The following is a 57671-nucleotide window of genomic DNA, read 5'->3' as shown; positions in this document are numbered from 1 at the left end:
TTTAAATTCATCAATCTCCGATATCATTTTTAGTATTTCGTTATTAATCGTTAAAGAGTCTAAATTCACGTTAGCCATCCAATAAATTATCCATTTATATCCAATAATACAGTCTAATTTCTCACATATCCATAAAAATATCCATTTATACCCAATTAGCAAAAGTATAAAGCAACTCCCGAATAGTGTACCTTACGGCTTTTATACAGCTAAAACAAAGAAACACTGTAAAATGGTTTGTGATGGGTATAAACTGCCACTTTATAAAAGCTTAATAAATCACACAAATTATCCATATGAACGTTTATATTGCCACAAGCCACGACCCTTTTTATAACCTTGCCGTTGAGAACTGGCTTTTTCGTGAGATGTTAACCGATACGCCTATTTTATACCTTTGGCAAAATGCACCTTCTGTGATTATTGGGCGTGCGCAAAACCCATGGCGCGAGTGTAACATCGATGCTTTGAATCATGACAATATCCCCATTGTTCGCCGTCAAAGCGGTGGTGGCACGGTCTATCATGACCTAGGTAATCTAAACTATACGATCATGGCAAAGTCTCAAGATTATGATAAAAAAGCAAATCTTGCGTTGATTGTAAATATACTTAAAAGCTGCGGCATTCATGCGCATGCTTCTGAACGTAATGATATCTTGGTAACACATGAAGGAGTTGATTATAAAATCTCAGGCAGCGCCTTTCGTGAAACAAAGGATAAATCCTTTCATCATGGGACATTGCTAATCAATGCCGACACCAGCAAGCTATATGACTATTTGCATCACAGTATTGACGACTCATTAACGACTAAGGGTGTCCACTCCAAACGCTCAAGCGTTATCAATCTGGCAGAAATCAATCCTGAGATTAGCGCTGAAAAAATACGCGGTTGTTTTTTGAATCAGTTTAATCATCACATTACCTATATCCCTGAGCATATGGAAAACAAACAAGTTACCGATGAAGAAAACACCTTGCGCACTTGGCAATGGCGCTTTGGCAAAACACTACCCTTTAGCCGCAGTTTTGTTTTTGAAGATAACAACATCACGCTTGAGATTAAGAATGGTCAAATCGTCGCATTTGCAACTGATAGTGATAAATATGACAATCTAAAGACTTATTTGCAAACAGTAAACCCAATCTATAGCAAACAAGCCTTCGATCTTATAGGTAAAGAATCACTGGATTTTACAGCACAAGAACAGGCATTATTAGCTCATCTTTATCAAAATACTGCCGATGTAATGGGAGAATAACCATGACGCAACATCAAGCTGACAACAGTGGTATCAGCTATTTTTTTGGCGGATTGACACTTATTTTTAAGAAAGGCATCAAGCGCTATACAATAATCCCACTTATCATCAACACCATAATCTTTATCGCACTATGGTGGTTTAGCTTGCATGAGATCTCTTCACTCATCAATTGGGTAGACACTCACTTACCTAGCTGGCTCACATGGCTTAGTTGGTTGATTTATCTCATCGCCATTTTGGCATTGTTACTATTTAGCGCTTATCTTTTTACTGCAATCGCGCTTATTATTGCTGCCCCTTTTTACAGCTTTCTTGCTGAGAAAGTACAAAAACAACTAACAGGGCAAGAAGTTGGTAGTGAGCTTACATTCGCTAAGCTCATGCTTATTGCACCGAATTCCATTGCTCGTGAGTTTAAAAAACTATTCTCTTTCCTGCCGTGGGTTTTGATTATTCTGTTGTGTTACTTCATTCCGGTGGTTAATCTTTTCACCAGTGTTTTGTGGTTTGCACTGTTATGTTGGTTCAACGTCGTACAATACGCAGATTATGCTTTTGATAATAATGAAATCAGCTTCCCGCAAATGAAAAAGCAGCTCTCGCAACAAAAGTCTCTAAGTCTAGGCTTCGGTTTTATCACCACGGTTTTTTTGATGATTCCATTTTTTAATATTATTGTTATTCCAGCCGCCATTGCAGGCACCACCAAGATGTATGTTGATCACTGGCATAACCATGATTAAGATTAAAAGCACATCATTTATACATCAATATTCACGACATTAAGCGCATTACTTTCAATAAAGTCGCGTCTAGGCTCAACATCATCACCCATCAGCGTTGAGAATAACTCATCAGCAGCAACTGCATCAGCAATGGTGACTTGCAGCATACGGCGCTCAGCAGGATCCATCGTTGTCTCCCATAGCTGCTCTGGATTCATCTCACCAAGACCCTTATAGCGCTGTACATTTTGCCCACGCTTGGCTTCTGAGATTAACCATTCCATCGCTTGTTCGAAGGTATCAACAAATTCTTTTTTGCTGCCACGTTCAACGTAAGCGGCTTTAGTCAAAAGACCATTGAGTGCTGTGCCTAATTCAACAATACTTTGATAATCTTTACTTTCAAAAAAGCTTAAATTAAAGCTATATTCAGTATTTACACCATGCAATAAGCGTGAAAGTTTTAGTTTAATCACTTTTTCATCTTCGTGCTGTTCACGATGGATAGCAGCCGTATAGAACTCATAACCACCAGAAAGCTTATTAGCATGCTCAGCAAAGCCTTGCCACCAAGCATTAAGTGCTGATTCGTCGCTTACAGCAGGATACGGCTCATAACTAACAAATGCTTTAAGCGCATTCACTGGATAGCGGCGCGATAAGGTAGTGATTTTTGCATTGGTTTTTTGATATTGTTGGTATAGCGTTTCCAAACCAACACCTGAGATAGGCGGAATGTTATCCCCTGGAAATAACGACGCGCCCTCAATCCCGATACTTCCTAAATATTGTGCTAAAGCAGCGTCATCTTTGAGATAAGTTTCCTGCTTACCGCGCTTAACTTTATACAGTGGCGGTTGTGCGATATAAATATAACCACGCTCAATCAGCTCAGGCATTTGACGATAAAAGAAAGTTAGAAGTAACGTACGAATGTGTGAACCATCGACATCAGCATCCGTCATAATAACAATACGATGATATCTTGTTTTATCCGGATCATATTCATCACGTCCAATACCACAACCCAATGCTTTGATTAATGTACCCACTTCTTGCGAGCTTAACATCTTATCAAAGCGCGCTTTTTCAACGTTTAAGATCTTACCTTTCAATGGCAAAATAGCCTGTGTTCTACGATCACGTGCCTGCTTAGCTGAGCCACCCGCAGAGTCCCCCTCGACGATATATAACTCAGATAATGCTGGGGCTTTCTCCTGACAATCGGCAAGTTTTCCTGGCAAGCCGGCAATATCCAAAGCACCTTTTCTACGTGTCATTTCACGTGCTTTTCTTGCCGCTTCTCTAGCGCGTGCTGAATCAATAATCTTATTGGAAATCAACTTTGCTTCATTCGGGTTTTCAAGTAAGAACTCTTGCAACTTCTCGTTCACCAACGCCTCAACCGCGGTTTTTACTTCAGATGAAACGAGTTTATCCTTAGTTTGTGACGAGAATTTAGGATCCGGTACTTTGACAGATAATACAGCTGTTAACCCTTCGCGTGCATCATCACCTGACGTGCTGATTTTAAGCTTCTTATTTAAGCCTTCTGATTCAATATAACCATTAATCGTGCGTGTTAACGCTGCTCTAAAGCCTGATAAATGTGTTCCGCCATCACGTTGCGGAATATTATTCGTAAAGCAATAGACGTTTTCCTGATACGACTCATTCCACTGCATCGCCAACTCAACAACAACATCATTGCGCTCACCTTGGATGCTAATAATATTTTGATTTAATGGCGTCTTACTCTTATTTAAATGCTCAACAAACGCGCTAATACCGCCTTCATATTGGAAGGTCACATTTTGGTCATTGATTTTGTCAATCAATTGAACTTTAACGCCTGAGTTTAAAAAAGATAGTTCACGAATACGCTTTGCCAACGTATCATAATTAAACTCAACAATTGAAAAAGTCTGAGGTGATGGCTTAAAGCGAATCATTGTCCCTTGTTTTGTTGTGTCACCTATTGCTTTTAACGGTGCTAATGGCTCACCATGAGCATAATATTGCTCATATTCTTTACCATTTTTCCAAACACGTAGCTCCAGGCTTTCAGACAACGCATTAACCACTGATACACCAACGCCGTGCAAACCACCTGATACTTTGTAAGAGTTGTCATCAAATTTACCACCCGCATGCAGTACCGTCATAATGACCTCTGCTGCTGAGCGCCCTTCTTCAGGGTGAATATCCACAGGAATCCCACGGCCATTATCGCTAACTGACACCGAACCATCGGTATGCATAGTCACAATAATATCATCACAATATCCCGCTAATGCCTCATCGATAGAGTTATCAACCACCTCAAATACCATATGATGAAGACCTGAGCCATCATCCGTATCCCCAATATACATGCCCGGGCGTTTACGTACTGCTTCAAGGCCTTTTAATACTTTAATATTTGACGAATCATAAGTTTTAACGTCGGACATTCAGTCACTCCATTTTCATTCAAAACAAATCGCCATAGAGTATACCAAAATTTAGCGCTAAAGCCTTTAATTTATTGCTTGTCAAATACGAATGAAAGTCAAAAGAGAAACTTGCAAAACTCGTTACACTCAAACAGTGTTACGCACTTCTCCGCTTTAAAAACTAAAATTTGCTATGGCAATCTATCCGTAACATTTTAGTTGCTCCGTTAAAAAACAAAAAAGCCGCAAAATATGCGGCTTAAATGTCATAGTAGTTAGTGAATAATCAGGGAATTATTCAGCGATAACAACCAATTTGATGTCAGCATCAACATCTGAGTGTAAGTGAACTGATAACTCGTACTCACCCAATGAACGGATGATACCTTCCGGCATGCGTACGTGACGTTTTTCAACTTCAACACCAACAGCAGCAATAGCATCAGCAACTTCTTTCGTCCCAACAGAACCAAATAGCTTACCACCGTCACCAGCAGCTGCTTTGATTGTAAATGCTTGACCTGAGATTTTTTCAGCTTTTGCCTTAGCAGTTGTTAAACGCTCAGCTTCTAATTTTTGTAATTCTGCTTTTTGCTTTTCAAAAGCAGCAATGTTTGCTTCAGTTGCTTGAACTGCTTTGCCATAAGGCACTAAGTAGTTACGCGCATAACCTGGCTTCACATTTACAACACTACCCAGCGTGCCTAGGTTTTCTACTTTTTCTTTTAAAATAACTTGCATTGTCAAAGACCTCTAAACTTAAAGATTAGTTAAAGTGACGATCACAGTAAGGAATCAACGCTAAAAATCTTGCTCTTTTGATTGCATTAGCAAGTTGACGTTGATACTTAGTTGATGTACCTGTAATTCGACTTGGAACGATTTTACCAGTTTCAGTGATATAACCTTTCAATGTATTTAAATCTTTGTAGTCGATCTCTTTAACACCTTCAACGGTAAAACGACATACTTTACGACGACGATTTGGACGCATCTTTCCTCTCCTTACTCAGCCGCTTGGCTTGTTTCTTTAACTTCTTTTTTCTCATCTTTTGCCATCATGATTGATGACTCAGTGATCGCTTCATTTTGGTTAAGCACTAAACGACGTAGAATCGCATCATTGTATCTGAATGATTCATTTAACTCGTTCAACGCTTCAGTATCACATTCGATATTCATCAAAATGTAATGCGCCTTGTGAAGCTTAGCGATTGGATAAGCAAGTTGACGACGTCCCCAGTCTTCTAAACGGTGAATTTTACCGCCTTTAGACTCAACGATTTCACGGTATTTTTGCAACATGTTTGGTAACTGATCACTTTGATCAGGGTGAACCATGAACACGATTTCATAATGTTTCATAATTTTACTCCTTTCGGTTTATCGTATCTACTCTCGATAAGCTATCGCGCACCTTGAATATAAGGGCAACAGCAAAGAGCCGCGCTATTGTCACAGATAGCAGCTTAAAACTCAAGCACTATTATGTGACACAAACAAAAAAGGCCTCCAATTGGAAGCCTTTTTAAATCTCTGGTGGGTGCTGAGGGGTTCGAACCCCCGACCCTCGCCTTGTAAGGGCGATGCTCTCCCAGCTGAGCTAAGCACCCGAGAACGAGATGAGATTATAGGGTTAAAAAAATCAAAGTCAACGCCTAAAATCAATATTTTCTATTTTTGTTAATCTTTTTAATATTCCTGTTCAGCACGGATTTCCACTTTATTTATTTTGCCATCAGCAATCTCACGCAAAGCAACAACCGTTGTCTTATCATTATCCCAGTCCACACGTGGCTCTTGACCACTTAGACTTAGGAAACGTGCTCTTTTTGATGCTAAAACAATTAATTCAAAGCGACTATCGATTTTCTCTAAACAATCTTCAACTGTTACACGTGCCATACATATTCTCCAAAGTTCAAAAGCCGGTCAATTCTATAGAAGTTTTATGATTTTGCCAAGTATTACAAAATTGAATAACACGATACGAATTAAACTAAGCTCAAGTTACTACTGTCTACTTTGCAAATTGCTCAGCAACAAAGTCCCAATTAATAATACTCCAGAACTCTTCAACATATTTTGGACGCGCATTACGATAATCAATATAGTAAGCATGCTCCCATACATCACAAGTTAGAAGTGGCGTGTGGCCTTCAGTTAATGGGCATGCCGCATTACTAGTACTTACTAGTTCAAGCTCACCTTGTTTCGTTTTCACAAGCCACGCCCAGCCAGAACCAAAAGTAGTGACAGCTGTTTTGCTGAATGCTTCTTTAAAGGCATCAAAGCTGCCAAATTTTTTCTCAATTGCTTGCAATAACGCGCCTTCTGGTTTTGCTTTAGCGTTTGGTGTTAAGCAATTCCAATAAAACGTGTGATTCCAGATTTGTGCAGCATTATTAAACACGCCACCTTTTGAAGTTAAAATCACATCTTCTAATGATTTACCAGCAAAAGATTTAAACTCATCTGTTTTTAATAAGTTATTTAAGTTGGTTACATATGCTTGATGATGCTTGCCATAATGATACTCGATTGTCTCTTCAGAGATCACGGGTGCCAATGCGCCTTTAGCATATGGTAACGATGGTAATTCAAACATTTCTTGCTCCTTGTTGGTTGACCAAAATTTAGAAACTGATATATGATGTACGCGCAATATAATACTAATCCAGTATCTTTTCAAGTTTAGACAATACTAAGGAAACAATAATGCATACAAATCATAACTTTGATGAAGAAAAAGTAATCGAAACGATAAAATCACAAATTGCTGACAACAGCATTTTACTTTACATGAAGGGCACACCTAAAATGCCACAATGCGGCTTCTCAGCACATACTGTTGCTGCCATTCAAGCCTGTGGTAAGCCTTTCGCATTTGTTAACATATTAGAGAATCCTGAGATTCGTGCGACCTTACCAAAACATGCTAACTGGCCAACTTTTCCACAACTTTATGTTAACGGTGAACTCATTGGTGGTTGCGATATTGTTCTTGAGTTGCATGAAAACGGTGAGTTACAGGAAATTATTGATCAAGCTAAATAAATTTCCTCCAATACAAACAAAATCTCTACTTCAGCTCTCCACTCTCTTTATCAACGTTGGCTGAGCGTTAGTTGAAGCCATTATCACCTTATTGCTCCCTTCGACTTACGCTCAGGGTGCAGTCAATTTGTTTAAGCAAATGACGCGTTGTAATCAAAAAAGTCCTAAATATTTTGACAGGTCATTTTGTTAGAGTTAGCATAACCAACTGTCATTACACTGTCGCTGATTTAAAAACAACTTGCGGGCGACATAAAACAACACCGCTAAAGCGTTTCTATAGACTTTTCCTCTAGAAGCCTTTTAGCTTGTACACAACAAACATAAAAGGAAACCTCTCATGGCAAATGACTTTTTATTCACCTCTGAATCTGTCTCTGAAGGACATCCGGATAAGATTGCTGATCAGATTTCTGATGCAGTTTTAGATGCTATTTTAATTCAAGATAAAAATGCACGCGTTGCTTGTGAAACACTGGTTAAAACAGGCATGGCACTTGTTGCCGGCGAGATTACCACCTCAGCATGGGTTGATATCGAAGAAATCGTCAGAAACGTTGTCACTGATATTGGTTATGATAAAGATGATCTCGGGTTTGATGGGAACTGTTGTGCGGTGATAAACGCCATTGGTAAACAATCACCTGAGATTGCGCAAGGTGTTGATCGCTCTGACCCTCTAGATCAGGGTGCCGGAGATCAGGGGTTAATGTTTGGCTTTGCCACCAATGAAACCCCAACACTAATGCCTGCTGCTATTTATTACTCACATAAACTCATGCAGCGTCAAGCATTCCTGCGCAAAAACAAGACCCTTTCGTGGTTGCGCCCTGATGCTAAATCACAAGTAACATTGCGTTATGTCGATGGCAAACCTGTTGCCGTTGATACAGTAGTTATTTCAACTCAACATGCACCTGAAATTCCACAGAAAGTGATTGAAGAAGCAATCATTGAAGAAATCATTCTACCCGTTCTACCGAAAGAATGGATAACAGACAAAACTAAATACTTTGTTAACCCCACAGGTAAATTTGTTATTGGAGGACCTGTTGGCGATTGCGGTCTAACAGGACGCAAAATTATCGTCGACACCTATGGTGGAGCGGCACATCACGGCGGTGGCGCATTCTCTGGTAAAGACCCATCCAAAGTTGATCGCTCAGCTGCCTATATGGGTAGATACATCGCTAAGAACATCGTTGCTAGCAGCTTAGCGGATAAATGTGAAATTCAAGTCTCTTACGCCATTGGTGTTGCTAACCCCACATCGATTATGGTGAACACCTTTGGTACAGGTAAATTGGATGATCATATCATTGAGAATCTTGTTCTTGAGCACTTTGATCTGCGTCCTTATGCCATCACACATCAACTTGATTTATTACGTCCCATTTATCAAAAAACAGCTGCCTATGGTCACTTTGGTCGCGAAGATGCTGATTTTACTTGGGAGAAAACAGATAAAGCAGCTGTTTTGGCGCAAGCCTTGAGTTAAAACCATACCCCATCTACTTTACCTCATAAACGTTGGCTAAGCGTTAGTTGAAGCCGTTAGTAGATATTATTAGAAGAACTTACCCACTTCGACTGATGCTCAGTGCATCGCTTCGACTTAAGCTTAGGAGACAGTTGACTCCGTTGGCTGAGCGTTAGTCGAAGCCATTATTACCTTTGTCTTTCCCTTCGACTTCGCCCATGAGACGATGGATATTCTTTTCATTAATAGCCCTATTTTGTTTTTTTATTACTCATTTCCATTAGCTTATGTTTTAATCTCCATCAGATTTGCGTGGGGGCGCAATGCATGGGTGTGACATGAGCCAATCATTAACACTCATGCACGAGTTTCAATTACTGTTAATGAGTTTTTCTCCAGATTGAATCGAATTGAAACAAACGATTACCAAGAGAAAAGTTATTTTTGCAAATTTTTATAAATCACGGCACAATAGCCGCATTATTTTTTGATCATTTTAGAGCTTATGTCACAGAAAATTATTGTCGGCGTCTCCGGTGGCGTTGATTCATCCGTTGCTGCCTTATTACTCAAAGAACAAGGCTTTGATGTCACAGGCGTTTTTATGAAAAACTGGGAAGAGGATGACAATGACGAGTTTTGCTCCGCTGAGGAAGACATCAAAGATGCGCAAAGCGTTTGCCAAAGTATTGGTATTGACTTTAACAAAATAAACTTTGCAGCAGAATACTGGGATCATGTCTTTGAATATTTTCTGGAAGAATACAAAGCCGGACGCACGCCAAACCCTGATATTTTATGTAACAAAGAAATTAAATTTAAAGCCTTTTTAGACTATGCCAAGCATTTGGGTGGCACACATATTGCCACAGGACACTACGCCAGAAAAAGAACCTTACCAAACGGAGAGCATCAATTATTAAAAGGCTTAGATCACAACAAGGATCAATCCTATTTTCTCTATACTTTGGGACAGCAACAATTACAATATGCATTATTCCCAATCGGTGAACTTGAGAAACCAAAGGTTCGCGCACTTGCTGAAGCACATAACCTGATCACACATAATAAAAAAGACAGCACAGGCATTTGTTTTATTGGTGAGCGTAAATTCAAAGCTTTTTTAAATCAGTATTTACCTGCACAACCTGGTGAAATTCATGATGAGAATGGTATTGTAATCGGCAGACATGATGGTTTGATGTATTACACCATTGGCCAACGTCAAGGTTTAGGGATTGGCGGAGTTAAAAACCGCCCTGAGATTCCATGGTTTGCCGCACAAAAAGACCTTGATAACAATGTATTAATTGCCGTTCAAGGCCATCATCACCCACTACTATTAAGACAAAGCTTAACTGCTATTAAGTTACATTGGGTTAAAGGGCAAGCACCAGCTGATAACTTCAGATGCACTGCCAAGGCACGCTATCGCCAAGCAGATCAAGCTTGCCAAGTCAAGGTGATAAAAGACAGAGTTGAAGTCATATTTGACCAACCACAACGCGCGATCACACCGGGGCAATCAGTCGTATTTTATGATGGTGAAGTTTGCTTAGGTGGTGGCGTTATTGAATAGCTATAAATACTCAATTTAACTTTAATATTGAGCATTCCTACTCTTCATCACTATCAACAATCCAATTCTCAGGCGGCATCAAATAAATCACGCGCCAACCTGCCTCAGGTATATGCTGACTATCAGGAGATACCACATGAATTTGCGATTTTTTATTGATATAAAATAATGGAATTGCCTGTTGGTTGAGGGATAAAAATTGCTCCCAACTAAACTCATTACTGATGGTTGTTGTCTTAACTTGCCCACCTTGCTTGATAATACTTCTTAATGTCTGATATGACAGATCCTTACTAAACAAACGCTTGGCATATTTCTTAGTAAGGTAAGTTAGCTTAGAGTTTGCTTTGTTTTGCGCTGTTGGTAAGACAAAAACAGACGCCCGCCCGTCAAACTCTCGATAGTACTTAACGGCTGCCAAAGTATTCATTTGTTCACTTGACGAGCATCCAAGCATTCGCCCAATACCTACCAGATTCAAATGCCAATCAGCATGCTCTGATACCGAGCTGCCATAATAACAGGTCAAGCCTTGCAAACGACATGCCTGAACACTACGCCAACTGGTATCAGCAAGTACGACATGCACATCGTTATTATGAAGCTCTTTAGCAATGCTTCTTGCCAAGGTATTGCCACCAATAACCAAGAACCCGCGCGGCTCGGGTGCCGATGCATGTAATACTTTTGCCAAAAATGGCGCCGTAAGACTCTGGATAATTACCGTGCCTAAGATAATCATAAAGACGATAAGTACCAATAGTTCACCTTCTTGTGGCAAGCCTAAGTTTTCAATAACTTTTATGGAAAATAACGCAGCCACGGCAGCGGCAACAATCCCGCGAGGTGCTATCCATCCCACCATCACTCGCTCACGCCAATTAAGCTCACTGCCTAAAGTGGAGAAGCCAGCAGCAATTGGTCTGACAATAAACTGCAAAATCAATACCAATACAATGGCTTTCCACCATACAGCTTCTAAATACTCAAAACTAACATTCGCACCTAAAATAATAAATAAACTTGATATCAAGATGAGACTCAAGGATTCTTTAAAATCAAGAATCTCCTCAATATGAGCATTAGGCATGTTACCGACAATAATGCCCATAATGGTGACAATCAAAAGCCCACCACCTTCAACAACATGCTCAGCAATCACAAAGCTAGTAATCACAAATGACAAGACAAACATATTGTTTAAATAACTTGGCACCCACTGCTTTTTAAGTATCGTACCCAATAAAAAGCCAGCAACAAGTCCGCCAATCCCACCGACAAGGAATACTAATAAAATATGCACGGTGATATGCCAAAAAGCATTGTATTGCGAAGCAGTAATCGCAGTAAAGACAATCACCGCCAATAGTGCACCAATCGGATCGACTAACATTCCTTCCCAGCGAATAATATTCGCAAGCTTCTCTGTTGGACGCACACTACGCAAAATCGGCACAACAACAGTAGGACCACTGACTGAAGATATCGCACCAATAAGGGCTGCGACTTTCCATGAAATATCAAAGATATAATGCACTAAAAAAGTCGTTAAAATCGCGGTAATCAAAAGGCCAATGGTCACAATATTTCTAACGGTTCCTCCCAAGCCTTTGATTTCTCTAAACTTCAGACTCATACAGCCTTCAAAGAGAATAATTGCCACACAAATTGAAACAATTGGATATAACATATCCTTAAAAACAAGTGTCGGACGCAAGAACTGGTAATGATCACCCAAAACTAATTGACTGACAGGTCCTAATAAAATCCCAACAATCAATAAAAATAAAATTGCCGGCAAACGCAGACGCCACGCCAACCATTGACAAGCAAAGCCCAATAATAAGATAACCATTAACACAATAGGGATATAGGTTGTTGAGGCAAAAAAGTTACTAACTTCCACGAGGGTCGTCTTCCTTGTTGGTTTAATTCCAGATAATTGTAGCAAACAACTTGATAAGCGAAAGTATTTTTTCACTGTCTTTGTTTATAAGATTTTATTGGCGCTAAACGCTATAAAATCTTACCTGACCCCGCTATAATATGCCTACTTTTGATCTATTAATAAGACAAATGCTTATTTATCCAAACATTGATCCTGTTGCTTTATCACTTGGTCCGATAAAAGTACACTGGTATGGCATCATGTATTTAGTTGGCTTCGCTGGCGCTTGGTTTTTATCAACTCTTCGCTGCAAGAAACCTTATAGCCCAATTACCAAAGCTCAAGTCTCTGATATGATTTTTTACGCAGCACTTGGCGTCATCCTTGGCGGGCGTATTGGGTATATGCTGTTTTATGATTTTAGTAACTTTATTCATGCGCCTTGGATTATCTTCAAAGTATGGGACGGCGGCATGGCATTCCATGGTGGCTTAATCGGTGTGATCCTTGCGATTTCATTATTTTGCCGCAAATATAAATGCAATGTTTTTGATATCTTAGACTTTATCGCACCAATGGTGCCTATTGGTTTAGGTGCGGGACGCTTGGGTAACTTTATCAATGGTGAGTTATGGGGGCGTGTGACCGACTCATCAATTGGTATGGTGTTTCCTAATGGTGGACCGCTGCCGCGCTATCCTTCGCAACTTTTAGAGTTTGCCCTTGAGGGAGTTGTCTTATTTTTAATCTTATGGTTTATCTCCAGAAAACAACGCCCGCGCTTATTTGTTTCTGCCAACTTCTTATTATGGTATGGTTTATTTAGATTTATCGCTGAGTTTTTCCGCCAGCCAGATCCACAGATGGGTTATATGCTCTTTAACTGGATGACCATGGGGCAACTGCTTTCAACTCCGATGATCGTCGTTGGCTTAATTATTTTGCTATATATCACCACTCAAAAAACACAAGAAAAAGAAGAAAAGATAAAGGATAACAATGCAGCAATATCTTGATTTTTTGCGCCATATTAAAGAGCATGGTGTCACCAAGACCGATCGCACGGGCACTGGCACGCAAAGCATTTTTGGCTATCAAATGCGTTTTAATTTAAGCGAAGGTTTCCCATTAGTTACAACGAAGAAAATTCATATTAAAAGTGTCATTCATGAATTACTATGGTTCTTAAAGGGGGACACCAACAATAATTATCTTGCCGAAAATGGCGTGCGCATCTGGAATGATTGGGCACTTGAAGATGGTGATCTTGGTCCTATTTATGGCAAACAATGGCGCAGTTGGCAGACACCTGACGGTGAAGTGATTGATCAAATCGAAGAAGCTATCAACTTAATTAAAACACGTCCTGATTCACGACGAATTATCGTTAATAGTTGGAATCCTAGCGTATTACCCGATGAATCGATTTCACCACAAGATAATGTCAGAATGGGCAAAGCAGCATTACCCCCTTGTCACACGCTTTTTCAGTTTTATGTTGCTGATGGCAAGTTGTCGTGCATGTTGACGCAACGCTCAGCCGATGCCTTTTTAGGGGTGCCTTTTAATATTGCTTCTTATGCGCTGCTAACGCATATAGTCGCCAAAGAGTGTAACCTTGAAGTCGGTGATTTCATCTGGTCAGGCGGTGATTGCCATATTTATAGCAACCATCACGAGCAAATCAATGAGCAGCTAACACGCACACCACTGCCATTGCCAACGTTACAGATCAATCGTAAAGCAGCAACAGTTTTTGATTATCAATTCGATGATTTTGAAATCGTTAATTATCAATGTCACCCAGCCATTAAAGCACAGGTAGCTGTCTAATGAATAAACAAATCACTTCTCTTGATCGCAGTGCAATTAAAGTTTTATTACTTGAAGGCGTACATACCCAAGCGCATAATGCCTTTGTCCAAGCCGGTTATAGCAATATCACCTCACTGACGCATGCCTTAGATGATAATGCCCTTATTGAGGTCTTACAAAGTGTTAAGATCGTTGGTGTGCGTTCACGTACTCAATTAACTGAAAATGTCTTAAAAGCCTGTCCGCATTTGATTGCCATTGGTTGCTTTTGTATTGGCACCAATCAGGTGAATTTAACAACAGCGCAAAGTCTTGGTATCCCCGTTTTTAATGCACCTTTTTCCAACACACGTAGTGTCGCTGAACTTGTCATTGGTCAGATGATTTTGCTCTATCGCAATGTCATTGACAAAAACATGCAGATGCATCGCCAAGATTGGATCAAATCAGCCAGTGGTGCACATGAAGTACGCGGTAAAACACTGGGTATTATTGGTTATGGTCATATTGGCTCACAAGTCAGTGTGTTATCAGAAAGCCTAGGTCTTAAGGTATTTTTTCACGATATTGAAAATAAACTCCCCCTTGGCAACGCCACCTCGAGTGTTAACTTAGAGGTATTACTAAATAAGTCAGACATTATTACTTTGCATGTACCTGATACACCTGCAACTAAAAACATGATTACTGCCAAAGAGCTTAAGCTTATGAAAAAAGGCAGTGTATTGATCAATGCTTCACGCGGGAGTGTGGTTGATATCCAAGCCTTAGCGCAAGCGATCAAAACCAAACATCTAAAAGGTGCGGCAATTGATGTGTTCCCAAAAGAACCATCGAGTAATGATGAAGTTTTTGAAAGTGAGCTTATCGGACTTGATAATGTATTTTTAACACCGCATATTGGTGGCAGCACATTAGAAGCACAACAAAATATTGCCGTTGAAGTTGCTGATAAGCTCATAAAATACAGTGATAATGGCTCAACCATTTCAGCGGTAAACTTCCCTGAATTATCACTACCGACGCAAGATAATGTTCATCGTATTTTGCATATCCATGGGAATAAACCGGGGATGATGCGCGCGATTAACCGTGTTTTCTTTGATCATAACATCAATGTTGAAGGTCAATTCTTGCGAACCCTTGCCAATATTGGTTATGTTGTCATTGATATCAATAGTAGCGAAGAAACCTCACGCGCCTTACTACAAAAGCTTAAAGCCATTGATGGCACGATTCGTTCGCGCGTTTTATTCTAAAGTCGATGCATCAAGCACTTGCCCTCATTGATGATGTTGTAACACGGCATCATATTCAACATCTTTATGTTGCTTATAGTGGTGGTGTTGACTCAACTGCCTTGTTGCACTTAACAACACAGCTAAAGAGTGATATCAATATTCATGCGATTCATATTCATCATGGCTTAAGTAAAAACGCTGATCACTGGCTTGAGGTTTGTCAAATAGAAGCAGATCAATTAAATATCCAATTTACTGCCCACCGACTTGTGCCACCCACTAAACGCAACAATATCGAACACTGGGCACGTACTGAACGCTATGCATTTTTTGAATCTGTGATGCGACAAACACCGAATAGTCTATTACTTACTGCCCATCATATCGAAGATCAAGCAGAGACTTTTTTGTTGCAAGCATTGCGCGGCAATGGCGTAAAAGGGCTCTCAGCCATTGCCAAAGAAAAACCTTTTGCCAACGGTTTGCTTCTTCGCCCTTTTTTAGATCTTAACAAAACTGAGCTTATCGCATATTGTCAAAACCATAACCTGGCATGGATTGAAGATGAAAGCAATCAATCCACTGACTTCAGACGCAATGCACTTCGCCATAATATCATGCCAGAATTACGTGAGATTCTGCCGCAAGCCGATGCCACACTAGCACGAAGTGCTGAATTATGTGCTGAAACTGATCGTTTAATGCATGAGCTATTATCCCCACATTTAGCAAAGATCACGACGGATAGTCGCCTTGATTTAATGCAATTTAAAGCCTACTCATCACTACAGCAAAAGCAACTACTGAAGATGTGGTTAACTAAACACAGCCTTTACCCATCGCAAGCGCAGTTATTACAAATTCATAGTGGCGCACAGAATATGCAAAGCAATTGGCACTATATATTAGCTGAAAACCATTTATCTATTGTTAACGGTTATTTGCTTATTGAAACCAATACAGAGCCAACACTAGTAACTGCTACTGACGTCGATATAGTGCAATGGCTCAACGCACAACAGCAAACAACCTTTACAGTGAATGATTTAATTATTCGCCCTCGTCAAGCCGGAGACCGTTGCCGCCCTCTTTATCGCCATAAAAGTCAAAGCTTAAAAGTAATTTTCCAAGAGCAAGGTATCTCTGCCCAAGATCGTTCTCATGCACGAATTATTACCTTAACGACAACACCTGATCACATTATTGCGGTATATCCTTTTTTTGTATGTCATTAAAAAGGTTAGCACATACCTCAACTCAAAAAACTTCTTTTACTTCAATCCTGTTACCTTTTTTCACCCCCAATAAAAGCCTTTATCTTGCCTGACTAAAGTTTTAAAATGCTTACAAAATGCAAAATGAGTTTAGGAGCGTTTTGATGCAATCGATGCAACAAAAGGGAGATATTGCCGTTATTGGTCTTGCGGTAATGGGGCAGAATCTAATTTTAAATATGAATGATCATGGCTTTGATGTCGTTGCTTACAACCGTACCACGAGCAAAGTCGATGAGTTTCTAAATGGCAATGCCAAAGGCACTAACATCATTGGAGCTTATTCGATTGAAGATATGTTGTCTAAGCTAAAAAGCCCACGCAAAATTATGTTAATGGTCAAAGCTGGTGACGTTGTTGATCAGTTTATCGATGCTTTAGTGCCGCATTTAGCTAAAGGTGACATCATTATCGATGGAGGTAACTCCAATTTTACCGATAGCGAACGTCGCACGCATGCGCTTAAAGCGAAGGGCATATACTTTATTGGCACGGGGGTTTCAGGTGGTGAGGAAGGGGCACGCTTCGGACCGTCAATGATGCCTGGTGGTATGCCCGAGGCATGGGATGCAGTCAAACCTATTTTCCAAGCAATTGCTGCTAAAACACCCGCAGGTGAAGCATGCTGCGAGTGGGTTGGCAACGGTGGCGCGGGGCACTTTGTCAAGATGGTTCACAATGGTATCGAATATGGTGATATGCAGCTCATTTGTGAAGCATATCAGTTTATGAAAGACCTGTTAGGCTTAGAAAATGAGCAATTAAGTGAAATCTTTGAGCGATGGAATAAAACCGAGTTAGATAGTTATTTAATTGAAATTACTGCCAATATTCTGAAATTCAAAGATACCGAAGGTTATGTTATCGATCGCATATTAGATACTGCCGGTCAAAAAGGCACAGGCAAATGGACAGGAATTAACGCACTTGATTTAGGCATTCCGTTAACATTGATTGCTGAGAGCGTTTTCGCACGCTGCATCTCTGCACAAAAAAATATCCGTATTGAAGCTGAAGCAATTTATGGCAAGAAATCATATGAAAAATTGACCGTTTCTGATGCGTTATTGCATGACTTACAACAGTCACTTTTATTTGCCAAAATCATCTCTTATGCACAAGGCTATATGCTCATGCAAGAAGCCTCCAAGCATTATCAATGGGATTTGAATTATGGCGATATTGCACTGATGTGGCGCGAAGGTTGTATTATCCGCAGCGTATTTTTAGATAAAATCAAAGCCGCATTTGACAATAATGCTCAATTACAAAACTTACTGTTTGATGATTATTTTAAAGAGATTATTAGCAAAGCACTACCAAGTGTTCGACGCATTGTTGCCAAGGGCATTGAAGCTGGTGTTGCTATGCCCGCATTGACTTCAAGCCTAAGCTTCTTTGACGGTTTCACCACTGGACGCTTACCGGCAAATCTATTGCAAGCACAGCGCGACTACTTTGGTGCGCACACCTATGAACGTTTGGATAAAGCGCGCGGTGAGTTTTTCCATACCGACTGGATTGGTTCAAATAGTAACGTATCCTCCACAGGTTACAGCATCTAAATAACAAGGATTTAAGCTTATGAAAAAAATATTATCATCTCTCACACTAGCTAGCATGATTGCCGCAAGCTCAGCTTATGCTGGACTTTATGTCGGCGCTCAAGGTGGCGTTAGTCACTCATCAAGTGAGTTAAATGCCGACAACAATATCACCACAGGTTTTCTTGTGGGTTATCAGTTTTCTGTTTTTCCGCTATTAAAAGTTGGCGTTGAAACAGAGCTAAACTATCTCAATAGTACGGTTAAGCTTAATAATCAAACCGGTGATCTAATGACGATTCCGTTTTATGCGACGGCGAATCTGAGTCTACCACTGGGTTTGAACCTTATCGCCAAAGCAGGTTATGCTTATAACCGCATCTCAGGCATTGATGAAAATGTATTTCCTAATACACTATGGCGTCCAGCCGTTGCCATTGGCATGGGCTATCAGGTCTTAGGTTTTAACATCTTCTTCCAAAGTAGTCGTTACTTTTTATATAACCGCGGTGAGCAACCTTTTGCTGATGCGTATACATTTGGTGTTAGTTACGAGTTCTAATCTGCTGATAGCAACTTGCAAATCGCTTTGTATCTATGCGACACTGCAACCTTTGAATTTATAATCTAAAATCACGAGGGATATTATGCAAATTAATGCACTGACACAAAGCCCATTACAGACTGAAATCGTATTTGTTTTTGATAACGACAACAGCACAATCACCACCATTCAAAATGCACTGACACAAGGACTTTTTAAAGCCAAAGTCGCAAGCACCTATTTTGGCGTAGATAATGACAAAAACTATCTTGCCGTTGGCTTGGGTGAGAAAGATAAACTAAACACCAATTCCCTAAGAAAAGCTGTTGACGCTCTATACAAGCAATTAAAATCATTAAACATTGATCGTTTTGCGGTAGACACTAAATCGATTGGTGATAATCATATCCGCACATTTGTTGAAGCACTCATCAATGCTGCTTATACCTTTGATCAATTAAAATCTGAGAAGGAAACCTTCAAACTAGCACAAGTTGATATTGTTACCCAATCAGCTAGTGAAGTAGCCAATGATATCCACATCGCACAAGCAGTAGCGCACGGGCAAAACTATGCCAAGGATCTAAAAAACTTCCCAGCAAATATCTGCACCACTGATTATTTATTAAATGAAGCCAGAAAGTTAATGGATAGCAGCACGCACGGATCATTACATTATATTGGCGAAGATGAAATGCATAAACTTGGCATGGGTTGCATCACAGCTGTAGGGCGTGGTTCTAGCATGCCAAGCTATATTGCTTGCATGGAATACCGTGGTGGCAACAAAGATGACAAACCAATCGTGTTAGTTGGTAAAGGCTTAGTCTATGACACAGGTGGTTTATGCTTAAAACCATGGCAAAGCATGGGTAGTATGAAGATGGATATGGGTGGCGCTGCCGCTGTCTTTGGCACAATGAAGGCCATCGTTGAGCTTAAGCTACCAATTAATATCATTGGTACTGTAGCTTTAGTTGAAAACTCACTTGATGGCGATTCTTATCGTCCAGGTGACGTCTTAACAAGCATGAAAGGTATTACGGTTGAAATCGGCAACACTGATGCCGAGGGGCGCTTGGCACTTTGTGATACGCTAACTTATATCGAGCGCTATGATCCTAAGGTGGTTATTGATATTGCGACTTTAACAGGTGCTATGGTCATCTCTCTTGGCGGTGACATTACTGGATTATTCGGCAATAACGACGCCTTAGTCAATGATATCAAGCTTGCCGCTGAAGAAAGTCATGATCACGCATGGCATATGCCTTTACATCAAGCCTATCATGAGCAGTTAAAAAGTGAGATTGCAGATGTATATAATATCGGTGGTCCTGCCGCAGGTAGCATTACTGCTGCGTTATTCCTATCAAAGTTCACTGAAAAATATACATGGGCACATCTAGATGTCGCAGGTTCTGCAATGAAAGGCTTTGAGAAGGCCACTGCCACTGGACGCCCTGTGCCGATGTTGACTCAATACATAATCAATCAAGTCAAATAAAAGTTAAATGAAACATTCGCATATTTGCGAATGTTTCATTTAACTATAAGTCAGTGACACAACCTTCAGAGGCAGAAGCAACTGTTTTAATATACTTCTTCAAAGTACCCTGTTTGGCTTTAAGCTCAGGTGCACGCCAATTAGCGCGACGTGCGTTAAGCTCATCATCCGATAGATCAACATCAATGCGATTATTCACAGCATCAATCGTGATCTTATCTCCATTTTGAATCAGAGCAAGATTACCACCTACTTGTGCTTCAGGAGCAATATGACCAACGATAAAGCCATGTGAGCCACCTGAGAAACGACCATCGGTAATAAGCGCCACATCTTGCCCAAGCCCCGCACCCATTATTAATGAGGTTGGCTTTAACATCTCTGGCATACCAGGACCTCCCTTTGGACCTTCATAGCGAATAACAATAACATCACCCTTTTTGACACGCCCTTCTTCAACAGCTGTTACTAGCTCTTCTTCAGCATCAAATACATTGGCAACACCTGTAAAGATCTCGCCTTCTTTGCCGGTAATCTTGGCAACTGAACCTTCAGTCGCGATATTACCAAAGAGCATTTGCAAATGCCCTGTTGCCTTTAAAGGATTGGTTAATGGGCGAATAATATCATTGTCTTTTGGTAGTTCTTTAACTTCCGCTAGATTCTGTGCTACTGTTTTACCCGTTACGGTCATGCAGTCGCCATGCAATAATCCTTCTTTTAATAGCATTTTCATCACAGCAGGTGTGCCACCAATCGCATGTAAATCTGCCATAACGTATTTCCCACTTGGTTTAAAGTCTGCTAGTAATGGAACTTTATTACTGATACGTTGAAAGTCTGCCAAGGTTAATTTAACACCTACCGAATGTGCAATAGCAATTAAATGAAGTACTGCATTGGTTGAGCCGCCCATGGCTGTAATCACCACCATCGCATTTTCAAAGGCGTGTTTGGTCATGATATCGCGCGGTTTAATATCTAATGCCAATAAATTTTCAATAACACTACCGGCTTTATCACATTCTTGAATCTTCTTCACATCAGTCGCAGGTGTTGACGAGCTAAATGGCAAGCTCATCCCCATTGCTTCAATCGCGCATGCCATGGTATTTGCGGTATACATGCCACCACAAGCACCAGCTCCAGGACATGCTTTTTTAATCGTCTCAACACGCTCTTCTTCACTAATACTGCCGGCTAGACACGCACCATAGCTTTGGAAAGCTGTGACGATATCGACAGGTTTACCGCGCACAACACCAGCTTGAATTGTGCCACCATAGATCACAAAACCAGGTCGGTTGAGCCTTCCTAATGCCATCATGCATCCAGGCATATTCTTATCGCAACCGGGAATAGCAACTAAGCCATCATACCAATGTGCAGACATCACTGTTTCAATAGAGTCAGCGATTAAATCACGCGATTGTAATGAATAACTCATACCATCGGTACCCATTGAAATGCCGTCACTAACACCAATGGTATTAAAGCGCATACCGACAAGATCCGCTTTGGCGACACTATGTTTTACATATTGCGCTAGTTGATTTAAATGCATATTACAGGTATTACCTTCATACCAAACACTAGCAATACCCACTTGTGCTTTTTCCATATCTGCTTCATGCATTCCGGTACCATAAAGCATTGCTTGAGAAGCACCTTGGGTTTTATCTTGAGTTAGCACTTGACTATAACGATTTAGTTTTTGATTGGTCATTATGATTATATTCCTTTGTTTTTATGCCGGATGCGCAATATTGTACGCATCAATAAATGCTTCAACAGATGCCTGAATAATATCAGGTGAAACTGCTTTGCCAACCGAGTTTTGACTACCTTTAATTAATTTCATTTCAACATACACTACCGCATCAGCACCTTGTCCACGAATCTGCACCTTATAATCGGTCAATTGATATTGAATCTCACTAGGGCAAGCCTTGCATAAAGCCTGAATAATGGCATCAACGGGACCAACACCTCTATTTGATGCATAGTAAAGTTGACCATTAAGCTCGACGGTAACTTCAGCATCAGCAATTTTATCTTGTCCTGTAGTCACCTTAAATGACACAACTTTTAAAATATCACTATGTGTGACATCAATCATCTCCATCGCATCTTGTACGATGTCTTGCAAATCTGAAATATGAATTGCACGTCCTTTTGCTAAAAAGCGCTCAATGCAACTTTGCACCTTGGCAATTAAGTCATCGTTGTAATTGGCGCCAAATAAATCCTCTAATGCCTCTTTGGTTTGACTAGGATTTGGCATTTCTCTAAACAATACCTGATCTTTTTCAACAAACACCATCGTTTTATTATCGAAGAAATTACTGTCATATAGTTTGTCAAAGTCTTTTTCATTTGGATAAATAATCGGCGGTTGAATCGCTGATTTCAACACCACTGACGGATCTTTTAAGCCTTCACCTGATAACACACAAACAATGCGCTGCCCAGACTTGATCAAGCCTTGTTCTTTTTTCTTAAATAAATGCGCAACCGTTGCTGCTGAGGCACTTTCAACAAATAAACCTTCTTGTGTGGATAGATAATATTGTGCTTTAAGCATATCAGTATCACTGACCGCTGATGCTTCACCGTCAGTTTGATAAATCGCATCAATCGCTTTGTCACCATCGATTGGGAAAGGCACTGCAATTGCCGTGGCAATCGTATCAGCTCGTTCTAATGGTTCAAGATGTTTCGCCTTTTTATCAAATGCATTCACCAAAGAGCAAGCACCCGTTGATTGTACACCAACTAAGCGCGGTATCTTATGAATAAGTCTCAAGCCTTGATACTCAGCAAATCCCTTGGCGTAAGCCGTAATATTCGTACCACAACCCACGGGAATAATCACCTCATCCGGCACTTGAAACAATAGCTGATCAATAACTTCAAAGGCACCGGTTTTTTGTCCTTCAACCCGAAAAGCATAGTCTCCGGCTAAGAAAAATTTGCGTGATTTAGCAATTTTATAGGCCAAGTTTGCTGCATCGTTATAGCTGCCCTTAACCTGAATAATTTTGCCACCAAATGAGATAACTTGTGCAAGCTTCGACATCGATACCCCTTCAGGTACAACGATAAAGCATGGCATTTTAGCTGCTGCTGCATAGCATGAACATGATGCTGCCATATTACCCGTTGAGGCTAAGATTACCCCTTTGGCACCCAACTCTTTGGCAATGCTAATATCAACTGCAGAGCCACGATCTTTAAACGAACCTGTTGGGTTTTTACCCTCAACTTTGAAGTATAAATCAATCCCTAGCTCTTTGCCTAACACTTTGCTTTTGACAAGTGGTGTTGCACTTTCACGTAATGAGACAAAGTTAGCGGGTTCTTGAATCGGCATTAACGGTAAATACTTGGAAAGACAAGGGGCAGCAGAAACAAAATAATCTAAATTAATCTTACGTCGAATATGCTCAAGATCCATTTGCACTTCCCATGGTGAGGTCTCTCCAGCAAAAACAAAATCATCAGTTGTCACCACATCTTTGGTGTTAAAATCTAGCAGTTGATACATGGACTTTTCCTTTAGGCGACTTTCAGTGATTCTTTGTTTGTAGCTTCTTCGGTAGTAATTGGCATACTATTTGAGATCTGAATATCGATCACCTCAATCACTTTGGCAAGTTGTCTTACGACTTTTTGGATTTTTTCATCGTTAGAATGCAGCACCAAACTAAAATGTGATACCCCTTTATTAGCAGTTTCAAAAACATTCATCTGCTCAATATTGATTCTATGACGTGAGAAAATCGATGAAATACGCTGTAAAACAGATAAAGCATTTTCTGTTGTCATTGAGATAAAGTAAATTTTCTGTTGCATAATCTTACCCTCCTACGGATAGTTGTGTATCACTGATTGAAGCACCTGCTGGCACCATTGGGAAAACATTTTCTTGCTGCTCAACCACCACCTCTAAAAAGAATGATTTTGGCGAATCTAACATCTCTTGAATACTAGCCTCTAAATCCACGCGATCAACGACACGCTTGCCGCGGATGCCATAGGCTTCAGCGACTTTGACAAAATCAGGAGATGAGATATTAGTATAAGCATAACGCTCTTCAAAAAAGAGCTCTTGCCACTGTCTTACCATGCCAAGATAACCATTATTAAGAACGATCATCTTAAGATTAATCCCCTCTTGATTAAGTACGGCAAGCTCTTGGATATTCATCTGAAAACCACCGTCTCCGGCAATGGCAATGACTTGTTTTTGATCTTTAATACCAAGTTTAGCACCGATGGCTGCAGGCAGCGCAAACCCCATTGTCCCTAAGCCACCTGATGTAATATGGCTATTACTATTCTTAAATTGATAATAGCGTGCCGCAATCATCTGATGTTGACCAACATCACTGACGATAATGGCTTCCCCTTTCGTCTTTTCAGACAAAAGGGCAACGACTTCTGCCATTTTTAGCTCACCACTAGTTGGTTTTGTCTCACTTTTGATAACGGCATCATATTCTTTGGCATGGTGCTCAACAAAGCACTTATGCCAATTATCATGTTTGTTCTGGCAAACGAAAGGTAAAAGTGCGGTTAATGCTTCTTTAGCATCGGCATGAATCGCAACATCAGCTTTAACATTTTTGTCAATCTCTGCCATATCAATTTCAATGTGAATCACTTTAGCATTTGGCAAATAACGCTTGAGATCTCCCGTAACCCGATCATCAAAACGCATACCCACAGCGACAACGACATCAGCATCATTGCATAAGACATTGGCTGCATAATTGCCATGCATACCCAGCATGCCTTTATACAATGGATGCTCTACAGGGAAAGAGGATAAACCTAACAACGTACTAACCACGGGCACATCTGCTTTTTCCGCGATTTTGATAAATGCTTCTTCAGCGCCAGAGATCATCACACCATGTCCTGCAATCATAATCGGTTTTTTTGCCAAATTAATCAGCTGTGACGCCTTGTGTACACTATCCATATTAATCATTGGCTTTTTAAGCCATTTCGGTTTAGCGGTGTCTTGATTTGCTGTTTGATAAGCACTGATATATTCCATCATACCCACTTGCGCATCTTTGGTGATATCGATGAGTACGGGTCCTGGACGACCATTTCGAGCAATTTCAAAGGCTTTTTTAAAGACACTTGGGATTTCATTTGGATCGGTGATTTGATAATTCCATTTGGTAGCAGTAATGGTCATGCCAATAATATCTGCTTCTTGAAACGCATCAGACCCCAACAAACTGCTAAATACCTGGCCAGTAATACAAACCACTGGAATAGAGTCAATAAGTGCATCTGCTATACCGGTAATAAGGTTTGTAGCACCAGGTCCTGAGGTGGCAATAGCAACACCAACACCACCGGTTGCACGCGCAAAGCCAACCGCACCATGAATTGCAGCCTGCTCATGACGCACCAATACGTGGTGAAGTGTATCTTTGGCATCATACAAGGCATCATAGGTTGGCATAATTGCCCCCCCTGGATAGCCAAAAACAGTACGAGCCCCTTCCTCTATTAGTGCTTTAACAATTGCTTGTGCGCCAGTTATTTGCATACCTACTCCCTACCGTCTTTATTTCAATTTATTTACATATACCCATCACAAAACTTATAATAAAAAGCCAAAAAAAAACCCGCATCCTCCTTTTGGTTGGAAGATGCGGGTTTCCTAATCTTGGCTTTTCTTAGCTATAGCCGCACACCTTCCGGTCGTCCAATGACGACCAGAATAATCAGGATCAGGCTGATTATTGGTGAACGTAGCATAAATTAATCTCCAAAATTATTGCGTTTTTACGTATTTTTGCGTATTTACTAACAAATGCTCTGCATCTGTTTTAAACAACATAAGTGTTAAACTAGCAATAGATTTTGCGAAACACAACCTTTTATTTATAAATTTTTAAAATTTATTTGCACAAGCATCTATTGTTTATTAGCTTTAAATGTAGGATCACATAATAAACAACACCCAGAGTCATCAGAAATCAAACATTACTTAAAATCGGAAACCCAAGTTCCTCACGAGTTTTGTAATAGACTTCAGCCACACCTCGTGAGAGAGTGCGCACACGTAGAATATAGCGCTGACGCTCAGTTACAGAGATCGCATGACGCGCATCTAGCAAGTTAAAAGTATGGGACGCCTTAAGCATCATCTCATAAGCGGGTAATGCTAGGCCTTTTTCTAAAAGGCGCGCACTTTCCTTCTCAAGAAAATCAAACTCGCTAAATAGGTGCTCAACATCAGCTTCTTCAAAGTTGTATTGTGACATCTCGCGTTCGTTTTGTTGAAACACATCGCGATAATACACAGGACCCATTGCTGTATTTGCCCACAGTAAATCATACATGCTATCAACATTTTGCAAATACATTGCCAAACGCTCAAGTCCATAAGTAATCTCACCGGTAACAGGTTTGCATTCTAAGCCACCAACTTGTTGGAAATAGGTAAACTGGGTCACTTCCATACCATTTGCCCAGACTTCCCAACCTAAGCCCCAAGCGCCTAAGGTAGGTGATTCCCAATTATCCTCAACGAAGCGAATATCATGCTCTAATGGGTCAATACCTAAAACACGCAATGACCCCAAGTATAGCTCTTGCAATTCTTTCGGTGATGGCTTCATCACCACTTGAAATTGATAATAATGTTGACCACGATTAGGGTTCTCACCATAGCGGCCATCGGTTGGACGACGCGATGGTTGCACATATGCTGCATTCCAACTCTCCGGACCAATTGCTCTCAAAAAAGTTGCTGGATGAAAGGTGCCAGCACCTACTTCCATATCCAATGGTTGCACGATCATACAACCTTTTTCTGCCCAATATTGCTGAAGTTTAAAAATAATATCCTGAAAACTAAGCATTAACGATTATCCACATTCATCACATCAAAATTGCGCTAAAGTATATACTTATTAGTTGTTATTTTATAGTGTTTATCTTAGTCTTCACAGGGCAATCGCATTTAAAAACTGTTGATTTTAATGGATTTTGTGAAAGATTCTGAAAATAAAGCCTGACAATGACAGAAAACACAGTAACTTCATCAAAAATAAAATCCGCTTGTTAAGTTTAGTCAACGAGCTAGACAATATTTCCAACATATATCAGGTAATCGGTTTCTCACGAGAGGCTTTTTATCGTTATCAAGAAGCTGTAAAATAAGGCGAAATATGGTGGTCGCTACTGGACTCGAACCAGTGACCCCTACCATGTCAAGGTAGTACTCTAACCAGACTGAGCTAAGCGACCAATGAGCGGAGATTATAATTCGTTTATAGAAAATCACAAGCCCATTTCGTAATTTTCTATGAACTTTAATAGTTAAGCGCTAACAGGCTCTTTTGCCAAGCTATTGATAACCTGATTAAGTGTCTCACTTGGGCGCATTGCTTTCTCAATTTTCTGCGCATTCGGATGATAATATCCACCAATATCAACTGCAACACCTTGCGCGTCATTTAGTTCAGTGACGATCTTAGCTTCATTCTCTTTAAGCGCTTGCGCTACTGGCTTAAATACATGCGCCAATTGCGCATCTTGTGTTTGCTTGGCTAAGCTTTCTGCCCAGTACATCGCCAAATAGAAATGACTACCACGATTATCAAGCTCACCAACTTTACGTGATGGTGATTTATTCTTATCCAAGAACTTAGCATTTGCCTGATCTAGTGCATCGGCTAATACACGCACTTTACCATCATTTGTTTTATTAGCTAAATCATCTAAAGAGGCAGCTAATGCAAGAAACTCTCCTAATGAATCCCAACGCAAATGATTCTCGGCTACTAATTGCTGTACGTGCTTAGGCGCTGAACCACCGGCACCTGTTTCATACAGTCCACCACCGGCTAGTAATGGTACAATCGATAGCATCTTAGCACTTGTACCTAGTTCCAATATCGGGAATAAGTCGGTTAGATAGTCACGCAATACATTACCTGTTGCTGAAATCACATCTTTACCAGCTTTGATCGCTTTAAGTGAAAAGCGTGTAGCATCAACTGGTGACATGATATGTATTTCAAGACCATTAGTGTCATGATTTTTAAGATAGGTTTTTACCTTAGTAATCAAATTAGCATCATGCGCACGCTTGTCATCTAGCCAAAACACAACAGGTGTATTGGTAATACGCGCACGTGATACTGCGAGTTTCACCCAATCTTCAATCGCAACATCTTTGGTTTGACACATACGCCAGATATCACCCTTTTCAACATCATGTGATAATAGCTTATTGCCATTAGCATCGATAACACTGACTTTGCCGTCAGCCGTGATTTCAAATGTCTTATCATGTGAGCCGTATTCTTCTGCTTTTTTTGCCATTAAACCGACATTGGCAACACTACCCATCGTTGTTGGATCAAATGCACCATGTTCTTTACAAAAATTAATTGTTTCTTGGTAAACACCAGCATATGAACGATCAGGAATCATAGCCTTTGTATCATGCAATTTGCCATCACGTCCCCACATCTTGCCAGAAGAGCGGATCATCGCCGGCATAGATGCATCAATAATAACATCATTTGGCACGTGCAAGTTGGTAATTCCTTTATCAGAATCAACCATCGCAAGCTCAACGCGCGTCTTATAAACATTCTCAAGATCTTGTTCAATCGCAGCTTGCTCAGATTCTGGCAAGCGCTTAATCTTGGCATAAACATCACCAATACCATTATTAGGATTCACACCAAGCTTGGCAAAAACATCTGCATATTTGTTAAAGACATCTTGGTAATAAATACTTACTGCATGTCCAAAAATAATGGGATCAGAGACTTTCATCATTGTTGCTTTCATATGTAGTGATAGCAATACGTCATCTTTTTGCGCTAGATCAATTTGCTCAGCAAAGAATGCTCTTAATGCCTTAACCGACATTTTAGAGGCATCAATGACTTCTCCCTTTAATAATGGGAAATCTGACTTAAGTGTTTCACTTTGCCCTGCTTTATCGGTAAATACGATCTTCACTTTGGTATCATCAGCGACAACAGTTGATACTTCGCTACCATAAAAATCATCGCCTGACATATGTGCCACATGTGACTTAGAGCCTTTGTCCCACGCGCCCATTGAGTGCGGATGTTTTTTTGCATATTCTTTTACCGCTTTAGCGACACGGCGATCTGAATTCCCCTCTCGCAATACCGGATTAACAGCACTGCCTAGCACCTTGGCATAACGCGCTTTTGTTTCTTTTTCTTCAGCTGTTTTCGCATCAACTGGGTAATCAGGGATCGGATATCCTTGTGCTTGCAACTCAGCAATTGCCGCTTGCAACTGCGGGATCGACGCACTGATATTTGGCAACTTGATAATATTGGCATTTGGTGTTTTAGCTAGTTCACCTAAAATAGCTAACTCATCTTCATGATGCTGTTCTGTTGTTAATGACTCTGGGAAATGCGCCAGTATTCTTGCTGCAAGTGAGATGTCTTTTGTTTCAACCTCTATACCGCAAGGCTTAGTAAACGCTTCAATAATCGGTAACAATGAATAAGTTGCCAGCATTGGCGCTTCATCTGTATGGGTATAAATTAGCTTTGTTGAGCTCATGCTTATGTCCTCTTATATTGTGGATATCAATCAGTGATTGCTACATTAAATTCGCGCCTTATCATAACAAAATATATGCTTGACGCCTATCTTATGTTTGACGCAATTGAATATCTTGCTATAATCGCCATGGATTGTAGATATAAACTCTCTTTAAACTTTCGTTAAATCAATTACTCGATTAAGGATATAACAAACCATGGCTCGTCCAGGCATTTCTTACGAAGATATACTCGAAGCAATTACCAAGCTAGAAGCACAAGGCATTACTCCTAGCATAAATAATGTTCGTGATACCGTTGGTCGCGGCAGTCCGACGACTATCAGTAAATTTTTAAAACAGTGGCGTGAAGAACGTGCAACCGGTCAAACAGCCGCACAACCAGCAACCACTCATAAGAATACAGAAGATACTATGCAACCTGCTCCAGAAGAAAACACTACTACTGCAAAAATACAAGCGGCAAAAATTCCTGAAGAAAAGCCTCAAACAAAAATGGCAGTTAGCGATAAACCGTCAGCTGTAACTAGCACAATGAAGGCACAAGACCCTATGATTCAAGCACTTCTTACAAGTTCTCATGCATTAAGTAGTGACATCCTTAGCAGTATGTCTGATGAATGGAGCATGATTTTAAACGAAAGCAACCCTGAGCTTAAAGTGCGTAAGCTATATGCTGCTTTAGTCAAGGAGCAAACACGTCGCGAATCAGCCGAGCAAGTCGCTAAAGAAGCACGTATTTATGCTGAAACACTCAAAGAGCAAACAACACAGCGTATTTCAGACTTGCGTGATGCTTTAGAAGGGCAAATTGCTTTTTTAAATGGACAAATTCGCCAACTTAAGCGTGAATCCGAGCAAACACTTGAGTACTATCGCAAACAGCTTGAAAAATCAAATAATGCATTAGCTGAGAAAAAGCGTTCATAAACTAACTTACGATCTCAATAAGCGTTTATCAAATCTAAAATCTGTTAACTTAATCTCTTTAATCTTGGCAAAGTCTTGATGTAAGGGGTTAATAAGATAATTATACTCATCAAATGGCGTAATAATTGACGGGACTTTCAGTACACAACTGGTTTTTTGCTTAAGCCAGTTATCACCAAGAGCGCGCAGATCATGCGCGTGCATGCCACGAATATCGTTATTATCTAAACCAATGTCTGTTGCCGTTAACAAAGACACTGCAGCAATATCAGCCGAGATAATCACCTGCTCAATCGGCGCATTAGCTGGATCATAATGCACTAACGACTCTAAAATAGCCAAGGATTGTGACTCAGCCATATAAATAATCTGCTGACCACGGCTATGCCAACGACCTGAAGCAAAGAGCCCACCCAAACCATTTAAAGGCGGATCTGCAAATTGTTTCTGTGTAATACGCCAAGCAATCATCAGCTATATATCCCATAGGAAATACGATAAAGCAAATTATCAATAATCTGGCAACCCAAAGAATTTTTGAGAAGCTCAAGCGGCGTTCTTTCACCTAACGCAAGGTTTTTTGTTGCAAGCCAATTATTAACCTTTTCCTTAGTACCAAACACTTCAAGCGCATGTGCATATACTTTTGCGATCAATATCAAACGATCAGATTCTTTTGCATCAAGCATACCCATTTCTTTTCTACGCAAATAGGTTTTACGGTTAATCGGAATAAGTGATGATACGACTTCCTCTGTTAAACCACTTGATTTGGCAAATCGCAAAATAGCTGCAGATTTAATACCTTGATTGATCTCTTCATATAAATCAGACTCTGCATGTATATGTTTATTTTTAAAATTAGCGCGACCTAATAAATTATCTACTAGCTGCATAAGCCAACTCCACAATGGAAACTTGTCCAAAATTTTAGGACAAGTTACCAAAAAAATCCAGTCAATTATTCAAGGACATTGGGTATACACCCATTGTAAATCATTATGCAGTGTTTAATTGCAAAGCAGTTTTTGAAGATTTTGCTTAATTGGATTGCAGGTAATAGTAGATGCTATTGCTAAAATCCAATTAAGCAAAAGCACGGAAAATGCAAAGCAAGAAATTTTGTAAAATGGTTTATGATGGGTGTATATCATAGTAGAATGCAATTTTTATAAAAATCAAATTCTTATACTATATGTTATTACAACGCGTTAATCGCTTTTTGATGCCCAATCAAGATGGCAAACACATGACGGACTTTTTATCCGGTGTAACAGTCGCTTTAGCCCTAATCCCTGAGGCTGTCGCCTTTGCTCTAGTGGCTGGCGTTAATCCCACTGTTGGCTTATATGCAGCTTTCATTATGTGCTTTATGACAGCGGTTTTTGGTGGCAGACCAGGCATGATATCAGGTGCTACCGGCTCAATGGCAGTCGTGATGGTTTCGATTATGCTGCTTTTTCCTAATGACCCTATTACAGGCATGAATTACCTATTTGCCACAGTAATTCTCACGGGTATCATTCAGATTGTTATAGGACTTCTGGGCTTTGGCAAGTTTATTCGTATGCTACCTAAATCGGTTATGGTTGGCTTTGTTAATGGTCTAGCTATTGTCATTTTCTTATCGCAATTACAACAGTTCAAATACACGCCAACTGGGCTAGATCATAAAGTTTGGTTACAAGGCATTGACTTATATGTGATGATTGGACTTGTCGTACTCGCCATGCTCATTACACATTTCTTACCCAAACTCACCAAAGCAATTCCTTCTGCATTAACGGCTATCATCGTTGTCACCGTAATTGCCTTATTTATACCATTACCGGGCAATCATATTTTAAATGTTGGAGATATGATCGGTACTGGCACAGATATTGTAAGCCACGCTTTTAGTATTCCACATATTCCATTTACTTGGCATGCACTGACGATTATTGTGCCTTATGCACTTATTTTGGCTATTATTGGACTGTCTGAATCGTTAATGACATTGACCTTGATTGATGAAATCACCAAAACACGTGGTCGTGGTAACAAAGAGTGTATTGCCCAAGGCGCTGGCAATATTATCTCTGGCTTTTTCAAAGCCATGGGCGGCTGCGCGATGATTGGTCAAAGCATGATCAACATCAGCTCTGGCGGGCGCGGACGCTTATCTGGCATTACTGCTGCTGTGTTTTTATTGTTTTTTATCGTTGTCGCCATGCCACTAATTAAAATCATTCCACTGGCTGCCCTTGTCGGGGTGATGTTTATGGTTGTGATTGAAACCTTTGAATGGGCAAGTTTCAAATTCATTCGCAAGATTCCTTTACACGATGCATTCATCATTATTGTCGTAACCGTTGTTACCGTAATGACGGACCTTGCAGTTGCTGTTATTGTTGGTGTGATCTTAGCGTCCCTTGTCTTTGCCTGGCAAACTGCAAAAAACATCTATGCCGAAACCAAAATCAACACGGATGGCAGCAAAGAGTATATTCTGCATGGCCCTTTGTTCTTTAGCTCAAGCACACGCTTTAAAAGCCTCTTTGCCCCCGCGGACGATCCTAGTGAAGTCATTATTGATTTCAAATACTCACGTGTTAGTGACCACTCCGCCATTGATGCCATTGCTTACGTTGCCGAATGTTATAGTAACCTTGGCAAAAACTTACATTTAAGACATTTAAGCCTAGAATGTAAGGAGCTATTAGGCAAAGCAGGAAACCTTGTTGAAGTCAATGTACTTGAAGACCCTGATTATCATGTCGCCACTGATAAGCTCAGTTAATCATTATTCACCGTCATATTCTTTATTTTATTCTGTATACCCATCGTAAATTATTTTTCAATGTTTGATTACAAAGCATTTTGTGAAGCTTTTGGTAAGTTGAATTGCGGGTAATAGCTTGAACTCTTGCCAAAATTCAACTTACTCAAAGCACAGAAAAGGCAAAGGAAGAAACGCTGTAAAATAGTTTATGATGGGTATATAATTATCAGCAATTATTGCATTAAAGTACTAAACCCATGCAAGATACTGAAAAAAAACGTATTATCATTGTCGATGATGATCTAATCATTCGCCAAGAATTAAAACATATTCTTGAGCGTGAACAATACGACGTACAACACGCAGCAAACCCGCCTGAAGCTGATGAAATTCTCAGATCTTTTGCTGCTGATTTGATGATTCTTGATTTAAATATGCCTGGGTTTGAAAATGGCAAATACTATTGCCGCAGAATCTGTGAATCGCTCAATATTCCGATTATTATCATTACCGCGTCTGATGATGAGATCGATGAAATTTTATCTTATGAACTGGGTGCTTTGCACTTTATGCATAAACCGTTTAATACCCGATTATTGATTGCCAAGGTTCGCAACATTCTTTCGATTGCTTACAAGCCTAAGACACACACTGAGAAAAGTATCTGGCGCATTGACAGTAAAAGCTTCACACTCTCACGCCATGATACTGAGCAAAGTATTAGTATTAATAAAAATGAATATCTCTTGTTAAGTTATCTCAATGACAATCATAGTGAAGCCAAGTCGCAACATGATATCGCGCAAGTGATTTACAACCGCCCGATTGCTGCCGATGACCGGATTATTTCAACCTTAATTTCTCGCTTGCGTCAAAAGCTTGAAAGCATTGACAGTGATGATCTAATCGTTTCGATTCGTGGTATTGGTTATAGTTTAAAAAGCAACATCACGATTGATTAACCGATGATGAAGCTTAGAAGAAACTCACCAAACTTGAAATCTAGATTACGTTTTAATTTACTTTTATTCATTGCCTTTATTATCAACATCGTACTGATTAGTTATTTCTACACCAACACCTACATTGATCACAATGAAGATCAGCGCGTTGAAGCGACTAACTTAATTAATTTAATTACTGAAATCGATCACTTAAAACTATCAAGCAAAGAAGAAAAATACCTAAAAAGCATTATCCCGCGCTTTAGTAATAATCGTGTGATGGTTACGATTGCAGATAAACCTCAAATCAGCTCTGATTATATCTATAGTCATGATCTACAAATCAACTCACAACAAGTGCACCACGCACTAAGCAATATTCGTTTCTGGCGCAATAACATTATCTCGATTTACTCAAATCAACTGAAAGAGTGGATTATTGTCTATTTGCCTGCGATTAGCTTTCCGTGGTTTGCCACAGTATTTGTATTGTTACAACTATTGGTTATGCTTTATTTACTTATTTATCTGATTAATGGGCGAAAGTTACTTCTTGCGATGAATAGGCTGTTTGAACTTGAACAAAGACATCAACTAAACTTACCTGCCATTCGTGGTAATTTTTTCACACAATCAAGCTTACATCTCTTGCATAAATCTGCACAATATATTGATAGTTTAATTGCTAAGATCCAGACATTGAATGAAGTCAAAATGAAAACCATGGCAACTTTAGCGCATGATATCAGGACACCGCTCACACGCATTGATCTTATGTTATATCAAATCGAAGATGCAAGATTAAGAGAACGCATTTTTGAGCAAATTGATGATATCGATCTTATCTTAAAAAATACGATTGATTATGCGAAACAAAAGCATTTATCACACCCTAAAAGCACCATTGATTTATGCCAAATCGTCACTGACATTGTTCAGGATTATCAATCACATAATCCTAAGCGTATTCAAATCTCTGCCATTTATGATCGTTGCTTTATTCATGGCTCACAAGTTGAGATTGAGCGCGCGCTAACAAACATTATTAATAATGCATTAAAATACGGCAGCAAAGTGCGTGTGCGACTCACACAATACAAAGACACGCTCACTATTGAAATCAGCGATGATGGGCCAGGCGTGCCATCTGCGCAATTAGGCGATATTTTTATGCCCTTTCAACAAGGTGATAACTCGTCATCTAAAGGCAACGGTCTTGGCCTATCTATCGCCAAAGACATCATTGAAAGCCACGGTGGACGCATTGAGGCTAAAAACAATCAACCTTGTGGATTATCAATTACGATTACTATTTAACTGTCTTTTAACGTCTTAATCGCTATTTGATAGTGATAAACGAAGTTCTCAAGCTGTACATCTGCATACAGATCTTGTTGATTCTGATAATTAATCTGCATAACGAGCTGATCATTCAAATAAAACTGGCGCTGATTTTTATGTGACTGCATTGTAATATCCGTTGTTTGTAGCATCTCATGAATAACCCTTGTCGGTGCATAGGTAAAAATAAAATCAACCAAACTTTGCTTAACCCCCATATCAGCATGTGGCATCGGCAAGCTGCTACTGTCAATAGAAGTCCCATCATAAACAAGCGAGAAAATCGAGCCACCCCAACCCGCAGCAGCAACAATAACAATCTTTTGTTTTGATGCTTCTACTTCAACCTGCGCAACATACGATTCTTTTTTGCCTTTTATTGTATATTCTGAGCTTAGGATTTGGGTCACATCAAAGTTTAGATCAAGCTCAGTTGGTGTTGGCAGTTTCAGCTTTTGTGTTTTGAAAACCTCAACCTCTGGCGTATTTATTGCACGAGTTTGTAACAAAGCGCAGGATGATAGCAATATACAACCTATTAGCAGCATTGTGATATTACGAAAATAAGCTAAATATCTCATCAGTAAATACTCGCTTCACCTTGTGGGCGCGACTTATAACGCCGATGCTGCCACAAATATTGATCAGGGAAATCCGTAATCGCTTTCTCCAGAATATGATGATATCTTAGCGCATCTTGATAATCATCGCCTGAAGGGAAGTTATCAAGTGCGGGTAATACATAAATATCATAACCCGATAGATCCGCCTTACGCGCATAATAGCACGGCACAACTTTCGCAGCTGTTTTCTCTGCCAACCAAGAGGTTGCTACCAAAGTTGCGCACGCTTTGCCAAAGAAAGGCACAAAGATACTACGCTCTGCACCAAAATCCTGATCGGGGGCATACCAGACCGAGCTACCTTTTTTAAGTGCTTTGACAATCGATACAACATTTTTGCGCTGTAAACATTGACTAACATAGGTTTCGCGCGATGTTGTCATCACCTGCTCAAACAGAGGATCCTTATGCTTTTGATAAACAAGATAAAAAGGACTGTAATGCTCACCAATAAAGCGTCCAATGACTTCCATACAAGTAAAGTGAGCACCGAGCATTAAAGCCCCTTGCTTAGTATCATTATGCGCATTTTCAAAGTGCTGTATACCATGAGTATCAAACTTAATCTTATTAAAACGTTTTTTTGGCATAAACCAGGCAATCGCCGTTTCAACCCCTGAGATACCAATTGATTCAAAGCATTTTTTGCATAACTTCTCTAGCTCTTGTTCACTTTTATTCGGAAAAGCAATCTTGAGATTTGTTAATGTAATCTGTTTACGTCGCTTCAAAAATGGATAAGTCATGCGCCCAAGAAGTATGCCTATTTTCATCTGCCAACGAAAGGGCAGATAGACAAAGCCGCGCAAAAAAAGAAAGGCAAGCTGCAAACTCCAATACTTTGGGGCGTAAAAACGTGATTTTTCTGTCATTGATTACCTTTATGATGGTTAGCTAAAAAAAGCTTGGTTTAGCAAAAGATGCATTGCAATACTAGCAAAATATCCTAACAAAATCACCCAGCTCCACTTCAAATGCCCTAAAAAAGTATACTGGCCATGCGCTTTGCCCATCACTGCAACGCCCGCTGCAGAACCAATCGATAGCAAGCTGCCACCAATGCCTGTGGTTAAGGTTACCAATAGCCACTGCCCTTCAGTTAATGGCGGATGCATCGTTAGCACACCAAACATCACAGGGATATTATCAACAATGGCTGAGAGTAGACCAATTAAAATATTCGCTTGTGTGATATGATCAAACACTTGTGGCATGGCACTTGGCACATTGTGATATAGGAAATTAGATAACACTTCTAAATAACCTAAAGTTGCCAAACCCTGAACTGCAAGTAAAATACCAAAGAAAAATAACAAGGTATCCCATTCAATCATTTGAATTTTTTGAAATACATCAAAATGCTCACGTGCTTTTTTCTTTAAAAAGAAGCCTAAAAACATCAAATAACCTAAACCTGTCATCATGCCTAATACTGGTGGCAGATCTAACAAATTCTGGAAAAGTACAGCGGTAATGACCGTTAATACAAACATCACAATGACAACAATCGCGCCTGATTTGAGTTTAACCTCTAACAAATCATGACTATGATCTTCACCTTTGGGCAGGAAAAAACTCATAATAGTCGCCGGAATAAGGAAACTCACTAATGCCGGAACAAATAATGCAAAGAAATGCGTAAATGGTACAATCCCACTTTGCCACACCATCAATGTTGTGATATCACCAAATGGACTGAAGGCACCACCAGCATTGGCAGCAACGACGATATTAATACAAGCTAGGCAGATAAACTTCGTCTGACCTCTGCCCACCGAAAGCACTACGGCACTTAAAATTAAAGCGGTTGTTAAGTTATCGGCAAACGGCGAGATAAAAAATGCCAGAAGTCCAGTTAACCAAAAGATACCTTTAAAGCGCAAGCCCATTTTAAGAAGGAGTGTTTTTAGTTTTTCAAAAACATTGCGCTCTTCTAGCACATGAATATAAGTCATTGCTACCAATAAGAACAATAGCAGCTCACCATATTCCAATAAGCCTTTATTTAAGCTTTGTTCAACGATATCGCTTTGCCCATTGATCTTGCCAATGATTGCCGTGAGCACCCAAATAATGCCTGCCGCTAGAATCACTGGTTTTGATTTCGCCAGATGAATCACATCTTCAAGCATCACCATGATATAAGCAATAATAAAAGTAGCTAATGCAATAAGTGCATATGGACTTAGTATTGCCTGCATCACTGTTGTTGATATTTCATTTGCATATAAAGCGCATGGCATCATTAATATGAATAAATATAAACTTCTAATCATCTCTCCCCACCCTGAAAACAAAAAAGGCCGCAATTGCGACCTTTAAAGTGTGTAAACTAACTAATCAGTATTATTAGAAGTAAACTGTAGCATCCAACATCAATGTGTTGTATTTACCAACACTAGTACCTGCTGATTTACCAGACATGTAGTTATAAGAACCACCAATCCAAACAGTATCAACCACGTTGTAACGTGTACCAACTTCAAATTGATATAAGTTGTTATCAGAGTTTTGCGCTACTTGGCTGTATGATACATAAGGTACCATATCTTTACCTGCGACTGGCATAGTGTAAGAAGAGTCTAAGCTCCACGCTTTAACAGTAGAACCTGAATCAAAGCTTACTAGTATTGGAAGTGCATTAAAGCCAAATGCTGTAATACCTGCAGTATCTTTGTTGTGCGCGCCAGTTGCAGTGTTAAGGCCACCTGTTGCATTACCATAAACAGAAGTTTGGTTCATACCACTAACACCAGAAGTCGTGACCAAAAACTCACCATTAACTGCAAGACCTTGAATCATTACACCGGCATTGAAGTCCAATGCACCAACCATTTTGTTTTTCATACCAGCTTTATCTTCAGAAAAACCAGTTGCATTAACATAACCAGCACCCGCATAGTAACCTAAATTACCTGCTTTGCCATTATAAGAGGCGTTTAATGCAAAGTTATTGATTTGCTGAGCATTTGAAGCTTGTGAGTTCATTAATGACTCACCTTTACCATTCATTAATGTAGCTGTTGCATTAATACCATTCATTGCAAAACCGGCACCGACTTGACCACCATATGCCATAAAGTAAGCACGTGTTAAAGTTGGCATAAAGTTAGTGACTGAATCAAACTTACCAAACTCAACGACTTTTTTACCACCAAATGCATAGAAAGGTGACTTAGTCAAGTTACCAACAACAAAGTAAGCACTTGGTAATGTCACATTACTAGAAGCCGCATTTGTAACTTGTACGTCAGCGAAACCAGTTACCCAGTCACCAATAGTAGAAGTGAATGCCAAATCAGCATAAGGCATCTTAACTTCACTTGAGCTATTGTTATTTCCAGTTGCACCACTTGGGTGAACACCTGAAGTTACGCCCGAAGTATTTTGATAGTTTGCATAAATCTCACCTTTACCACCAATATAGATAGCATTAGGCGCTAGATCGCCAGACTTACGCGCATTAAGGATATCTAAAACAGAACCAGTCACTTGCTGGTTGTTTAGCATTTGTTGTGAATAGCTTGCATCTGTACGCACGTTGACGATACCGCCACCGTTTTGTACTTGATCATTCATTGAACCTGCTGCAAAAGCTGAAGCGCTTGCAGTTGCAGCAACCGCTGCGACGATCATCTTAAGTTTCATAGTTTCTCCTCAACTGTTTTAAAACTTACATTTTTATTAAAAAATGATTCCTTTTTGTCGGCTTCTTTGCCGTCGAAAGACTACACACCGACAAAGGTATCACTTTATTTTAAATTTTCAAGCAAATCATAGATTTTTTTATAAAAAATTACAAAGATTCAGCATTTTCTGCTAAATAAGCAGCAACACCTTGCGGTGACGCCTTCATACCTTTATCACCTTCTTTCCAACCAGCTGGGCATACTTCACCGTGTTCCTCAAAGAATTGCAATGCTTGAACCATGCGCACTAATTCGTCCATATTGCGACCTAAAGGCAGATCATTAACCACTTGATGTCTCACTACACCGTCTTTATCAATTAAGAATGTACCACGGAAAGCAACCCCTGCTTCAGGATGCTCAACACCATAGGCTTTAACAATACTATGGTTAATATCAGCAACCATCGTGTATTTAACCGCACCAATACCACCATCATTCACCGGAGTATTGCGCCATGCATTGTGCGTGAAATGTGAATCAATCGATACTGCGAATACTTCAACACCTAGCTTTTTAAGCTCATCAACACGCTTATCAAGTGCGATTAACTCAGATGGGCAAACAAAAGTAAAATCAAGTGGATAAAAAACAACCGCGGCATACTTACCAGCGCGCGCTTTTTCAAAGCTTAATGCATCTACAATTTCACCATTTCCTAGCACTGCTGGCGCTGTGAATTCAGGCGCTTTGCGTCCTACTAATACCGTCATGATTATCTCCTTAGGGTTTGTAATTTCATAAATTGACAACAATTTAGTGCGCAAAAGTTTGCTAAAGCCTGACAATTATGTCAATAATGACACAGCAGAATTTAACAAATTTTGGAAATAATTTTATGATTTACATTCACCCCAAAACCCAAGCCTTAATTTTCGATTGTGACGGCACCATTGCTGATACGATGGTTATCCATAATGAAGCATGGCATACCATCGCCCAACGTTATCGTTTCAACTTAAGTCCTGACGAGCTTGCTCATTACAATGGCATCCCTACTTTACAAATATTACAAATGTTAACTACAAGCGAAGACAAGAAACGTTTTGACCTACACAAGATGGTCCATGAAAAAGAGAATCTTGCCGAGAAGAAGATGGATCGCGTGATTGCTATCCAACCGGTGCTTGATCTTATCAATCGTTATCACCAAAAACTGCCGATGGTGGTCATCTCTGGTGGCATGCGTCGAAATGTAGTCAAGACACTAGAAGCACTTGATATCGCTACTCACTTTGAATTTATCATCACCGCTGATGACGATCACCCAACTAAAGATACACCAGAAGCTTTTACTTTAATCGCTAACAGACTGGGTGTTGATCATGATAAATGCCATGTTTTTGAAGATGGCAAACCTGGACTTATCAATGCCGTTAAAGCCAATATGATGGTCACTGATATTAGAACGTTTTACCCTTAATAATAAAAGATAAGTTTCGCTATTTTCACCTCGCCCCTTGAGGGAGAGGTCGTGCGGCTTATGCTGCACGGGTGAGGGGGAAAATTAAAACTTTAACTTAATTATTATTGACGACTTAACTACACTGAAAAATGCAACTAAGGCAATAATACAAACATAAATAACAACATAAGCAATATTCGCCAAATCAATCGCTAAGAATTGCGCAACCAACGGTGCCGTACCGCCAAATGTGGCAACGGATATACTCCACGCCACACCCATGCCAGTATAGCGAATATTAACAGGAAAAATATCAACCAAATAGCGAAACATGCTACCAGTAACCAAGGTATTGCTTAGCGCGTATAACGCTTGCGCGCACAGCGCCAAATATATATTTGAGAATCCTGATAAATAGAATAAAGCAGGCACGGTGATCACACTACTTAAAAGCCCTGCTTTTAGCATTTTTTGCGTACCTAATCTATCTGCCAATAATGCCGCTATTGGCGTCAACACTGTCACAGTCGCTACACCAAAAGTTGCAACCCAGTGCGCATTTTCACTGGTTAAAACCCCTCGCTGAATAACGAAAGATACCCACCACAGATTACAAATATAGATATACACCCCAACAAATGCCGCAATAAAAAAACATTGCATCAGCTGATTGGTATATCCTTTAAATGCTTTGATGCCATTAAAGAATGCTTTATTTACTCTAATACTTTCAAACTCAGGGCTCTCAGTCGTACTTATCCGAAAGTACAACCCAATTAAGCAGCCGACAAAACCCAAATAAAAGGGTACACGCCAAAACCATTCCGGCATCATCGATAATGAGACGATTGATGCCATTGCCGCCCCCAACATCATACCCAAGGCAGCCGCAAAACTTACCCAACTCACCGCAAGACTTTTAAGGCCACCATGGTAATGCTCAGCGACAAAGATCGCTGCTCCTGTAAACTCACCTGACACCGAAATACCTTGAAGAATCCGCAAGAAAAGCAAAAGCAAAGGTGCCGCAACTCCAATACTTTCATAACTTGGCAAAAGCCCAATAGATAAAGTTGCCACCCCCATCAGGACAAGGCTTAAGGATAAGGCTTGTTTGCGCCCAAATTTATCGCCGATAATACCAAAAACAATCGAGCCAAAAGGGCGTGCTAAATAGCTTGCTGCAAATATACACAAACTAAACAACATCGCATAAGGCGTATCTTCAGGAAAGAATAGATGTGCGAATTTAAACGCTAAATAGCCATAAAAGCTAAACTCTGCCCACTCGACAAATGTCCCAATCGCCGATGCGATAATGACTTTATTTTTTGATTGCATCACGATAATCCTCGCCCTTTAAACGCAAGGATTATGCCGTGAGTTAGATAAAAAGAAAAGACAAGAACGAATCAAAAAAGGAATTAATGATTGGAGTTACGGACTTGTTCCATTTCAACACCCCACCTCGCAAGAGGGGTGGCAGCCGTAGGCTGACGGGGTGTTTAAAAAATCATAGCTTTTCTAAAGTGCGTAACTCCAGTTAATGATTTACGGTAATGGTGATATTATTTGTCTGGATTGTAATTTTAGTACAGCCTGCTTCAGTCCCTTTTGTGACTTTACCATTACTGCTTTGGTTAAAGGTTAAAGAACACGTCTGCTGCCCTTGAGGTTCATTAGGCAATGTTACCGTAGCTGTTTTATCAACACCGCCATATTTAAAGGAGAAGTTACTACCCGATGAGGTAGGCTCAATAGTATAACTCCCAATTTTTTTATCATTTTCATTAGTGTTGTAGAAATGCTTCCCATTTGCCGCTGTAATTATTGCTTTTTGTCCCGCAGCTGCAGTAGTACCCGTGTTAAATGTCCATACGGTACCACTATCGCTCCCACTACTACCACCTCCGCTTGGGTAACTGACAATGCTAATGCCTGAAGGTGCTGCATTATAAACATAGGTTTGATCACTGCTTGCAGCAGGCGCTAATGGCAATAGATTATTAACATCAGTTGGCGCAATAGATGCCGTGATACTCGGATCGATATTATAATAACGCGTAAGTGTACTAAGACTGCCTTGTGCTTTGACATTCATATTTTTTGGTGTGACTTGTGTATTACTTGCCGCATTATATAACACATACGGCGAGCTATAAGTCACTGTGCTATCGGTTGTATTAAAGCTTGGTGAGCTACCATTTGTAATCGTTGCCCAAGCTGATGGAGTACAACTTGGTTCACTGGCACTTGCTACATCAAAACCAACAGTATATACCGCACATCCCTCTGGCGGGCATGTTAATAATTCAGATGTTATGGGTGTGCCTGATTCAGCATAACAAGCTGTGGTTAATATATCCTTGATGGCATCTGGATTACTAAATGTCAAATAGTCTAATAAGACATCAATATTTGTTGTGTTGTAATTTGACTTATCACACGTTGCAAATGGTGGCGTGATCGGATTAGCTAGCGCTGAGCTTGCCGCATATTGGATCATATTGAAATACAAAATGCCGGAGCTTGAATCATAATAATACCCTTCCGTTAAATCTGCTGAGGTTGACGGTGTTAGGTTATAATTCGCAGTCATTGCTTTGGCAAATTGTTTGTTTAACTCCTTATAACCATCCGCTTGCTTATTATCATAAGTGTATGCTGACACTGCACCCCAAGGGCTTGATAAACCTCCTGCTGTTGATTTGCACGTATCATAGGCACTATCTGGTTTATCGATTGAGTTTGGACATGAGCTACCGGTTGGTGTTAAGCCATAACCACTCCAGTAAGGTGATTCAGTCAAATAGGTCACCAAAGAATTCCATTGTCTTGGGACTTTATAAATTTCAATATTAGTTGCATTTTTACCTATACAGATACCAACTCTATTGATAAAAGTGCTATGCACAGGGGCGTCGGAATAACTAAATATTAATTTATTGCTTGAGCTAACTGCCTGATCATTTTGCATCTGCTGTGTTAGCTGACTATCAAAAGTATAGCCCATATTGTTCATTACCATTGCTTCAAACATATAGTTTTTGCCACCTCGCCCTGTATAACTTGCTTGCGAAGGTTTTGCCTGATATGCCATATCTCGTGCAATCGATAATGGATAAACGCCCGCCTTAGCAACTCTATCACTAGCATTATATGCCACATTGATACTGGCATATTGATGTGGTGACATAAGTGCACTGGCTGTGGCATTATTACGCCCTCTTGAGTGCGGCTCATCCACAGTATAATCTGTTGAAAAGTACTCTAAATTATTCAATGAAATTGGATAATGATTAAGTCCTTCATTACTACAACTAGATGATGTTTTACTTGAGCAAACTTTATAGCCCGATAGACTAGCATCCTTGTCAATTTCGACAGTTTGTTTATCACCGTCATCAAGCCCATTATTTAGATTAGAAATTTCGGTAAAAACTTGATGCTGAAAGTTAACGTTATCCCATAAATTATTTTTGGCATATTGCGTTGGTGGTACTGATTGCGCATTGCCCTTAAGCCAAGAAAACGCGACATCACCATTATAACCATAATGACTATTGCCGCCTGATTTGTAATTATTACCTCCTGTTGGCGACGATAACTGCCCTGTTTTGTTAAAATTCATCATCCGATGGGCATCGATTTTTGTCACAAGATATCTACTTTCACTGGCGCTATACGACTCTGTGCTATTATCATAAAGTGCAGAATTGGTAGGATCTGCGCGGAAATTTACAAAGCGATTATTCTCCATACGCGCCGGACCATCATAAAAAGTATATCCTTGGAAGTTATAATTTAAATAAATATCGCCCGCTGCTGTTTGCATATTCGTACTTGCTTTGGATTTAGAAATATCATTTGGATTGACAGGCACACATTGCCCAATTTCATTTTCTATGGCTACAGGTAATGCATCCGTTGCCGCAAGCTCTGATGTGCCATCGCTATATAATTGATAATACTCCTCACAATCAATATAGCGCCCGACATTGTTATTAGTCACTCCTGCAAATACCGAATTATTAACCAGACCATAAAAGCCCAAAAGATTACCTTCAGGACCACCGCCTCCAAGTAACGTCATACCTTGCTTTAACATACTAAAACGACTGTTGTTAACTGCAACAAAAACACCACGATACCAAAAGGCTTTTTGTTGAATTTGTGTCAGCGTCAAACCATCAAAAATTACCAATGGCGCATTGGCATTTGGATTAACTTCTGAGCCAACAGAGACAGGCTTAGGTGGCGCACCCATTGTGGTCGTCTTCATCACAAAAAAGTTAGTCCCCGCCATCACCCCGTCATAACACGCATGCCCGCGATTGCCTGTAAACAAAGGATACAGATCTGCCTCTGGTGAACTTCCTACTTGCCCCATTGAATTAACATCTTGCCTTACAAACCAATAGGCAGCCCCTTGGATTTGACAACCTGCTACTGAGTTATTAACAAATAGATTCGGCAAGTTGGTATTTGTCGCACTTTGTCGACCAAAAGTAGTGATCCAAAAGCCGCTTGGCGCAAAGGAGTCAACAAAATTGCCAGTATTTGCGCCTGAGTTTGAAGTATCTGGTACACCTGAAGGGTTGTAATCAATCTCACCTGTTGCAACAAGATAATCACCATCCCAAAAAGTATTCTTACCAATTGGGTTATTATTAACATCTACAACGTTCTTGCTTGTTATGTCATATTTCAATGCCGCGGCCATTGCCCCTTGCACTAGATTTCTCACATAGTGATTATCCGCAATATTGTGACCATCCTCTAGGTAAAAAGCCTGTCCAATCGTGCGTACACAACTATTATTATAGAATTTCACCCCCATCGTATCGTGCGTCACAAAGCATTTATTAAAACTGTGATGAACACTCACATCCTGCACCAAGAGTTGAGCATCCTCGGTTAAGCTATTTGCATTCAAGCGATGAAAGTGTACAGGATAACGCCCCACTAGTGGCTGACCAAACTTCTCAATCTCAACACCAACAAGCTGCACTGTGACATCTGGTGCACTGGTTGCTGCTTGTGTTGTCCCATGTGAATGACTTTGATGATCTGACATTGAGTGATTCATTACTGCAATATGCCCACCAAAATAAGCATCATCTAAATGAGTCAGTTGCGGAGATGATGCCAAACCTGCAGTTGAAGTAAGTTTAATATTACGACTTAATAATGCAACTTCAGCACGCTCATCAATACCAAAATTACGCGTAGCATCATCATACATACTATACGCCTGCCCTTTTTTGGCATTATATTTTCCTTTATACGATGGTGTGTCTATACTAAAAAATCCCGGCGTTGGCGGCAATGAACCAAAGTGATAGCGCTTCAAAGGCGTATCATTGCTAATACTCGGACATTGAGATTTAAACGAAGGTGACCCTGCCAGCACAACGACTGAAACATTAGGATAGTTTGAACTTCCTGAAACATCACCATATTGCATATACGTGGATTCACTTTGCGCATTGCTATCTGGGTTTTGCATATCATAAATCGCACAAATTTGCACAATTTCGGTTTCGTGCGACACGAAACTCGTTGTTGAGATACTAATCCAATCACCACTTTGCCAGTCTGTACCATTTCCAGGTGTGACACGTTTTGCAAGCGCGACAATATAAGGGGTATCTGCTAGCGTTGGCGTTGGGAGATTCGCACTACTGCCAGTAGTTGTATCTTTTAACGTACCATAATTGGTTAAACTCACAGGTGCTTGCACCCACATATCTGCATTATAGAAGCTAGGACCCGCTGGATAGGTTAAATACGTCCAACTATTAGAGCCAATCACATTGTTGAAGTAAGGAAGCTGATTAATATCACCGCTGATTATACTACTGCCTGCCGTCGGACTTAGTGTTTGCCCATCGACAGTACCTCTGACATGGTTAATCGAATGTATATAACTGCTATCTGCTGTCTTAGTTAAACCTTTAGCGCCATAAAATAATAGCTGTCCGCCAGCGCTCACCGTAATATCACGCGCATTTTGAGTTGCTATGGTATTTTTAGCAATTTCACTGCATTGAGCTTGATCATCTTGGCATAAGGGCATAGGGGCTGCTGCTGCACTTTCCGTACCCGTCATTGTAATGGTTACTTTATTGGTTGATTTAATTGGATCAGTTGGTGAACCTATTTGCAACACACCACCATCAACCCAAAAAGATTGCGCTACGATATTAATTGGCGCAGGTGTCGCACTATTTACCAAACAAAGCGTACTTGTCGCGGGGATTTTTACTGGCAACAAGGGTGTCGCCAATGAACCTGTATCTTGTGTTATTTTATAAGTTGCTCCCGCGCTTAATGCGCAAATACCTGAAGCACTGTTACAAAACGTTGATAACTCAACTGCCGTAGTTAAATCACTGCAGTGATCATTAGCATAAGCATTAAAGATAGTCATTGTCAGTGCCAAACTGATCATTTTTTTTATATTCATCATTACTCTCCATGAAAAATGAGTTAACAATGAGTTAAGCAGATCGTTATAAAAACACCTATGGCAAATGGCTGATTTTTGATGCGCCAATATCTTAAGGAATCGTCATCAAATAAACTAAATGTTTGCGTTGCCTATCCCCTTCTATCTGTGTTGCTTAAACTTCACCATAACCTTACTCTGTTTATGTTTAAGACGCCTTGATAGAAAATAAATTTGCTTAGCTAACCTTTTATTTTATTTTTTTCCAATCCCTAATTCATAAAAAGATCGCTTTACATCAGCTGTGAAAAAGATTAATTTAACTGATTCACATGTATGGTTGCCATACATGTTTTATCCTTAATAGCGAAATTAAATAATGGGGCACAATACCATGAGTAAAGATTTGGGTTTTATTTTTATGACACAGGTTTGGAATCTGTAGATTCACTGGTATATTACACACAAAGGAATTAATAATGTTTAAGCATGAAACAAACATCAATACACGATCAAAGATACCCTTTTTTCTTCACCAAAAATATCATAGCTTGCGTATCTGAACGCATCTTGCAATGCGATAAAGACTAATCAATAATTATTTTGAACATTTGAAGAAAAGAGAAAAGTATGTCACATAAATTACAACGAAACTTAAAAGCTCGCCATTTAATCATGATCGCCTTGGGTGGCTCGATTGGCACAGGTTTATTTTTAGCAAGCGGTAGTGCTATTTACGAGGCCGGTCCGGGTGGAGCTATGCTCGCCTATATCATTATCTCACTGATGGTTTATTTTCTGATGTGTAGTCTTGGTGAAATGGCAGCACATTCACCTACCACAGGCACATTTTGTGAATACTCTAGCCGTTATGTCAGTGCTGATTTTGGCTTTGCCATGGGTTGGAACTATTGGTTTAACTGGGCAATTACCATTGCCGCTGAGATTATTGCTGCAGCTTTAATCATGCAATATTGGTTTCCTTATGTGCCGACGATCTATTGGAGTGTTTTATTTTTTGTACTTATTTTTGGTTTAAATCTATTAGCCGTTAAGGTCTATGGTGAAACAGAGTATTGGCTGTCTTTTATCAAAGTTGCTTTTGTGATTATTTTTATTGTTGTTGGCATATTAACCATTGTTGGTGTTACTGGCGTTGGTGGACCTGTTGGTTTTGAGAATTGGCATATCGGGGATGCGCCTTTTCATAATGGTATGATTGGTTTTATGGCGGTATTTTTGATCGCCGGATTCTCTTTTCAAGGTACGGAACTCGTTGGCGTTGCCGCAGGTGAAGCAGATAACCCTAGAAAATCGATTCCTCAAGCCATTAAACGCACCTTCTGGCGTTTGGTTATTTTTTACATTCTTGCCATTGGGATTATTAGCTTTTTGATTCCTTACACGAGTGACATTCTCATTAATAAAAACTCTGACATTGCCATTAGCCCTTTTACCATCGTTTTTAAAAATGCGGGATTAACCTATGCAGCAACCATTATGAATACAGTGATCTTAATTGCGATCTTATCTGCATGCAATGCCAGCATGTTTTCGGCAACACGCATTATGTGGCATCTAGCTAACACCAAACAAGCACCTAAGGTATTTGGTAAAATCAATCGCCAAGGCATTCCAATTAACGCGCTTTTGATTACGGCACTTGTTGGTTGCTTGTTCTTTCTGACTTCTTTTTTAGACAATGGTAGTGTGTTTATCTGGCTTGTTAACATCTCATCTTTAGCAGGGTTTGTTGCTTGGTTTGGTATTGCTTTAAGCCATTATCGATTTCGTCGCGCTTACCAAAAACAAGGTATGAATCTGCAAGATTTACCCTATCGCGCCAAATGGTTCCCAATAGCCCCCATTTTTGCGATGCTGTTAATTGCCGTGATTATCTTAGGGCAAGAGTTTAGCGATATTATTTCAGGGGATATTACATGGCAGAAATTCTTAGCAACCTATATCGGCTTTATTCTATTTTTAGCATTACTTATCGGTTATAAGCTGATTAAACGCAGCAAACTGATTGCCTTGGAAAAATGTGATATCTCTGCTAAACATTAGTTATTCAAAATCATTCTATGCAAGGTTAAAATCACAGATGCTCTTACGCAATAGCCTCAGTAAATATCTCATTCGCTTTCTTACGCATAATGTCGATAAGCCACGCAAATTAGCATTATCCGATTATCAATCATTAAGTCGCGCCGTTTTGCCTTGTGACGTATTATTAGTTGAAGGACGTTCACGCACAGCACGAGTTATCAGCTACATCACCCGCAGTATTTGGACGCATACCGCTTTATACATTGGAAAACTTAGCGAGCTTGAACCGCAACTGCAACATGCGCTATTACAATTTAATCCACATCTTAACCCTGAGCATATTATTATTGAAAGCATTCTTGGAGAAGGTGTTGTTGTAAAAAACCTCAACGAGTACACACACGAACACATTAGAATCTGCCGCCCCAAAGGGATTTCTAAAGCCCAAGTTATCACTGTTTTTAACTATGCAATAGCTAATCTTGGTAAGCCATATGATCATCGCCAAGTCTTTGATCTCGCACGTTTTTTGTTCCCATGGATGATCTTACCACGTAAATGGCGCTCAAGTATTTTTCAGCACAATGCAAAAGGGCACGCTAAAATGACTTGCTCTTTATTGTTGGCTCAGGCTTTCATTCAAGCGCGATTTCCTATTCTGCCTACCATTGAGAGAAGATCCTCAGGCAACTATTTTGAAGCAATTGTGCGTAACCCTAGGCTTTTTGTGCCTTGCGATTTTGATTATTCACCGTTTTTTGATATTGTTAAATATCCGATGATTCTGATTGAGGGTAATAGTGATCAGCTATTCTTATGGAATAACAAGGTAATGAGTAATGATGGTGAGGGTTTAACAAAGATCTCACCATCTAATAAGGTTAAGCATTCAAGCGGCTAACAATTTGTTGTAAATAATTAGACATCTTACGCCAATCTGCAATCTCCCAGTTTTTGCTATTCTCTGGATCGGGTAAATAGGTGTAATGAATGGCGTAATAATTAAGTTTGCCTTTCAATTCATCTTTAACCATATCAACTTTACTTCCCGTATCATCAACATAAACAACTGATTGACATAGGTTTGAATTATTTGTCTTTTGACGCTCTTTCTCGATCAACCCAAGAAGCAATTTTCCTTTATCACCACCAGCGGCATATTGAATACCATGGCTATACATCGTGTAGTCATTTTTATACTTATTTTGCGCAAAGAAACTTGGATCAAATTGATTACTGCCAATAGGATTCTTGGTAAAATCAAGTCCATTGATTCTTAGCTGCCTTAAGGTTGTTGCCTCAGCACTAAACCCGCGTGACGTCAACGCAATCGAAGGATATTCTTTTTGTAATTGATTAACCACTGCCACGGTGTCATTTTCTACCGGCTGATAATTAATAAAGTAACGCACCGCATTCAAGAAATCATAAATATTCGCACTTTGATCACTTAATAAATGCTTGGCATATACATTGCTTTTTGATGCCTGCCAATATACCCAGCCTTCACTGGCAAATTTTTCTTTATTCGTCAGCAAAGTATTATCGATATCATAAACAATACACACTGAGGACTTGCCATAGTCTTTACTTAATTTAACAATATATGGTTCGATGTCTTTGATATTTTTAATACTAACTTCTTGATTTGTCATTGCTTGAGCCGCACCAACGCCAAGGAATATCAATGACATAATCGTTATTTTTTTGATCATTTTTAACCCTCTTAGATTTCCCGCAGGCATATTAGCACAAAATGTAAATTTGTGTATTTTTTTGTAGCAAGGCTTTTGCTTTTGTTATAGCTATTCTATTTATGCTTTACGTATTTAGTTTCTAAATATACTTGAGTGATTTTGCATGATGGTATTGCAGTTAATAGCTGACCTTGACAGAGTCTTCGGGCGCTCATTTGCTAAAACAATGAAACTTTTCATTGTTTCTTAACGCATTCGCTATTAGCAAAATACCATCATGTAAAAGTGCCAAGTAGATGACGAAAATCATGCAGAAAGTATAGATGGGATAGCTATACTACTTCATTCTGTTTAGAATATGCCACTGATGTAATTGGAAAGTTAAAAGGGAAAAAAGAACGATGCAGAAGATAGCTATTATTGGCGGATCAATCGCTGGCAATGCCATGGGATTGGTGTTGTCGCGCTTAGGTTTTGATGTCACCATTTATGAACGCTCAAGCGCTCAACTTGATGATCGCGGTGTTGGTATATGTATTCCAAAAGATTTACGTAACATGCTGGTACAATGCGATATGTTTGACTCTGATGCCAAATATATTGAAATCATTGATCGACAGTTTATTGTTAGCGATGCCAAGCGTAATGCCGATGTATTCTGGCAACAACCTGTGAATGTCATGGCACACAACTGGTCAGAAATATATACGCAATTATATAAGCGCCTACCAAAAGGTATTTATCGGCAAGATGCGAGTGTGACGCATATTAAGCAAGATCAAAACAAGGTCATACTGTCACTCTCTAATGGGCAAACTGTAGAGACCGATTGGCTATTTTGTTGTGATGGCGTTAATTCACTTGGTCGCACGACACTTTTCCCTCAATCAAAACTTAATGAAGCACCTTATATTGCTTGGCGTGGCGTGATTGCAAAAGAGCGTGTTAGCAACCCATCACTATTTGATCGACTTAATTATTTTTGCTACGAATATGGGCATGTCGTGACTTACTACATCCCCAAACAAGATGGTAGTGTTGATTTGAATTGGGTTTTCTATCAAAAGGTAAATCAAGCACATAAAAATAAACTGTTAAACACGCATAAGAGCAATAAAGTCACAAGCTTAGCAGCACGCGAGCTTCAGCCAATGCACTTTGAAGAGCTAAAGAAATTAGCCAACATGATGCCTGAAGTTTTTGCCAAGGTGATACTTGATACGCCAAAACCTTTTATTCAAAACATCTTTGACACACAAGTCCCCGCACTTAAAAAGGGACGTATTTACTTATCTGGCGATGCTGCATTTATCTCACGACCACATACTGCAAGTGGCGCGACAAAAGCTTTGCAGAGCGCACTTATTCTATTTAAACAATTACAAGAAAATCAGCATGATTTAGACCGCGCCACAGATGAATGGGCAAAAATACAATATGATAATGAGCGTAAATTATATGAGCTTGGTAAAATTTTTGGGCATGCGCTTGTCACTGACACCCCCGACTGGCAGTTAATGAATCCAGAGAAAATGGATCAATGGTGGATCGACATTATGCAAAATCAACAATGGTATGCATATAAAACATCAAAATAAAGTTAGCTCATCTGATTCTGATAAAATAATAAATAAGTTGAGCTCTCTATTACCTCTCCCCTTGCGGGAGAGGTCGCGAAGCACAAGCTGAGCGGGTGAGGGGTAATGGGGTCTGCTCTTTATTTGTTAAAAACAATCTGGACATAGTGCCAACAGCCTCCAAAAATAAAAAATTTACTCTTTACCAAAATGCCTTTGTATACAACACAAGTCCTTATTGTCACAATAGTTTAATTATATAAATAAGACTTTAAGAAATTTTAAATGAAGGCTTCAGCGCTAGATAGTAAAAGAAAATACATCAACTTTAACGAATTAAAATCAATAAATGAGCAACTTGCGGCAGATCTTGAGTTCTTTAAACTGAAACAATGGCGATTAAGGAATATACTTTTGAAAACATTCCCCACATTAAAATATAAACTTCCCTCACTCTTCCTTTTTATACTATATAGCTTTGCTGCCTTTTTTATTATCCAATATAATCATCTACCTTCTCTCTGGATGCTTTTGCTTTTTGCCATTTATTTACCATTAATGTTTCTAGCAATCAATACTGATTGGCATAAAAGTAAAGTCATTCAAATGTCTTGGGTATGTAGGCTTTTCAGTTGCGGGAAATGTGCATTCATACTGTATTGGATAAACTCTCTACCATTAGAGAACAAAAGGTTATTAATCCGATTATTAAGTGACCCTCAGAAATTGAGCGCAGCAACAAGTTATGCCCATCAAAAACAGACTTACCTCCAATTGTGCATTTCGTCTTCTGTTGTTCAAATCACACTACTGCTAATAACCATCTCAGCGCTATTTTCCACATCACAAATAATACGTGAATTTCTTGTAGTATCTATCTTCACAACTCTCCTTATCTCATTTCTAATCAACGCAAAATATCTACTAAGCTTCCAAACTATAATCAAAACACTTAACAAACACCGCACTCAATGGTCAGAACACCTAAAATCACAAATACATCTATAACAATTATAATTCACTAACAATCACATTCAACAAATGACTACCTCGTTGTAACGCGCCTTTGCTATGAACACTTATTACAAGTCCGGCAAATGAGAAACTCACATCACACTCCTTGGCATGCACCATTTGCAAACATCTACCTATTACCTGACCTGCATCAAAAGTATCGCCTGGTACGACAAACCACTCATATAAACCACCAGATTGCGCGTAGACTGCTTGGAAAGAATCCTCATCATAAAAGGCAATGTGTTTAGCGCAAGCTTCTTTGTATGCTTTATTTGCAGCTATTACTTGCTGTGCTGCAAGATAGTTTAATATTCGATTAGATTGAATCTGCGCTTTTTTATGATCAATCAACTCTTCGGATCCCAACTCAAGGGTGAAACTATCCACCAATACAGGTTCATTCCTACCTAATTCAGTAAATGCCTTTTGCACACTCCACCAAGGATAAAACCCTGCTTCATCCAATGAACCATTACATTTATTCTCAATTAATAACACATACTCAAACCCCAAAGACTCCGCACTATCTTTAGCATATTGCGGGCTATATAGATAATCAATTGCCAATGAATCTGTATGCAAATCCAAAATAATATCAGCCTGCAATGCCTCTAGTTGCATGGTATAGTTTAACCGTCGCGCACGTGACAACCCAAAGTCATTATTAAGCGCTGCTGTCATTTGCGCGCTAATCTCATTTCGCAGTGCCGTAGCATATTCTGCTTGAGCGCTTTTAAGATGCTCTTTGGCAAATGATTGATAATCTATCTCAGGCTTAAAATAATAGCGGTTCCAATTGTCGCCATTAGTTGCATCAAAACGCCCCTGATGTCCAGCTCCAATAAGTATATCACGTCCAAAGGGATTACATTGTGGAATAATCGTAATATCACCTTGTGGTTGTTCTTCATTAAAGTGCTTAAGTAAATTTATAATCACGGCATTACCCTGAATCTCTGAGGCATGCATGCTTGCTTGAATATAGACTTTCTTAGCATTTTGATCTTGACCTTTAATCTTATATTTCGCAACTGTGATTGCTTCTCCTGAGGCATTTTGCCCCACGTCAATCAACGACTTCGTGATATAACTTTTCATTTCTTTAGCTTCTTTAGTTTCTTTCATTTCTCTCATTTAAGCCAGACTCCCGCAGCTTCAGATTTTCTTAATATCTTAATTTGCTCTTTTTGCCCTTTTTGATATGTCACCTCCGCTGGCAGCGTATGACACAAAAAAAACGGCATGCTCTCAGTAAAGCCATAAGCACCAGTATAGTGAAAGATAATATGATCCTGTGCTTTAGTATCACTTGGCAGTTGCACTTCCCCTAAATAGTCTAAGCTAGTGCATAACGCACCATGCAAATGCATCTTAGATAGAGTGCTACTACTTTCTCTTAGCAGGCTCACAGGAAATGCTTGTGATGTCAGCGTCGGGCGCATTAAATGTTGACTGCCACCTGCTAATATTAACATGTCACGCTCATAAACTGTCTTACGATCCACTACCTCAGTGACATAAACACCACACTTAGCAACGGCATAGCGCCCAAGCTCAAGCCAAATCTCTGTTTGTGGGTAGTGGCTTTTAAGTTTTAAAATCAATGCGTTAATTTCAGCTAAGCTTAGCTCTTGTCCTTCATGTTGATAATCAATACCTAAACCACCACCCAAATCTAATACACGCAAATCAATGCCCATGGTCTCTGCTAATTCATTTAATGTATGAGCAATCGTAAACCAAATGCGCTCAAGTTTGTCTATACAGAGGATATTACCCCATTGAAAACAATGAAAACCTAAGATATTAAGATATGGACAATCAAGGTCATTGTTCTTTGCGTAAGTGACCCAGTCATCAGGTGACAAACCAAATGGTGTAACACACTCACCACCTAAGACATTTTTTTCGCCATCATGCCATTGCAATTGCACGCGTAGCAACACATCAATATGAACTTGTTTTTCATTGGCAATACTTTGCACATCTTGCAATTGTTGCGTACTTTCAATGACAAACCGTCTAACACCTTGATCAATAAAATAGCCTAATTGCTCATACGACTTAGCAGGCCCTGTGTGCAAGATATTTTGAGGATTAACACCTTGCTTTAGCACCTGATCAAGCTCACCAATACTCGCCACATCAAAGCGCATTCCCCCATTATTCAAGGTTGTAATAATCGCTGATAAAGGATTGGCTTTAAGCGCATACCAAAGGGTTACGGGTAATGTTTGTAACGTTTTTATATGGGATTGTAAAACATCTAAATCATAGAAAAAAAAGGGCGCATCAATCTCTTTAGTTAAATCAACCAATGCTTGATGGTGGTGTAAGGTATCAACCATTAACGCAATGCCTCCTCCAAACTAAGCGCATGATCACTTTTATCATCACGATATTTAACAATAATTGGGCATGCCGCTTGCAAACCTTGAGTCTTTGCCCAAGCTTGCGACAGTGGTCTACTGCCTGGTACGACAACAGCACCTTCTGGAATGGCTTCACCTTTGTCAAGGATACGCTCATTAACGCAGTCATACACGCTAACGCCACGTGACAACACTACCGATGGCGCAATAACCGCGCGTCTTTTAACAACAATCCCTTCAACAATGACGGCCCCCGCACCAACAAACACATGGTCCTCAATCACGACAGGATTCATGCCGATTGGTTCAAGCACACCGCCGATTTGCACACCTGCTGATAAATGCACATGCTTACCAATCTGTGCGCAAGAGCCTACTAATGCATGGCTATCAATCATCGTACCTTCATCGACATACGCACCGGTGTTAACATATGCCGGCGGCATAATGATTACCGATGGCGCGATATAAGCACCGGTTCTTACGGCTGAGCCGCCTGGCACCATACGCACACCATCGGCAACGGTAAAACGTCTTGGAACCAGATTATGCTTATCGACAAAGCCTTGATAGCTTTCGGTAAAATCCGTATTTTGACCGGCTTTAAATGCCGCTAAAATCGCTTCTTTAACTGCAATATTCGCTTGCCATTGACCATTTTCTTGGCGCTCTGCTGAACGCAGTTTACCTGTTTGTAAATCTTGTAGGGTTTTCTCCCAACTCATCATTTATACTCCTATGTTAATTTTCAACTCTTCAGTTGGTTAAATGTTTAATTTTTTCTCAAAACATAGTTGGGGAAATCTTCAAAAACCCAATTATTTTTAAGTGTTAAATAAATTGTTTTTAACAGCTTTCTA

General features: G+C 39.8%; 47 protein-coding genes, 2 tRNA genes and 1 pseudogene (1 of these 50 running past the window's edge). 20 read left to right on the top strand and 30 right to left on the bottom strand.

What is annotated here, in order from left to right; all coding sequences use genetic code 11:
- Nucleotides 1-78, bottom strand: the start of a protein-coding gene (locus tag IE867_RS06835) for a Fic family protein (protein WP_192484022.1). 978 nt of this gene lie to the left of the window's left edge; only the first 78 of its 1056 coding nucleotides appear in the window; the start codon lies at nt 76-78; its stop codon lies off the left edge, out of view.
- 218 nt (nt 79-296) lie between these two features.
- Between IE867_RS06835 and IE867_RS06830 the strand changes: the two genes are divergently transcribed.
- Together IE867_RS06830 and cysZ are read left to right on the top strand one after the other, a co-directional pair.
- Nucleotides 297-1265, top strand: a complete 969-nt coding sequence (locus IE867_RS06830; protein ID WP_192484021.1) for a lipoate--protein ligase — start codon at nt 297-299, stop codon at nt 1263-1265.
- Nucleotides 1266-1267: 2 nt separating this feature from the next.
- Complete coding sequence (gene cysZ / locus IE867_RS06825; RefSeq protein ID WP_192484020.1) at nt 1268-2011, top strand: sulfate transporter CysZ; 744 nt, start codon at nt 1268-1270, stop codon at nt 2009-2011.
- A 17-nt stretch (nt 2012-2028) separates the two neighbouring features.
- On the opposite strand, the gene gyrB is transcribed toward cysZ, so the two are convergent.
- The 7 genes from gyrB to IE867_RS06790 form a co-directional block, all read right to left on the bottom strand.
- Nucleotides 2029-4446, bottom strand: coding sequence for a DNA topoisomerase (ATP-hydrolyzing) subunit B (gene gyrB, locus IE867_RS06820; protein ID WP_192484019.1), 2418 nt, complete (start codon nt 4444-4446; stop codon nt 2029-2031).
- Between the two features lie 276 nt (nt 4447-4722).
- Nucleotides 4723-5169 (bottom strand): 50S ribosomal protein L9, encoded by a 447-nt coding sequence (rplI, locus tag IE867_RS06815; RefSeq protein WP_192484018.1) that lies wholly within the window; start codon nt 5167-5169, stop codon nt 4723-4725.
- 25 nt (nt 5170-5194) lie between these two features.
- Entirely contained in the window at nt 5195-5422 is a 228-nt protein-coding gene (gene rpsR, locus IE867_RS06810) for a 30S ribosomal protein S18 (RefSeq protein WP_119328982.1), read from the bottom strand.
- Between the two features lie 11 nt (nt 5423-5433).
- Entirely contained in the window at nt 5434-5793 is a 360-nt protein-coding gene (gene rpsF, locus IE867_RS06805) for a 30S ribosomal protein S6 (RefSeq protein ID WP_192484017.1), read from the bottom strand.
- A gap of 172 nt (nt 5794-5965) precedes the next feature.
- A tRNA-Val gene (locus IE867_RS06800) sits at nt 5966-6041 on the bottom strand.
- Between the two features lie 79 nt (nt 6042-6120).
- A complete protein-coding gene (gene rpoZ, locus IE867_RS06795) occupies nt 6121-6333 on the bottom strand; it encodes a DNA-directed RNA polymerase subunit omega (protein WP_117002188.1) in 213 nt (70 codons plus the stop codon).
- A 115-nt stretch (nt 6334-6448) separates the two neighbouring features.
- Complete coding sequence (locus tag IE867_RS06790) at nt 6449-7036, bottom strand: superoxide dismutase (protein WP_192484016.1); 588 nt, start codon at nt 7034-7036, stop codon at nt 6449-6451.
- 110 nt (nt 7037-7146) lie between these two features.
- On the opposite strand from IE867_RS06790, the gene grxD reads away from it, so the two are divergent.
- The 3 genes from grxD (at nt 7147) to mnmA (ending at nt 10544) form a co-directional block, all read left to right on the top strand.
- Nucleotides 7147-7485 (top strand): Grx4 family monothiol glutaredoxin, encoded by a 339-nt coding sequence (grxD, locus tag IE867_RS06785; protein ID WP_192484015.1) that lies wholly within the window; start codon nt 7147-7149, stop codon nt 7483-7485.
- Nucleotides 7486-7825: 340 nt separating this feature from the next.
- Nucleotides 7826-8983: a methionine adenosyltransferase gene (gene metK, locus IE867_RS06780; RefSeq protein WP_192484014.1), complete on the top strand. Its 1158-nt coding sequence runs from the start codon at nt 7826-7828 to the stop codon at nt 8981-8983.
- A 487-nt stretch (nt 8984-9470) separates the two neighbouring features.
- Entirely contained in the window at nt 9471-10544 is a 1074-nt protein-coding gene (gene mnmA / locus IE867_RS06775; RefSeq protein WP_192484013.1) for a tRNA 2-thiouridine(34) synthase MnmA, read from the top strand.
- Between the two features lie 37 nt (nt 10545-10581).
- Here the strand turns inward: mnmA and IE867_RS06770 are convergent, their stop codons facing one another.
- Nucleotides 10582-12450: a cation:proton antiporter gene (locus tag IE867_RS06770; RefSeq protein WP_192484012.1), complete on the bottom strand. Its 1869-nt coding sequence runs from the start codon at nt 12448-12450 to the stop codon at nt 10582-10584.
- Between the two features lie 170 nt (nt 12451-12620).
- Between IE867_RS06770 and lgt the strand changes: the two genes are divergently transcribed.
- From lgt to IE867_RS06735, 7 genes are all read left to right on the top strand, one after another.
- The gene (gene lgt, locus IE867_RS06765) at nt 12621-13448 is read left to right on the top strand and encodes a prolipoprotein diacylglyceryl transferase (RefSeq protein WP_192484011.1); all 828 of its coding nucleotides are present in this window, start codon (nt 12621-12623) and stop codon (nt 13446-13448) included.
- The gene (locus tag IE867_RS06760) at nt 13432-14265 is read left to right on the top strand and encodes a thymidylate synthase (protein WP_192484010.1); all 834 of its coding nucleotides are present in this window, start codon (nt 13432-13434) and stop codon (nt 14263-14265) included. Before lgt ends, IE867_RS06760 begins: the two co-directional genes overlap by 17 nt.
- Entirely contained in the window at nt 14265-15506 is a 1242-nt protein-coding gene (gene serA / locus IE867_RS06755; protein WP_192484009.1) for a phosphoglycerate dehydrogenase, read from the top strand. Before IE867_RS06760 ends, serA begins: the two co-directional genes overlap by 1 nt.
- A 5-nt stretch (nt 15507-15511) precedes the next feature.
- On the top strand, nt 15512-16723 hold the full coding sequence (tilS, locus tag IE867_RS06750; RefSeq protein ID WP_192484008.1) for a tRNA lysidine(34) synthetase TilS: 1212 nt from the start codon (nt 15512-15514) through the stop codon (nt 16721-16723).
- 143 nt (nt 16724-16866) lie between these two features.
- Entirely contained in the window at nt 16867-18327 is a 1461-nt protein-coding gene (gene gnd / locus IE867_RS06745) for a decarboxylating NADP(+)-dependent phosphogluconate dehydrogenase (RefSeq protein WP_203249680.1), read from the top strand.
- A gap of 19 nt (nt 18328-18346) precedes the next feature.
- Entirely contained in the window at nt 18347-18868 is a 522-nt protein-coding gene (locus IE867_RS06740) for an outer membrane beta-barrel protein (RefSeq protein WP_192484007.1), read from the top strand.
- An 85-nt stretch (nt 18869-18953) separates the two neighbouring features.
- Nucleotides 18954-20357: a leucyl aminopeptidase gene (locus IE867_RS06735; protein ID WP_192484006.1), complete on the top strand. Its 1404-nt coding sequence runs from the start codon at nt 18954-18956 to the stop codon at nt 20355-20357.
- Between the two features lie 43 nt (nt 20358-20400).
- Here IE867_RS06735 and ilvD read toward each other — a convergent pair whose 3' ends face one another.
- The 8 genes and pseudogenes from ilvD to IE867_RS06700 form a co-directional block, all read right to left on the bottom strand.
- Nucleotides 20401-22083: a dihydroxy-acid dehydratase gene (gene ilvD / locus IE867_RS06730; RefSeq protein WP_192484005.1), complete on the bottom strand. Its 1683-nt coding sequence runs from the start codon at nt 22081-22083 to the stop codon at nt 20401-20403.
- Between the two features lie 21 nt (nt 22084-22104).
- Nucleotides 22105-22641: an alpha-isopropylmalate synthase regulatory domain-containing protein gene (locus IE867_RS14895; protein ID WP_318779323.1), complete on the bottom strand. Its 537-nt coding sequence runs from the start codon at nt 22639-22641 to the stop codon at nt 22105-22107.
- Between the two features lie 198 nt (nt 22642-22839).
- A pseudogene (thrC, locus tag IE867_RS14890) lies at nt 22840-23730 on the bottom strand (threonine synthase); the annotation flags it as partial.
- A gap of 185 nt (nt 23731-23915) precedes the next feature.
- On the bottom strand, nt 23916-24212 hold the full coding sequence (locus IE867_RS06720) for an acetolactate synthase small subunit (RefSeq protein WP_117002983.1): 297 nt from the start codon (nt 24210-24212) through the stop codon (nt 23916-23918).
- A gap of 4 nt (nt 24213-24216) precedes the next feature.
- Nucleotides 24217-25929 (bottom strand): biosynthetic-type acetolactate synthase large subunit, encoded by a 1713-nt coding sequence (gene ilvB, locus IE867_RS06715; RefSeq protein WP_192484003.1) that lies wholly within the window; start codon nt 25927-25929, stop codon nt 24217-24219.
- A 433-nt stretch (nt 25930-26362) separates the two neighbouring features.
- A complete protein-coding gene (gene glyQ, locus IE867_RS06710; protein ID WP_192484002.1) occupies nt 26363-27250 on the bottom strand; it encodes a glycine--tRNA ligase subunit alpha in 888 nt (295 codons plus the stop codon).
- A 310-nt stretch (nt 27251-27560) separates the two neighbouring features.
- A tRNA-Val gene (locus IE867_RS06705) sits at nt 27561-27638 on the bottom strand.
- Nucleotides 27639-27710: 72 nt separating this feature from the next.
- Nucleotides 27711-29954 carry an NADP-dependent isocitrate dehydrogenase gene (locus tag IE867_RS06700; protein ID WP_192484001.1) on the bottom strand — a complete coding sequence of 748 codons (2244 nt, stop codon included), beginning with the start codon at nt 29952-29954 and terminating at the stop codon, nt 27711-27713.
- Nucleotides 29955-30153: 199 nt separating this feature from the next.
- Here IE867_RS06700 and IE867_RS06695 point away from each other — a divergent pair, with 199 nt between their 5' ends.
- Entirely contained in the window at nt 30154-30885 is a 732-nt protein-coding gene (locus IE867_RS06695; RefSeq protein WP_192484000.1) for a DNA-binding protein, read from the top strand.
- A gap of 6 nt (nt 30886-30891) precedes the next feature.
- Here IE867_RS06695 and IE867_RS06690 read toward each other — a convergent pair whose 3' ends face one another.
- Both IE867_RS06690 and parS read right to left on the bottom strand, forming a co-directional pair.
- Nucleotides 30892-31356 (bottom strand): RES family NAD+ phosphorylase, encoded by a 465-nt coding sequence (locus IE867_RS06690; protein WP_192483999.1) that lies wholly within the window; start codon nt 31354-31356, stop codon nt 30892-30894.
- The gene (parS, locus tag IE867_RS06685; protein WP_192483998.1) at nt 31356-31781 is read right to left on the bottom strand and encodes a type II RES/Xre toxin-antitoxin system antitoxin; all 426 of its coding nucleotides are present in this window, start codon (nt 31779-31781) and stop codon (nt 31356-31358) included. Before parS ends, IE867_RS06690 begins: the two co-directional genes overlap by 1 nt.
- A 299-nt stretch (nt 31782-32080) precedes the next feature.
- Between parS and IE867_RS06680 the strand changes: the two genes are divergently transcribed.
- From IE867_RS06680 to IE867_RS06670, 3 genes are all read left to right on the top strand, one after another.
- A complete protein-coding gene (locus IE867_RS06680; protein WP_404826254.1) occupies nt 32081-33664 on the top strand; it encodes a SulP family inorganic anion transporter in 1584 nt (527 codons plus the stop codon).
- 239 nt (nt 33665-33903) lie between these two features.
- Nucleotides 33904-34608 carry a response regulator transcription factor gene (locus IE867_RS06675; protein ID WP_192483997.1) on the top strand — a complete coding sequence of 235 codons (705 nt, stop codon included), beginning with the start codon at nt 33904-33906 and terminating at the stop codon, nt 34606-34608.
- A gap of 3 nt (nt 34609-34611) precedes the next feature.
- Nucleotides 34612-35907: a sensor histidine kinase gene (locus IE867_RS06670; RefSeq protein WP_192483996.1), complete on the top strand. Its 1296-nt coding sequence runs from the start codon at nt 34612-34614 to the stop codon at nt 35905-35907.
- Here IE867_RS06670 and IE867_RS06665 read toward each other — a convergent pair.
- The 5 genes from IE867_RS06665 to IE867_RS06645 all read right to left on the bottom strand — a co-directional run bounded on the left by IE867_RS06665 (nt 35904) and on the right by IE867_RS06645 (nt 40956).
- Nucleotides 35904-36458 (bottom strand): DUF3261 domain-containing protein, encoded by a 555-nt coding sequence (locus tag IE867_RS06665; RefSeq protein WP_192483995.1) that lies wholly within the window; start codon nt 36456-36458, stop codon nt 35904-35906. The two genes, IE867_RS06670 and IE867_RS06665, sit on opposite strands and share 4 nt — an antisense overlap.
- A 53-nt stretch (nt 36459-36511) precedes the next feature.
- The gene (locus IE867_RS06660; RefSeq protein ID WP_192483994.1) at nt 36512-37426 is read right to left on the bottom strand and encodes an LpxL/LpxP family acyltransferase; all 915 of its coding nucleotides are present in this window, start codon (nt 37424-37426) and stop codon (nt 36512-36514) included.
- An 18-nt stretch (nt 37427-37444) separates the two neighbouring features.
- On the bottom strand, nt 37445-38830 hold the full coding sequence (gene nhaD / locus IE867_RS06655; protein WP_192483993.1) for a sodium:proton antiporter NhaD: 1386 nt from the start codon (nt 38828-38830) through the stop codon (nt 37445-37447).
- Between the two features lie 73 nt (nt 38831-38903).
- The gene (locus IE867_RS06650; RefSeq protein ID WP_192483992.1) at nt 38904-40202 is read right to left on the bottom strand and encodes an LbtU family siderophore porin; all 1299 of its coding nucleotides are present in this window, start codon (nt 40200-40202) and stop codon (nt 38904-38906) included.
- 148 nt (nt 40203-40350) lie between these two features.
- Complete coding sequence (locus IE867_RS06645) at nt 40351-40956, bottom strand: peroxiredoxin (RefSeq protein ID WP_192483991.1); 606 nt, start codon at nt 40954-40956, stop codon at nt 40351-40353.
- Between the two features lie 125 nt (nt 40957-41081).
- Here IE867_RS06645 and IE867_RS06640 point away from each other — a divergent pair, with 125 nt between their 5' ends.
- Entirely contained in the window at nt 41082-41666 is a 585-nt protein-coding gene (locus tag IE867_RS06640; protein ID WP_192483990.1) for an HAD family hydrolase, read from the top strand.
- 84 nt (nt 41667-41750) lie between these two features.
- On the opposite strand, the gene IE867_RS06635 is transcribed toward IE867_RS06640, so the two are convergent.
- Complete coding sequence (locus tag IE867_RS06635; protein ID WP_192483989.1) at nt 41751-42989, bottom strand: MFS transporter; 1239 nt, start codon at nt 42987-42989, stop codon at nt 41751-41753.
- Between the two features lie 202 nt (nt 42990-43191).
- Entirely contained in the window at nt 43192-48120 is a 4929-nt protein-coding gene (locus tag IE867_RS06630) for a G8 domain-containing protein (protein WP_192483988.1), read from the bottom strand.
- A gap of 609 nt (nt 48121-48729) precedes the next feature.
- On the opposite strand from IE867_RS06630, the gene IE867_RS06625 reads away from it, so the two are divergent.
- The gene (locus IE867_RS06625; protein WP_192483987.1) at nt 48730-50166 is read left to right on the top strand and encodes an amino acid permease; all 1437 of its coding nucleotides are present in this window, start codon (nt 48730-48732) and stop codon (nt 50164-50166) included.
- A 37-nt stretch (nt 50167-50203) separates the two neighbouring features.
- The gene (locus IE867_RS06620; RefSeq protein ID WP_192483986.1) at nt 50204-51049 is read left to right on the top strand and encodes a YiiX/YebB-like N1pC/P60 family cysteine hydrolase; all 846 of its coding nucleotides are present in this window, start codon (nt 50204-50206) and stop codon (nt 51047-51049) included.
- On the opposite strand, the gene IE867_RS06615 is transcribed toward IE867_RS06620, so the two are convergent.
- A complete protein-coding gene (locus tag IE867_RS06615) occupies nt 51030-51863 on the bottom strand; it encodes a DUF2608 domain-containing protein (RefSeq protein WP_192483985.1) in 834 nt (277 codons plus the stop codon). The genes IE867_RS06620 and IE867_RS06615 overlap by 20 nt on opposite strands.
- A gap of 383 nt (nt 51864-52246) precedes the next feature.
- On the opposite strand from IE867_RS06615, the gene IE867_RS06610 reads away from it, so the two are divergent.
- Nucleotides 52247-53443 (top strand): FAD binding domain-containing protein, encoded by a 1197-nt coding sequence (locus tag IE867_RS06610; protein WP_192483984.1) that lies wholly within the window; start codon nt 52247-52249, stop codon nt 53441-53443.
- A 990-nt stretch (nt 53444-54433) separates the two neighbouring features.
- Here IE867_RS06610 and IE867_RS06605 read toward each other — a convergent pair.
- From IE867_RS06605 to IE867_RS06595, 3 genes are read right to left on the bottom strand one after another with little or no spacing between them, the layout of a single operon-like run.
- Nucleotides 54434-55564: a M14 family zinc carboxypeptidase gene (locus tag IE867_RS06605; RefSeq protein ID WP_192483983.1), complete on the bottom strand. Its 1131-nt coding sequence runs from the start codon at nt 55562-55564 to the stop codon at nt 54434-54436.
- A 5-nt stretch (nt 55565-55569) separates the two neighbouring features.
- Nucleotides 55570-56787, bottom strand: a complete 1218-nt coding sequence (locus IE867_RS06600; RefSeq protein ID WP_192483982.1) for a PLP-dependent decarboxylase — start codon at nt 56785-56787, stop codon at nt 55570-55572.
- Nucleotides 56787-57536 carry a 2,3,4,5-tetrahydropyridine-2,6-dicarboxylate N-succinyltransferase gene (locus IE867_RS06595; protein WP_192484045.1) on the bottom strand — a complete coding sequence of 250 codons (750 nt, stop codon included), beginning with the start codon at nt 57534-57536 and terminating at the stop codon, nt 56787-56789. The genes IE867_RS06600 and IE867_RS06595 overlap by 1 nt, the downstream gene beginning before the upstream one ends.
- Between the last annotated feature and the right edge of the window lie 135 nt (nt 57537-57671).

This window comes from Cysteiniphilum marinum (assembly GCF_014857925.1).
GTDB classification, from domain to species: Bacteria; Pseudomonadota; Gammaproteobacteria; order Francisellales; family Francisellaceae; genus Caedibacter; species Caedibacter marinus.
Note: the sequence above shows the minus strand (reverse complement) of the source record. Positions and strands in the feature narration are given on the sequence as shown.

Excerpts from the sequence above, each read along its gene's own strand:
- IE867_RS06830 (WP_192484021.1), top strand. The coding sequence starts at position 297 with ATGAACGTTTATATTGCCACAAGCCACGACCCTTTTTATAACCTTGCC.
- cysZ (WP_192484020.1), top strand. The coding sequence starts at position 1,268 with ATGACGCAACATCAAGCTGACAACAGTGGTATCAGCTATTTTTTTGGC.
- gyrB (WP_192484019.1), bottom strand. The coding sequence starts at position 4,446 with ATGTCCGACGTTAAAACTTATGATTCGTCAAATATTAAAGTATTAAAA.
- rplI (WP_192484018.1), bottom strand. The coding sequence starts at position 5,169 with ATGCAAGTTATTTTAAAAGAAAAAGTAGAAAACCTAGGCACGCTGGGT.
- rpsR (WP_119328982.1), bottom strand. The coding sequence starts at position 5,422 with ATGCGTCCAAATCGTCGTCGTAAAGTATGTCGTTTTACCGTTGAAGGT.
- rpsF (WP_192484017.1), bottom strand. The coding sequence starts at position 5,793 with ATGAAACATTATGAAATCGTGTTCATGGTTCACCCTGATCAAAGTGAT.
- rpoZ (WP_117002188.1), bottom strand. The coding sequence starts at position 6,333 with ATGGCACGTGTAACAGTTGAAGATTGTTTAGAGAAAATCGATAGTCGC.
- IE867_RS06790 (WP_192484016.1), bottom strand. The coding sequence starts at position 7,036 with ATGTTTGAATTACCATCGTTACCATATGCTAAAGGCGCATTGGCACCC.
- grxD (WP_192484015.1), top strand. The coding sequence starts at position 7,147 with ATGCATACAAATCATAACTTTGATGAAGAAAAAGTAATCGAAACGATA.
- metK (WP_192484014.1), top strand. The coding sequence starts at position 7,826 with ATGGCAAATGACTTTTTATTCACCTCTGAATCTGTCTCTGAAGGACAT.
- mnmA (WP_192484013.1), top strand. The coding sequence starts at position 9,471 with ATGTCACAGAAAATTATTGTCGGCGTCTCCGGTGGCGTTGATTCATCC.
- lgt (WP_192484011.1), top strand. The coding sequence starts at position 12,621 with ATGCTTATTTATCCAAACATTGATCCTGTTGCTTTATCACTTGGTCCG.
- IE867_RS06760 (WP_192484010.1), top strand. The coding sequence starts at position 13,432 with ATGCAGCAATATCTTGATTTTTTGCGCCATATTAAAGAGCATGGTGTC.
- serA (WP_192484009.1), top strand. The coding sequence starts at position 14,265 with ATGAATAAACAAATCACTTCTCTTGATCGCAGTGCAATTAAAGTTTTA.
- tilS (WP_192484008.1), top strand. The coding sequence starts at position 15,512 with ATGCATCAAGCACTTGCCCTCATTGATGATGTTGTAACACGGCATCAT.
- gnd (WP_203249680.1), top strand. The coding sequence starts at position 16,867 with ATGCAATCGATGCAACAAAAGGGAGATATTGCCGTTATTGGTCTTGCG.
- IE867_RS06740 (WP_192484007.1), top strand. The coding sequence starts at position 18,347 with ATGAAAAAAATATTATCATCTCTCACACTAGCTAGCATGATTGCCGCA.
- IE867_RS06735 (WP_192484006.1), top strand. The coding sequence starts at position 18,954 with ATGCAAATTAATGCACTGACACAAAGCCCATTACAGACTGAAATCGTA.
- ilvD (WP_192484005.1), bottom strand. The coding sequence starts at position 22,083 with ATGACCAATCAAAAACTAAATCGTTATAGTCAAGTGCTAACTCAAGAT.
- IE867_RS14895 (WP_318779323.1), bottom strand. The coding sequence starts at position 22,641 with ATGCCAAATCCTAGTCAAACCAAAGAGGCATTAGAGGATTTATTTGGC.
- IE867_RS06720 (WP_117002983.1), bottom strand. The coding sequence starts at position 24,212 with ATGCAACAGAAAATTTACTTTATCTCAATGACAACAGAAAATGCTTTA.
- ilvB (WP_192484003.1), bottom strand. The coding sequence starts at position 25,929 with ATGCAAATAACTGGCGCACAAGCAATTGTTAAAGCACTAATAGAGGAA.
- glyQ (WP_192484002.1), bottom strand. The coding sequence starts at position 27,250 with ATGCTTAGTTTTCAGGATATTATTTTTAAACTTCAGCAATATTGGGCA.
- IE867_RS06700 (WP_192484001.1), bottom strand. The coding sequence starts at position 29,954 with ATGAGCTCAACAAAGCTAATTTATACCCATACAGATGAAGCGCCAATG.
- IE867_RS06695 (WP_192484000.1), top strand. The coding sequence starts at position 30,154 with ATGGCTCGTCCAGGCATTTCTTACGAAGATATACTCGAAGCAATTACC.
- IE867_RS06690 (WP_192483999.1), bottom strand. The coding sequence starts at position 31,356 with ATGATTGCTTGGCGTATTACACAGAAACAATTTGCAGATCCGCCTTTA.
- parS (WP_192483998.1), bottom strand. The coding sequence starts at position 31,781 with ATGCAGCTAGTAGATAATTTATTAGGTCGCGCTAATTTTAAAAATAAA.
- IE867_RS06680 (WP_404826254.1), top strand. The coding sequence starts at position 32,081 with ATGTTATTACAACGCGTTAATCGCTTTTTGATGCCCAATCAAGATGGC.
- IE867_RS06675 (WP_192483997.1), top strand. The coding sequence starts at position 33,904 with ATGCAAGATACTGAAAAAAAACGTATTATCATTGTCGATGATGATCTA.
- IE867_RS06670 (WP_192483996.1), top strand. The coding sequence starts at position 34,612 with ATGATGAAGCTTAGAAGAAACTCACCAAACTTGAAATCTAGATTACGT.
- IE867_RS06660 (WP_192483994.1), bottom strand. The coding sequence starts at position 37,426 with ATGACAGAAAAATCACGTTTTTACGCCCCAAAGTATTGGAGTTTGCAG.
- nhaD (WP_192483993.1), bottom strand. The coding sequence starts at position 38,830 with ATGATTAGAAGTTTATATTTATTCATATTAATGATGCCATGCGCTTTA.
- IE867_RS06650 (WP_192483992.1), bottom strand. The coding sequence starts at position 40,202 with ATGAAACTTAAGATGATCGTCGCAGCGGTTGCTGCAACTGCAAGCGCT.
- IE867_RS06645 (WP_192483991.1), bottom strand. The coding sequence starts at position 40,956 with ATGACGGTATTAGTAGGACGCAAAGCGCCTGAATTCACAGCGCCAGCA.
- IE867_RS06640 (WP_192483990.1), top strand. The coding sequence starts at position 41,082 with ATGATTTACATTCACCCCAAAACCCAAGCCTTAATTTTCGATTGTGAC.
- IE867_RS06635 (WP_192483989.1), bottom strand. The coding sequence starts at position 42,989 with ATGCAATCAAAAAATAAAGTCATTATCGCATCGGCGATTGGGACATTT.
- IE867_RS06630 (WP_192483988.1), bottom strand. The coding sequence starts at position 48,120 with ATGATGAATATAAAAAAAATGATCAGTTTGGCACTGACAATGACTATC.
- IE867_RS06625 (WP_192483987.1), top strand. The coding sequence starts at position 48,730 with ATGTCACATAAATTACAACGAAACTTAAAAGCTCGCCATTTAATCATG.
- IE867_RS06620 (WP_192483986.1), top strand. The coding sequence starts at position 50,204 with ATGCTCTTACGCAATAGCCTCAGTAAATATCTCATTCGCTTTCTTACG.
- IE867_RS06615 (WP_192483985.1), bottom strand. The coding sequence starts at position 51,863 with ATGATCAAAAAAATAACGATTATGTCATTGATATTCCTTGGCGTTGGT.
- IE867_RS06610 (WP_192483984.1), top strand. The coding sequence starts at position 52,247 with ATGCAGAAGATAGCTATTATTGGCGGATCAATCGCTGGCAATGCCATG.
- IE867_RS06605 (WP_192483983.1), bottom strand. The coding sequence starts at position 55,564 with ATGAAAGAAACTAAAGAAGCTAAAGAAATGAAAAGTTATATCACGAAG.
- IE867_RS06600 (WP_192483982.1), bottom strand. The coding sequence starts at position 56,787 with ATGGTTGATACCTTACACCACCATCAAGCATTGGTTGATTTAACTAAA.
- IE867_RS06595 (WP_192484045.1), bottom strand. The coding sequence starts at position 57,536 with ATGAGTTGGGAGAAAACCCTACAAGATTTACAAACAGGTAAACTGCGT.